The 55,250-nt window shown below is 73.8% G+C and carries 60 protein-coding genes (2 of these 60 cut by a window edge); 31 read left to right on the top strand and 29 right to left on the bottom strand.

Features of this window, described 5'->3' with window-relative positions; all coding sequences use genetic code 11:
• On the bottom strand, positions 1-32 hold the 5' end (the start) of the coding sequence (locus tag ACZ6Q9_RS18470; RefSeq protein WP_393457364.1) for a proline dehydrogenase family protein. 889 nt of this gene lie to the left of the window's left edge; 32 of the gene's 921 nt are visible here — the first part of the coding sequence; it begins with the start codon at positions 30-32; its stop codon lies off the left edge, out of view.
• 130 nt (positions 33-162) lie between these two features.
• On the opposite strand from ACZ6Q9_RS18470, the gene ACZ6Q9_RS18475 reads away from it, so the two are divergent.
• The 3 genes from ACZ6Q9_RS18475 to ACZ6Q9_RS18485 are packed head-to-tail and all read left to right on the top strand — an operon-like array spanning position 163 to position 2,195.
• Positions 163-435: a hypothetical protein gene (locus ACZ6Q9_RS18475; RefSeq protein WP_393264787.1), complete on the top strand. Its 273-nt coding sequence runs from the start codon at positions 163-165 to the stop codon at positions 433-435.
• A 1-nt stretch (position 436) separates the two neighbouring features.
• Positions 437-1,603 carry a glutathionylspermidine synthase family protein gene (locus ACZ6Q9_RS18480; RefSeq protein ID WP_396829089.1) on the top strand — a complete coding sequence of 389 codons (1,167 nt, stop codon included), beginning with the start codon at positions 437-439 and terminating at the stop codon, positions 1,601-1,603.
• Positions 1,604-1,622: 19 nt separating this feature from the next.
• Positions 1,623-2,195, top strand: coding sequence for a CGNR zinc finger domain-containing protein (locus tag ACZ6Q9_RS18485; RefSeq protein ID WP_393264782.1), 573 nt, complete (start codon positions 1,623-1,625; stop codon positions 2,193-2,195).
• 145 nt (positions 2,196-2,340) lie between these two features.
• Here ACZ6Q9_RS18485 and ACZ6Q9_RS18490 read toward each other — a convergent pair whose 3' ends face one another.
• Entirely contained in the window at positions 2,341-3,147 is an 807-nt protein-coding gene (locus tag ACZ6Q9_RS18490) for a sugar phosphate isomerase/epimerase family protein (RefSeq protein WP_393457358.1), read from the bottom strand.
• 61 nt (positions 3,148-3,208) lie between these two features.
• A complete protein-coding gene (locus ACZ6Q9_RS18495) occupies positions 3,209-4,153 on the bottom strand; it encodes a Ppx/GppA phosphatase family protein (protein WP_393264779.1) in 945 nt (314 codons plus the stop codon).
• 74 nt (positions 4,154-4,227) lie between these two features.
• On the opposite strand from ACZ6Q9_RS18495, the gene ACZ6Q9_RS18500 reads away from it, so the two are divergent.
• Positions 4,228-5,037, top strand: a complete 810-nt coding sequence (locus ACZ6Q9_RS18500; protein WP_393264776.1) for a DUF3109 family protein — start codon at positions 4,228-4,230, stop codon at positions 5,035-5,037.
• A gap of 64 nt (positions 5,038-5,101) precedes the next feature.
• On the opposite strand, the gene ACZ6Q9_RS18505 is transcribed toward ACZ6Q9_RS18500, so the two are convergent.
• On the bottom strand, positions 5,102-5,785 hold the full coding sequence (locus ACZ6Q9_RS18505; RefSeq protein ID WP_350707007.1) for a response regulator transcription factor: 684 nt from the start codon (positions 5,783-5,785) through the stop codon (positions 5,102-5,104).
• Positions 5,786-5,808: 23 nt separating this feature from the next.
• Complete coding sequence (locus ACZ6Q9_RS18510; RefSeq protein WP_393457352.1) at positions 5,809-7,095, bottom strand: sensor histidine kinase; 1,287 nt, start codon at positions 7,093-7,095, stop codon at positions 5,809-5,811.
• Between the two features lie 198 nt (positions 7,096-7,293).
• Here ACZ6Q9_RS18510 and phoU point away from each other — a divergent pair, with 198 nt between their 5' ends.
• A complete protein-coding gene (phoU, locus tag ACZ6Q9_RS18515; protein ID WP_393457349.1) occupies positions 7,294-7,947 on the top strand; it encodes a phosphate signaling complex protein PhoU in 654 nt (217 codons plus the stop codon).
• 68 nt (positions 7,948-8,015) lie between these two features.
• Here the strand turns inward: phoU and ACZ6Q9_RS18520 are convergent, their stop codons facing one another.
• Positions 8,016-8,783, bottom strand: a complete 768-nt coding sequence (locus tag ACZ6Q9_RS18520; RefSeq protein ID WP_393264769.1) for a phosphoglyceromutase — start codon at positions 8,781-8,783, stop codon at positions 8,016-8,018.
• A gap of 151 nt (positions 8,784-8,934) precedes the next feature.
• Between ACZ6Q9_RS18520 and ACZ6Q9_RS18525 the strand changes: the two genes are divergently transcribed.
• Both ACZ6Q9_RS18525 and ACZ6Q9_RS18530 read left to right on the top strand, forming a co-directional pair.
• Complete coding sequence (locus tag ACZ6Q9_RS18525) at positions 8,935-10,317, top strand: MDR family MFS transporter (RefSeq protein ID WP_396829090.1); 1,383 nt, start codon at positions 8,935-8,937, stop codon at positions 10,315-10,317.
• Positions 10,318-10,442: 125 nt separating this feature from the next.
• Positions 10,443-11,750: an MFS transporter gene (locus ACZ6Q9_RS18530; protein WP_396829091.1), complete on the top strand. Its 1,308-nt coding sequence runs from the start codon at positions 10,443-10,445 to the stop codon at positions 11,748-11,750.
• 450 nt (positions 11,751-12,200) lie between these two features.
• Here ACZ6Q9_RS18530 and ACZ6Q9_RS18535 read toward each other — a convergent pair whose 3' ends face one another.
• The 3 genes from ACZ6Q9_RS18535 to mshA all read right to left on the bottom strand — a co-directional run bounded on the left by ACZ6Q9_RS18535 (position 12,201) and on the right by mshA (position 15,296).
• On the bottom strand, positions 12,201-13,073 hold the full coding sequence (locus ACZ6Q9_RS18535) for a hypothetical protein (RefSeq protein WP_396829181.1): 873 nt from the start codon (positions 13,071-13,073) through the stop codon (positions 12,201-12,203).
• Between the two features lie 190 nt (positions 13,074-13,263).
• Positions 13,264-13,863, bottom strand: a complete 600-nt coding sequence (locus ACZ6Q9_RS18540; protein ID WP_396829092.1) for a YbjN domain-containing protein — start codon at positions 13,861-13,863, stop codon at positions 13,264-13,266.
• A 77-nt stretch (positions 13,864-13,940) separates the two neighbouring features.
• Positions 13,941-15,296, bottom strand: a complete 1,356-nt coding sequence (mshA, locus tag ACZ6Q9_RS18545) for a D-inositol-3-phosphate glycosyltransferase (RefSeq protein WP_396829093.1) — start codon at positions 15,294-15,296, stop codon at positions 13,941-13,943.
• 182 nt (positions 15,297-15,478) lie between these two features.
• Here mshA and ACZ6Q9_RS18550 point away from each other — a divergent pair, with 182 nt between their 5' ends.
• Positions 15,479-16,243 carry an SDR family NAD(P)-dependent oxidoreductase gene (locus ACZ6Q9_RS18550; RefSeq protein WP_396829094.1) on the top strand — a complete coding sequence of 255 codons (765 nt, stop codon included), beginning with the start codon at positions 15,479-15,481 and terminating at the stop codon, positions 16,241-16,243.
• Positions 16,244-16,262: 19 nt separating this feature from the next.
• On the top strand, positions 16,263-17,060 hold the full coding sequence (locus tag ACZ6Q9_RS18555) for a class I SAM-dependent methyltransferase (protein ID WP_396829095.1): 798 nt from the start codon (positions 16,263-16,265) through the stop codon (positions 17,058-17,060).
• Between the two features lie 21 nt (positions 17,061-17,081).
• Here ACZ6Q9_RS18555 and ACZ6Q9_RS18560 read toward each other — a convergent pair whose 3' ends face one another.
• Positions 17,082-18,173 carry a UDP-N-acetylmuramate dehydrogenase gene (locus ACZ6Q9_RS18560; RefSeq protein WP_396829096.1) on the bottom strand — a complete coding sequence of 364 codons (1,092 nt, stop codon included), beginning with the start codon at positions 18,171-18,173 and terminating at the stop codon, positions 17,082-17,084.
• A gap of 70 nt (positions 18,174-18,243) precedes the next feature.
• Between ACZ6Q9_RS18560 and ACZ6Q9_RS18565 the strand changes: the two genes are divergently transcribed.
• From ACZ6Q9_RS18565 to ACZ6Q9_RS18600, 8 genes are all read left to right on the top strand, one after another.
• On the top strand, positions 18,244-19,005 hold the full coding sequence (locus ACZ6Q9_RS18565; protein ID WP_396829097.1) for a maleylpyruvate isomerase family mycothiol-dependent enzyme: 762 nt from the start codon (positions 18,244-18,246) through the stop codon (positions 19,003-19,005).
• A 300-nt stretch (positions 19,006-19,305) separates the two neighbouring features.
• Positions 19,306-20,610, top strand: coding sequence for an ABC transporter substrate-binding protein (locus tag ACZ6Q9_RS18570; RefSeq protein WP_396829098.1), 1,305 nt, complete (start codon positions 19,306-19,308; stop codon positions 20,608-20,610).
• Positions 20,611-20,687: 77 nt separating this feature from the next.
• The gene (locus tag ACZ6Q9_RS18575; protein WP_396829099.1) at positions 20,688-21,698 is read left to right on the top strand and encodes a carbohydrate ABC transporter permease; all 1,011 of its coding nucleotides are present in this window, start codon (positions 20,688-20,690) and stop codon (positions 21,696-21,698) included.
• Positions 21,695-22,528, top strand: a complete 834-nt coding sequence (locus ACZ6Q9_RS18580) for a carbohydrate ABC transporter permease (protein ID WP_396829100.1) — start codon at positions 21,695-21,697, stop codon at positions 22,526-22,528. Before ACZ6Q9_RS18575 ends, ACZ6Q9_RS18580 begins: the two co-directional genes overlap by 4 nt.
• A complete protein-coding gene (locus ACZ6Q9_RS18585; protein WP_393264743.1) occupies positions 22,525-23,904 on the top strand; it encodes a GH1 family beta-glucosidase in 1,380 nt (459 codons plus the stop codon). The genes ACZ6Q9_RS18580 and ACZ6Q9_RS18585 overlap by 4 nt, the downstream gene beginning before the upstream one ends.
• Positions 23,905-23,923: 19 nt before the next feature.
• Positions 23,924-24,931, top strand: coding sequence for a LacI family DNA-binding transcriptional regulator (locus tag ACZ6Q9_RS18590; RefSeq protein ID WP_396829101.1), 1,008 nt, complete (start codon positions 23,924-23,926; stop codon positions 24,929-24,931).
• A 123-nt stretch (positions 24,932-25,054) separates the two neighbouring features.
• Positions 25,055-25,462, top strand: coding sequence for a RidA family protein (locus ACZ6Q9_RS18595; protein WP_396829102.1), 408 nt, complete (start codon positions 25,055-25,057; stop codon positions 25,460-25,462).
• Position 25,463: 1 nt separating this feature from the next.
• On the top strand, positions 25,464-26,360 hold the full coding sequence (locus tag ACZ6Q9_RS18600) for a GNAT family N-acetyltransferase (RefSeq protein ID WP_396829103.1): 897 nt from the start codon (positions 25,464-25,466) through the stop codon (positions 26,358-26,360).
• Positions 26,361-26,374: 14 nt separating this feature from the next.
• On the opposite strand, the gene ACZ6Q9_RS18605 is transcribed toward ACZ6Q9_RS18600, so the two are convergent.
• Complete coding sequence (locus tag ACZ6Q9_RS18605; protein ID WP_393457306.1) at positions 26,375-27,166, bottom strand: EI24 domain-containing protein; 792 nt, start codon at positions 27,164-27,166, stop codon at positions 26,375-26,377.
• A gap of 74 nt (positions 27,167-27,240) precedes the next feature.
• Between ACZ6Q9_RS18605 and ACZ6Q9_RS18610 the strand changes: the two genes are divergently transcribed.
• The gene (locus tag ACZ6Q9_RS18610; protein WP_396829104.1) at positions 27,241-28,257 is read left to right on the top strand and encodes a helix-turn-helix transcriptional regulator; all 1,017 of its coding nucleotides are present in this window, start codon (positions 27,241-27,243) and stop codon (positions 28,255-28,257) included.
• Here the strand turns inward: ACZ6Q9_RS18610 and ACZ6Q9_RS18615 are convergent.
• Positions 28,248-29,162 (bottom strand): SDR family oxidoreductase, encoded by a 915-nt coding sequence (locus ACZ6Q9_RS18615; RefSeq protein WP_393457300.1) that lies wholly within the window; start codon positions 29,160-29,162, stop codon positions 28,248-28,250. The two genes, ACZ6Q9_RS18610 and ACZ6Q9_RS18615, sit on opposite strands and share 10 nt — an antisense overlap.
• Before the next feature lie 78 nt (positions 29,163-29,240).
• On the opposite strand from ACZ6Q9_RS18615, the gene ACZ6Q9_RS18620 reads away from it, so the two are divergent.
• Positions 29,241-29,936, top strand: coding sequence for a nucleotidyltransferase domain-containing protein (locus ACZ6Q9_RS18620; RefSeq protein WP_393457297.1), 696 nt, complete (start codon positions 29,241-29,243; stop codon positions 29,934-29,936).
• A gap of 532 nt (positions 29,937-30,468) precedes the next feature.
• Positions 30,469-31,371: a GNAT family N-acetyltransferase gene (locus ACZ6Q9_RS18625; RefSeq protein ID WP_396829105.1), complete on the top strand. Its 903-nt coding sequence runs from the start codon at positions 30,469-30,471 to the stop codon at positions 31,369-31,371.
• A gap of 45 nt (positions 31,372-31,416) precedes the next feature.
• Here the strand turns inward: ACZ6Q9_RS18625 and ACZ6Q9_RS18630 are convergent, their stop codons facing one another.
• From ACZ6Q9_RS18630 to ACZ6Q9_RS18650, 5 genes are all read right to left on the bottom strand, one after another.
• On the bottom strand, positions 31,417-32,154 hold the full coding sequence (locus ACZ6Q9_RS18630; RefSeq protein ID WP_396829106.1) for an alanyl-tRNA editing protein: 738 nt from the start codon (positions 32,152-32,154) through the stop codon (positions 31,417-31,419).
• A gap of 11 nt (positions 32,155-32,165) precedes the next feature.
• Positions 32,166-33,053, bottom strand: coding sequence for an alpha/beta fold hydrolase (locus ACZ6Q9_RS18635; protein WP_393457288.1), 888 nt, complete (start codon positions 33,051-33,053; stop codon positions 32,166-32,168).
• On the bottom strand, positions 33,050-33,364 hold the full coding sequence (locus tag ACZ6Q9_RS18640) for a DUF2516 family protein (protein ID WP_357696340.1): 315 nt from the start codon (positions 33,362-33,364) through the stop codon (positions 33,050-33,052). Before ACZ6Q9_RS18640 ends, ACZ6Q9_RS18635 begins: the two co-directional genes overlap by 4 nt.
• Positions 33,365-33,435: 71 nt before the next feature.
• Complete coding sequence (locus ACZ6Q9_RS18645) at positions 33,436-34,212, bottom strand: hypothetical protein (RefSeq protein WP_396829107.1); 777 nt, start codon at positions 34,210-34,212, stop codon at positions 33,436-33,438.
• Positions 34,212-34,817 (bottom strand): helix-turn-helix domain-containing protein, encoded by a 606-nt coding sequence (locus ACZ6Q9_RS18650; protein WP_396829108.1) that lies wholly within the window; start codon positions 34,815-34,817, stop codon positions 34,212-34,214. The genes ACZ6Q9_RS18645 and ACZ6Q9_RS18650 overlap by 1 nt, the downstream gene beginning before the upstream one ends.
• Before the next feature lie 113 nt (positions 34,818-34,930).
• Here ACZ6Q9_RS18650 and ACZ6Q9_RS18655 point away from each other — a divergent pair, with 113 nt between their 5' ends.
• Complete coding sequence (locus ACZ6Q9_RS18655) at positions 34,931-35,728, top strand: alpha/beta fold hydrolase (protein ID WP_393264716.1); 798 nt, start codon at positions 34,931-34,933, stop codon at positions 35,726-35,728.
• Between the two features lie 209 nt (positions 35,729-35,937).
• Here ACZ6Q9_RS18655 and ACZ6Q9_RS18660 read toward each other — a convergent pair whose 3' ends face one another.
• The 4 genes from ACZ6Q9_RS18660 to ACZ6Q9_RS18675 all read right to left on the bottom strand — a co-directional run bounded on the left by ACZ6Q9_RS18660 (position 35,938) and on the right by ACZ6Q9_RS18675 (position 39,464).
• Complete coding sequence (locus ACZ6Q9_RS18660) at positions 35,938-36,897, bottom strand: asparaginase (RefSeq protein WP_393457282.1); 960 nt, start codon at positions 36,895-36,897, stop codon at positions 35,938-35,940.
• Between the two features lie 94 nt (positions 36,898-36,991).
• Positions 36,992-37,834, bottom strand: a complete 843-nt coding sequence (locus ACZ6Q9_RS18665) for a beta-keto acid cleavage family enzyme (RefSeq protein ID WP_393457279.1) — start codon at positions 37,832-37,834, stop codon at positions 36,992-36,994.
• A 92-nt stretch (positions 37,835-37,926) separates the two neighbouring features.
• Entirely contained in the window at positions 37,927-39,039 is a 1,113-nt protein-coding gene (gene ygfZ / locus ACZ6Q9_RS18670) for a CAF17-like 4Fe-4S cluster assembly/insertion protein YgfZ (RefSeq protein ID WP_396829109.1), read from the bottom strand.
• Positions 39,036-39,464, bottom strand: coding sequence for a Fur family transcriptional regulator (locus ACZ6Q9_RS18675; protein WP_350706946.1), 429 nt, complete (start codon positions 39,462-39,464; stop codon positions 39,036-39,038). The genes ygfZ and ACZ6Q9_RS18675 overlap by 4 nt, the downstream gene beginning before the upstream one ends.
• 146 nt (positions 39,465-39,610) lie before the next feature.
• Between ACZ6Q9_RS18675 and ACZ6Q9_RS18680 the strand changes: the two genes are divergently transcribed.
• The gene (locus ACZ6Q9_RS18680) at positions 39,611-40,459 is read left to right on the top strand and encodes an aminotransferase class IV (RefSeq protein WP_396829110.1); all 849 of its coding nucleotides are present in this window, start codon (positions 39,611-39,613) and stop codon (positions 40,457-40,459) included.
• 27 nt (positions 40,460-40,486) lie between these two features.
• On the opposite strand, the gene ACZ6Q9_RS18685 is transcribed toward ACZ6Q9_RS18680, so the two are convergent.
• Positions 40,487-41,080 (bottom strand): heme-binding beta-barrel domain-containing protein, encoded by a 594-nt coding sequence (locus tag ACZ6Q9_RS18685; protein ID WP_350706942.1) that lies wholly within the window; start codon positions 41,078-41,080, stop codon positions 40,487-40,489.
• A 64-nt stretch (positions 41,081-41,144) separates the two neighbouring features.
• Positions 41,145-41,249 carry a small membrane protein MtfM gene (gene mtfM / locus ACZ6Q9_RS18690; RefSeq protein ID WP_267897534.1) on the bottom strand — a complete coding sequence of 35 codons (105 nt, stop codon included), beginning with the start codon at positions 41,247-41,249 and terminating at the stop codon, positions 41,145-41,147.
• Between the two features lie 12 nt (positions 41,250-41,261).
• Between mtfM and ACZ6Q9_RS18695 the strand changes: the two genes are divergently transcribed.
• The 3 genes from ACZ6Q9_RS18695 to ACZ6Q9_RS18705 are packed head-to-tail and all read left to right on the top strand — an operon-like array spanning position 41,262 to position 44,125.
• Positions 41,262-41,636 carry a DsrE family protein gene (locus ACZ6Q9_RS18695; RefSeq protein WP_396829111.1) on the top strand — a complete coding sequence of 125 codons (375 nt, stop codon included), beginning with the start codon at positions 41,262-41,264 and terminating at the stop codon, positions 41,634-41,636.
• Between the two features lie 54 nt (positions 41,637-41,690).
• Positions 41,691-42,071 carry an SCP2 sterol-binding domain-containing protein gene (locus ACZ6Q9_RS18700; protein ID WP_396829112.1) on the top strand — a complete coding sequence of 127 codons (381 nt, stop codon included), beginning with the start codon at positions 41,691-41,693 and terminating at the stop codon, positions 42,069-42,071.
• Positions 42,068-44,125, top strand: a complete 2,058-nt coding sequence (locus tag ACZ6Q9_RS18705; RefSeq protein WP_396829113.1) for an amylo-alpha-1,6-glucosidase — start codon at positions 42,068-42,070, stop codon at positions 44,123-44,125. Before ACZ6Q9_RS18700 ends, ACZ6Q9_RS18705 begins: the two co-directional genes overlap by 4 nt.
• A gap of 9 nt (positions 44,126-44,134) precedes the next feature.
• Here ACZ6Q9_RS18705 and ACZ6Q9_RS18710 read toward each other — a convergent pair whose 3' ends face one another.
• The 6 genes from ACZ6Q9_RS18710 to ACZ6Q9_RS18735 all read right to left on the bottom strand — a co-directional run bounded on the left by ACZ6Q9_RS18710 (position 44,135) and on the right by ACZ6Q9_RS18735 (position 48,613).
• Positions 44,135-44,989 (bottom strand): hypothetical protein, encoded by an 855-nt coding sequence (locus tag ACZ6Q9_RS18710; RefSeq protein WP_396829114.1) that lies wholly within the window; start codon positions 44,987-44,989, stop codon positions 44,135-44,137.
• 96 nt (positions 44,990-45,085) lie between these two features.
• Entirely contained in the window at positions 45,086-45,409 is a 324-nt protein-coding gene (locus tag ACZ6Q9_RS18715; protein WP_357696313.1) for a DUF1416 domain-containing protein, read from the bottom strand.
• 3 nt (positions 45,410-45,412) lie between these two features.
• Positions 45,413-46,261, bottom strand: a complete 849-nt coding sequence (locus ACZ6Q9_RS18720; protein ID WP_357696311.1) for a sulfurtransferase — start codon at positions 46,259-46,261, stop codon at positions 45,413-45,415.
• Positions 46,262-46,469: 208 nt separating this feature from the next.
• Entirely contained in the window at positions 46,470-46,547 is a 78-nt protein-coding gene (locus ACZ6Q9_RS18725; RefSeq protein ID WP_311202345.1) for an Ms5788A family Cys-rich leader peptide, read from the bottom strand.
• Between the two features lie 134 nt (positions 46,548-46,681).
• Positions 46,682-47,470 (bottom strand): LmeA family phospholipid-binding protein, encoded by a 789-nt coding sequence (locus tag ACZ6Q9_RS18730; protein WP_393264693.1) that lies wholly within the window; start codon positions 47,468-47,470, stop codon positions 46,682-46,684.
• Between the two features lie 81 nt (positions 47,471-47,551).
• Complete coding sequence (locus ACZ6Q9_RS18735) at positions 47,552-48,613, bottom strand: hypothetical protein (RefSeq protein ID WP_393264691.1); 1,062 nt, start codon at positions 48,611-48,613, stop codon at positions 47,552-47,554.
• Positions 48,614-48,858: 245 nt separating this feature from the next.
• Between ACZ6Q9_RS18735 and ACZ6Q9_RS18740 the strand changes: the two genes are divergently transcribed.
• The 6 genes from ACZ6Q9_RS18740 to pstA all read left to right on the top strand — a co-directional run.
• A complete protein-coding gene (locus ACZ6Q9_RS18740) occupies positions 48,859-49,578 on the top strand; it encodes a winged helix-turn-helix transcriptional regulator (RefSeq protein ID WP_393264688.1) in 720 nt (239 codons plus the stop codon).
• A 169-nt stretch (positions 49,579-49,747) separates the two neighbouring features.
• Positions 49,748-50,608 (top strand): polysaccharide deacetylase family protein, encoded by an 861-nt coding sequence (locus ACZ6Q9_RS18745; protein WP_393457264.1) that lies wholly within the window; start codon positions 49,748-49,750, stop codon positions 50,606-50,608.
• A gap of 121 nt (positions 50,609-50,729) precedes the next feature.
• On the top strand, positions 50,730-51,656 hold the full coding sequence (mshD, locus tag ACZ6Q9_RS18750; RefSeq protein ID WP_393457261.1) for a mycothiol synthase: 927 nt from the start codon (positions 50,730-50,732) through the stop codon (positions 51,654-51,656).
• Positions 51,657-52,273: 617 nt separating this feature from the next.
• Positions 52,274-53,380 carry a phosphate ABC transporter substrate-binding protein PstS gene (gene pstS, locus ACZ6Q9_RS18755; RefSeq protein ID WP_393264680.1) on the top strand — a complete coding sequence of 369 codons (1,107 nt, stop codon included), beginning with the start codon at positions 52,274-52,276 and terminating at the stop codon, positions 53,378-53,380.
• 51 nt (positions 53,381-53,431) lie between these two features.
• Positions 53,432-54,523, top strand: coding sequence for a phosphate ABC transporter permease subunit PstC (pstC, locus tag ACZ6Q9_RS18760; RefSeq protein ID WP_393457255.1), 1,092 nt, complete (start codon positions 53,432-53,434; stop codon positions 54,521-54,523).
• Positions 54,520-55,250: the 5' portion of a phosphate ABC transporter permease PstA gene (gene pstA / locus ACZ6Q9_RS18765; RefSeq protein ID WP_393457252.1), read on the top strand. 355 nt of this gene lie beyond the right edge of the window; the window shows 731 of its 1,086 coding nt (coding positions 1-731); the start codon lies at positions 54,520-54,522; its stop codon lies beyond the right edge, outside the window. The genes pstC and pstA overlap by 4 nt, the downstream gene beginning before the upstream one ends.

The raw sequence follows: 55,250 nt of genomic DNA on the forward strand, positions 1-55,250 counted from the left end.
CGGGAGGCGGCGAGGATGACGGAACGGAGCATGGACCGAGCGTAACGCCCGGCGACGCCTGCGCGCCGGGCGGCGGCGACAGTGCCCCCGCCCAGGTCCCAACCGCATCACAGGCGCCGCCCGGGGCGGACGGCGCTGGTGTCCATCGGTTACAACCATGACGTGGAACATCGCCCCCGCCGCCGGCTCCGGTCGGCCTCCGTGCAGCTCGGCGCGCTCACCGCCCTGGCGCTCGCCCTCTCCGCCTGCAACACGACCTCCGACGACGACGATGACGACGACTGCGCCCTCGGGCCTGTCGGCGGCGGCGGCACCGTGGCCGTCGCGCTGCGGGTGCCCGAGGTCGCCGCCGGCGGCACCGCGCCGGAACCGGTCACCGCGGCCGTCCCCGACCGGGGCGGCTTCGGCACCCACCTCGCCGCCTGCGGCGGCTGACGTGCGCCGGGAGTCCGCCACCCCCCGCCCCGGCTGGGACGCGACCATCCGCGCACAGGGCCTGGTGTACGTCGACACGGAGCTGCCCGACGGCGGGATCATGTCGTACTGGGACGAGACCGCCGCGTACGCCTTCGAGCTGGACGAGGTGCTGCGGCTGGAGGAGGCGACGGAGGAGCTGCACCGGATGTCGGTGGCCGCCGCCGAACACGTCGTCGCGCGCCGCCGCCACGCCGAGTTCGGCATCCCGGACTGGGCGGCCGAGGCCGTGGCCCGGTCGCTGCGCGAGTCGCCGCCGACCCTCTACGGGCGCTTCGACCTCTGGTACGACGGCAGCTGGCCCCCCAAGCTGCTGGAGTACAACGCCGACACCCCCACCGCCCTGGTCGAGGCGAGCATCGTCCAGTGGTACTGGCTGGAACACACCCGGCCGGAGCTGGACCAGTGGAACAGCCTGCACGAGCGCCTCGTCGGCGCCTGGGCGAAGATCGGCGCCGGCCTGCACGACCGGCGGGTGCACGTGGTCTGGTCGAACGAGGAGGAGTCCGGCGAGGACCAGATGACCGCCGGCTACCTCGCCGAGACCGCCCGGCAGGCCGGGCTGGACGTCGTGTTCCAGCCCGTCCAGGAGATCGGCTGGGACGGGCGGCGCTTCGTCGACGCGGCGGACCAGCCGGTCACCACCTGCTTCAAGCTCTATCCCTGGGAGTGGATGCTCGCCGAGCCGTACGGGTCGCTGGCGCTGCGGCCGGGCACCCCGACCACCTGGATCGAGCCGGCGTGGAAGCTGCTGCTGTCGAACAAGGCGCTGCTCGCCGTGCTCTGGGAGCTGTACCCCGGCCACGAGCTGCTGCTGCCGGCGTACCTCGACTCGCCGCGCGGCATGTCCGAGTACGTCGCCAAGCCGCTGCTCGGCCGGGAGGGCGGCTCGGTGCGGATCGTCACCGACGCCGGGGAGATCACCAATCCGGGGATCTACGGCGACGAGGGCTTCTGCTACCAGGAGTTCCGCGCGCTGCCGGAGTTCGAGGGCAACCGGATGGTGCTGGGCAGCTGGGTGGTCGACGGCGAGTCGGCCGGTGCGGGGGTGCGGGAGAGCGCGAGCCTCATCACCGACGGCTACGCGCGGTTCCTGCCGCACTACATCGACGCACCACGCGGCTCCTGAGTCGTCTACCGTTGTGGGCGTGAACTTCGACGCGTACGCCCGGACCGGCGTTGACCTCGTCAACGCCCGCCTGGACGACCTCGACGACCTGCGGGCCCTCTTCCCCGACGACAACGCGTGGATGCGTGACGAGGTGGCGGAGCGGGACCTCGCGACCTTCCGTCGGGCGCAGAAGCGCCTGCGCGACGTCTTCGAGTACGGCACCTCCGGGCGGGACGCCCACGCGGTGGCCGAGCTCAACGCCCTGCTGGAGGCGTTCCCGGTGCAGCCCCGCATCTCCGGGCACGACTCCAGCGACTGGCACATGCACGTGACCAGCCGGGGCGCCTCGGTGAGCGCCGAATACCTGGCCGGCGCGGTCTGGGGCCTCTCGGTCTGGCTCTGCGAGTACGGCAGCGCCCGGTTCGGGGTCTGCGCCGACGAACGCTGCGGCAACGTCTACCTGGACACCTCGTCCAACTGCTGCCGGCGGTTCTGCTCGGAGCGCTGCGCCACCCGCTCGCACGTGGCCGCGCACCGGGCCCGCAAGCGCGCCGCGGTGGGCGAGCAGGCCGGCGCCGCCAGCAAGGAATCCCTCACCACGGTCGCCTGACGCCCGGCCCGGGTCGGCCACCGGCCCGGGCCGGAGCTGTCGACCGGCACCCTGGACCGGCTCGCGGCGCGGCCCGCCGCGCCCGGTCTCCCGCCGCGGCCCCGCCCGACCCGCGTGGTGCGGTGCCGCGTCGAGGGTAGGCGCGTCAGGCGTCGACGGGGGACGGGGTGCCGAGGTGCTGGCGGGCGAACTCCAGCGCCTCGCGCAGGTCGGCCTCCCGCACCGCGCGGCTCTTCGCGCCCCGGGTGGTGACCTCCACGGCGACCGAGCCGGTGAACCCTCGCCCGGCGAGCGAGGAGAGCAGCTCGGCGCAGGGCTGGGTGCCGCGCCCGGGCACGAGGTGCTCGTCGCGCCCCTCGCCGGTGCCGTCGCCGAGGTGGACGTGCGCCAGGCCGGCGCCCATCCGGTCGGCCATCGCCATCGAGTCGGTGTGCGAGGCGGCGCAGTGCGACAGGTCGAGCGTGTAGGAGGGGTAGCCGGTCTCGGTCGGGTCCCAGCCCGGGACGTACGGGACGAACTGCCGGCCGGCCATCCGGACCGGGTACATGTTCTCCACCGGGAAGTGCAGGCCTGGGAACTCGCCGGCGATCCTGGCCAGCCCGTCGGCGAAGTTGCGCGCGTAGTCGCGCTGCCAGGTGAACGGCGGGTGGACCACCACGGTGGGCGCGCCGAGCGTCGCCGCCATCTCCGCGGACCGGCGCAGCCGCTCCCACGGGTCCGGGCTCCACACCCGCTGGGTGACCAGCAGGCAGGGCGCGTGGACGGAGAGCACCGGGACGCCGTAGTGCTCGGCGAGCCCGCGCAGCGCGCCGACGTCCTGACTGACGGCGTCCGTCCAGACCATCACCTCGACGCCGTCGTAGCCGAGCGCCGCGGCCAGCTGGAACGCCGCCGCGGTCCGCTCAGGGAAGACCGAGGAACTGGACAGGAGCACGGGGACGCGGGAAGTCACACCATCGAGGGTAGCGGGGGTCGATTGACACCTCATGACGAGAACCCGCAAAGCGCCCGTATCACCCGGAACCGAGCTGGTCGAGCCGGCGCAGGATCACCCCCTCGCGCAGCGCCCACGGGCAGATGTCCAGCGCCTCCACGTCCAGCCGGCGCATCGCCGCCTCGGCGACCACCGCCCCGGCGAGCAACTGGTGGGCCCGGCCCGCGCTGACCCCCTCCAGCTCGACGAGCTGGGCCGGCGGGATGTGCCGGATGAACCCGAGCACCTGCCGCAGCCCGCGGCGGGTGAGCCGGCGGGGGGCCCACAGGCCCGCGCCGGAGGGGGCCGCACCGGCCAGCCGGGCCAGGGTCCGGAACGTCTTCGAGGTGGCCACCGGCCGCTCCCAGCCCACCGCGGTCATCCGCGCGACGACGGGCTCCAGCAGGCCGTCGGCGTACGCCCGCAGCTCGTCGACCGCCTCGGCCGGCGGCGGCGCCGCGCTGTCCGGTTCCACCCGGAGCCGGTCCCGGGTCAGCCGGCCGGCGCCGAGCGGCAGCGACACCGCCTCGTCCGGGTCCTCGTCGATGCCGGCCGCGATCTCCAGTGAGCCGCCGCCGATGTCCAGCACCAGCAGCCGCCCCGCCGACCAGCCGAACCAGCGCCGCACCGCGAGGAAGGTCAGCCGCGCCTCGTCCGCGCCCGGGAGCACCTCCAGGCGTACGCCGGCCTCCTCGCGGACCCGGGCGAGCACCTCGGGGGCGTTGGTGGCGTCCCGCACGGCGGAGGTGGCGAACGCGATCAGGTCGTCGGCGTCCAGCCCGTCGGCGGCCGCCCTGGCCATGCTGACCGCCTTGACCAGGCCGTCCGCGCCCGCCTCGGTGAGCGCGCCGTCCGGGCCGATCTGCTCGGCGAGCCGCAGCACCACCTTCTCCGAGTGCGCCGGCCACGGGTGCGCGCCGTGGTGGGCGTCGACCACCAGCAGGTGCACCGTGTTGGAACCGACGTCGAGGACACCCAGTCGCATGTCCAAGACACTAGGGGCAACGCGATCGCGCGGCTCGGCGGACCGGGCCGGGCTCCGGGCGTACGCTGGGCCGGGTGACAGGGCAGATCGAACTCCGAGTGCTGGTGGACGACCCGGACGACCCGCGCAGCCGCGAGGTCCCGCTGGACTTCCCGCGGGAGTGGATCGAGTTCGCCGACCCGGCGGACGAGAACCATCTGGTCCGGGCCGACCTGACCTGGCTGCTCTCCCGCTGGACGTGCGTCTTCGGCCGGGGCTGCCACGGCATCGTCGCCGGCCGGGCCGCCGACGGCTGCTGCTCGCACGGCGCGTTCTTCACCGACTCGGACGACGAGCAGCGGGTCCGGGCCGCGGTGAAGCGGCTGAGCCCGGCGACGTGGCAGCACCACCGTCGCGGGTTCAAGAACTGGACCGAGAACGACACCATCGACGGCAAGAACCCGGCCCGCCGCACCGCCACCCAGGCGGAGGACGGCCCGTGCGTCTTCCTCAACGACGCCGGTTTCCCGGGCGGCGCCGGCTGCGCGCTGCACGCCCAGGCGCTGCGCGACGGGGTGCACCCGCTGGAATACAAGCCGGACGTCTGCTGGCAGTTGCCGATCCGCCGCGACCAGGAGTGGGTCAAGCGGCCGGACAACACCAAGGTGCTGGTCTCCACGCTGGCCGAGTTCGACCGGCGGGGGTGGGGCGCCGGCGGGCACGACCTGGACTGGTGGTGCACCTCCTCCACCGACGCGCACGTCGGCGCCGAGCCGATGTACGTCTCCTACGGCCCGGAGCTGACCGCGCTCATCGGCGCGCCCGCGTACGCGAAGCTGGCCGAGCTGTGCGGCGCGCGCAGCCGGCAGGGCATGGTCGCCCCGCACCCGGCCGACGGCGCCTGACCGACGCCGCACCACGTACGAAAGGGGCCCGCGCCGGCGCGGGCCCCTTTCGCGCGTACGCCGATCAGGGCTCGAACTTGTAGCCCAGGCCCCGCACGGTGACGATGAAGCGCGGCGCGGACGGCTCCGGCTCGATCTTGGAGCGCAGCCGCTTGACGTGCACGTCGAGGGTCTTGGTGTCACCGACGTAGTCGGCACCCCAGACCCGGTCGATGAGCTGCCCCCGGGTCAGCACCCGGCCGGCGTTGCGCAGCAGCAGCTCCAGCAGCTCGAACTCCTTGAGCGGAAGCTGCACCGGGGCGCCGTCGACGGTCACCACGTGCCGCTCGATGTCCATCCGGACGGGGCCGGCGGCCAGCGTCGGCGCGCCCGACTCGGCGACCTCGGAGCTCTGCCGGCGCAGCACCGCCCGGATCCGGGCGACCAGCTCCCGCGGCGAGTACGGCTTCGTCACGTAGTCGTCGGCGCCGATCTCCAGGCCGACCACCTTGTCGATCTCGCTGTCCCGCGCGGTGACCATGATGATCGGCACGTGCGAGCGCTGTCGGAGCTGCCGGCACACCTCGGTGCCGGACATCTCGGGCAGCATCAGGTCGAGCAGCACGATGTCGGCGCCGGTCCGGTCGAACTCGGTGAGGGCGGAGGGGCCCGTCGCGGCGACGGACACCTCGAAGCCCTCCTTGCGGAGCATGTACGACAGGGCGTCGGAGAACGACTCCTCGTCCTCGACCACCAGAACGCGGCTCAACGGGGATTTCCTTTCCATTGCTGTCAGACCTGCCGGAGCTCGGCCGGGCCGGCCTCGATCCCAGCAGACGGCAGTGTCGCCAGGATCTCGTCGGGGGGACGGGCGGGCAGCCGCAGGGTGAACGTCGACCCACCACCAAGAGTGCTCGACACCTCGACCCGCCCGCCATGGTTGCCGGCGATGTGTTTGACGATGGCGAGCCCCAGCCCGGTGCCGCCGGTCGACCGGGACCGCGCCTGGTCGGCCCGGTAGAAGCGCTCGAAGATGCGGTCGACGTCGGTCGGGCCGATACCGATGCCCTGGTCGGCGACGGCGATCTCCACGTGTTCGTCGTCGGCGCGGGCGGTGATCCGGACGGTCGTGTCCTCGCCCGAGTAGTTGATGGCGTTCTCGACCAGGTTCGACACCGCCGTGGCGAGCTGGGTGTCGCTGCCGTGGACCGTGAGCCCCCGTTCCCCCTCGACGACCACGTCGATGCGGCGGGCGGCGGCGGAGGTGCGGGTCCGGTCGATCACCTCGGCGACCACCCAGTCGACGGCGACCGGCTCCGGGGGCGGCTGCGCCTCGGCGCCCTGGAGCCGGGTCAGCTCCAGCAACTCCTGCACCAGGCGCCCCAGCCGGGTCGACTCGTGCTGGATCCGCTCGGCGAAGCGTCGGGCGGCGACCAGGTCCTCGGAGAGGTCGGGCGCGCCCGCGCCGGCCGGCTCGGTGGCGTCGAGCAGCGCCTCGGCGAGGAGTTGCAGGGCGCCGATGGGGGTCTTCAGCTCGTGGCTGACGTTGGCCACGAAGTCCCGGCGCACCCGGGCCAGCCGGTGCGACTCGGTGACGTCCGCCGCCTCCACCGCGATGTAGCCCGCGCCGAGTCCCATCGCCCGCAGGTGCACCCCGAGCGGGTTCACCCCGGTGTTGTCGCGGCCCCGCGGCAGGTCCAGCTCGATCTCGCGCCGCACGCCGGTGCGCCGGACCTGCCCGGCGAGCGTACGGATCAGGGGGTGGGCGGCGATCGAGCCGGGGGTCGGGCCGGTGCGGAGCAGCCCCATCGCGCGGGCGGCGGGGTTGACCAGGACGGGCAGGTCGTCGGGGTCGAGCACCACCACGCCGGCGCGGAGCGAGTCGATGGTCCGGCGGCCGAGCCCGGACTGCGGATCCTCGGCTATCGGGAGCCTCCCACGCGTGAGGGGGAAGCCCGGCCGGCTCCCCGTCGAGGTGGAGCGCCCGCCCAGCCCGGGTACGAACCGGGGCAGCAGCACCCCGGCGACCAGTCCGGCCACCAGCCCCACGGCCAACGCGACCGTCACCGCCCACTCCACCCGGCGATCGTAGGGCGATTGTTAACCTGGCAACCACTACAAATAGGGCAAATCACGCTCGCTTCCGGGAAAGTTCACTCCCGCGTCCGGCGTCGTTCACCGTGGTTCATCTGTGGTCCGTCCGTCCGACCTACCGTGGGCGGCGCACCTGCTCCCTCGCCGCCCTCCGGCGGCGACCACCGACCACAGGACGTGACAATGCGCGACGAGTTCCGGGCTGACCTGCAGATCGTCAGCCAACTGCTGGTGGACATGGCGGAGGGGGTCCGGGCCGCGATGCGGCAGGCCACCCGCGCCCTGCTCACCGCGGACCGCCGGGCGGCCGAGACGGTGATCGAGCGGGACGCCGAGATCGACGACCTCTACCGGCACGTCGAGGAGCGGGTCTGCGACCTGCTCGCCCGGCAGGCGCCGGTCGCCTCCGACCTGCGCGCGATGATCACCGCGCTGCACGTCGCGGCCGACCTGGAGCGGATGGGCGACCTGGCCGACCACGTCGCCAAGACGGCCCTGCGCCGGCACCCGTCGCCGGCCGTGCCGGCCGAGCTGCGGCCGATCTTCACCGACATGGCCGCCACCGCCGACCGGATGGCCGTCAAGATCGGCTCGGTGCTCGCCAAGCCCGACGCCGACCTCGCCGCCGAACTGGACCGCGACGACGACACCATGGACGACCTGCACCGGAGCCTGTTCGGGGTGCTGCTCGGCGACGACTGGCCGTACGGCGTGGAAACCGCCATCGACGCCACCCTGCTCGGCCGCTTCTACGAGCGCTTCGCCGACCACGCCGTCAACGCCGGCGAGCAGGTGGTCTACCTGATCACCGGCCAGACCCCGCCCACCGCGAGCTGAGTTGTAAGGAAGGGCCCCTTGTTAACGCTATGCGTTAACAAGGGGCCCTTCCTTGCACGGCACGTGGGTCAGCGGCCCTGGTTGGCTACAGCGGCGGCGGCCGCCTTGGCGGCGGTCGGGTCGAGGTAGGTGCCGCCCAGCGTCAGGGGGCGCAGGTGCGGGTCGAGGTCGTAGCGCAGCGGGATCCCGGTCGGGATGTTGAGCTTGGCGATCGCCTCGTCGGAGATCTGGTCCAGGTGCTTGACCAGGGCACGCAGCGAGTTGCCGTGCGCGGCCACCAGCACCGTCCGGCCGGCCAGGATGTCCGGCACGATCGAGTCGTACCAGTAGGGCAGCATCCGCTCGACGACGTCCTTGAGGCACTCGGTGCGCGGCATCAGCTCGCTGGGCAGCAGCGCGTAGCGCGGGTCGCCCACCTGCGAGAACTCGTCGTCGTCCGCGATCGGCGGCGGCGGCGTGTCGTACGAGCGGCGCCAGAGCATGAACTGCTCCTCGCCGTACTCCTCCAGGGTCTGCTTCTTGTTCTTGCCCTGCAACGCGCCGTAGTGCCGCTCGTTGAGCCGCCACGACCGCCGCACGGCGATCCAGTGCCGGTCGGCCGCGTTGAGCGCCAGCTCGGCGGTGCGGATCGCGCGGCGCATGACGCTGGTGTGCACCACGTCAGGCAGCAGGCTGTGCTCGCGCAGCAGCTCGCCGCCGCGGCGCGCCTCGTTCTCGCCCTTCTCGGTCAGGTCGACGTCGACCCAGCCGGTGAAGAGGTTCTTGGCGTTCCAGTCGCTCTCGCCGTGCCGCAGCAGGACCAGCGTCCCGACGGTGGGCCCCTCGCTCGCAGTCATGCCGATCATCCTGCCGCACCCGGCGCGGGGACACGCGGGCGGTGGTCGTGACGACCACCACGTGGAAAAGGCGGTGACCGGAAAACTGGCCCCACACTAGGTTGTAAGGCGCAACAATCAGGACGGTCATTACGCGAGCGGGGGCGCCGACGTGCGGACGATGCGGGGTTGGTTCCGGGACACGACAGGTGGCCTGCCGGTCACCTTCTGGTACCTCTGGGCCGGCACGCTGATCAACCGGCTCGGCTCGTTCGTCCTGGTCTTCCTCGCCATCTACCTGACCCAGGAGCGCGACTTCTCCGCGTCGCAGGCGGGCCTCGTGATCGGCCTGTGGGGTGTCGGCGGCGCGGTCGGCACCACCGTCGGCGGCACCCTGACCGACCGCTGGGGCCGCCGGCCGACCCTGCTCACCGCGCACCTCGGCGCGGCCACCATGATGCTCGCCCTCGGCTTCGCCCGGGAACTCTGGGCGGTGGCGCTCGGCGCGCTGCTGCTCGGCATGTTCGCCGAGGCCGCCCGCCCGGCGTTCGGGGCGATGATGATCGACGTGGTGCCGGAGAAGGACCGGCTGCGCGCCTTCTCGCTGAACTACTGGGCGATCAACCTCGGCTTCGCCTGCGCCGCCGTCCTCGCCGGCCTCGCCGCCGAGGCCGGCTACCTGCTGCTCTTCGTGGTCGACGCGACCACCACCGTGATCACCGCGCTGATCATCTTCGCCAAGGTCGGCGAGACCCGGCGGGCCCCCGCCGTCGGCGCCCGCCACAAGGGCCCCGGGGCGCCGGCCGGGGCGCTGCGCACCATCCTGGCCGACCGCGTCTACCTGGGCTTCGTGGCGCTCAACCTGTTCGGCGCGCTGGTCTTCCTCCAGCACATCTCGATGCTGCCGATCGCGATGGGCGACTCCGGCCTGAGCCCCGCCACGTACGGCTCGGTGATCGCGCTCAACGGGGTGCTGATCGTGGTCGGCCAGCTCTTCGTACCCCGGCTGATCAAGGGCCGGAGCCGGTCGCACGTGCTCGCCCTCGCCTCCGTGGTGATGGGCGTCGGGTTCGGTCTCACCGCGTTCGCGGACGCGGCCTGGTTCTATGGCCTGACCGTGCTGATCTGGACCGTCGGCGAGATGCTCAACTCGCCGTCCAACGCCACCCTGATCGCCGAGCTCTCCCCCGCCGAGCTGCGCGGCCGCTACCAGGGCGTGTTCTCGCTCTCCTGGCAGGTCGCCGGCGCCGTCGCGCCGGTCCTCGGCGGCCTGGTCCGCGAGCAGGCCGGCAACGGCGAGCTCTGGCTCGGCTGCGCGTTGATCGGCGGGCTGATGGCGATCGCCCACCTGGTCTCCGGCCCGGCCCGGGAACGGCGGGCCGTCGCCCTGCGCGGGGCCACCGGGACCGTCGTGCCGGTGGTGGCGGTCCGACCGCCCGCGCCGGAGGCGGCCGAGGCGGCGGCCACCGCGCCCGCCGAGCCGCTGGTGCCCGGCGCGGACGCCGGCCCGCCTGCCGACCCGCGACGGACGGCCGAGTCGAGCGGCGTGCGGTGAGTTGGGCGCGCACTCCGGGCCGGCCCGACCGGCGTGCGGTGATCAGCGACACGCTGGCGCGCCGGACCCGGGCTTCCTACGGTCGAGCCTGAACCGTTAACAAACACAACTGTCTGGAGGGACGGGTGCGGGCCCTGCGTCGTTGGCTGGACGACACCGCGGGCGGCCTCCCCGCCACCTTCTGGTACCTCTGGGCCGGCCTGCTGATCAACCGGGCCGGCGCCTTCGCGATGCTCTTCCTGTCGCTCTACCTGACCGATGCGCGCGGCGCGAGCGCGGCGCTGGCGGGCACGGTGGTCGGGGCGTACGGGCTGGGCGGGGCGGGCGGCGTGCTGCTCGGCGGGGTGCTGGCCGACCGGTGGGGACGCCGGGCCACCCTGCTCGCCGCCCACCTGGTCACCGCCGGGCTCATGGTCGCCCTGGCCTTCAGCCGGCACCTGGTGGTGATCGCCGTGCTCGCCGCCCTGGTCGGGTTGGCGCACTCGATGCCCAGCCCCGCCTTCGTCGCGGCGATCGTCGACGTGGTGCCCGAGCGGCGCCGCGCCCGCGCGTTCAACCTCCAGTTCTGGGCGTTCAACCTCGGCATGGCGGTGGCCTCACTGCTGGCCGGCCTGCTCGCCGAGGCCAGCTTCCTCGCGCTCTTCCTGGTCGACGCCGCCGCCACCCTGGTCGCGGCCCTGGTGATCGCCTGGAAGGTCCCGGAGACGCTGGCGCGGGTGCGGGTCGGCCGGGCGGCGGGACACCGGGAGCGGGCGGCGCGGCGGCGGGGGCGTCCGCGCCCGCCCGGGCTGCACACGGCCCTGATGGACCGCACCTTCCTCACCTTCGTGGGCCTGACCTTCGTGCTGGCCGTGCTGACCATGCAGACCTCGACGATCATGCCGCTGGCGATGCGGACGGACGGGCTGCGCCCGTCGGCGTACGGCGCGGTGGTCGCGCTCGGCGGGGTGCTGATCGTGGTGGGGCAGCTCTTCGTGCCGAGGCTGATCGAGCGGCACCGCAAGCACCACGTCCTGGCCGTGTCGACCGTGCTGCTGGCGGCCGGCTTCGCCGTCCTCGCCGTCGCCGACGACCTGGCGGTGTACCTGGCCGCGGCGCTGGTCTGGACGGTCGGCCAGATGCTCGCCGCCCCGCCGAACGCCCAGATCAACGCCGACCTCGCCCCGCCCGAGCTGCGCGCCCGCTACCAGTCGGTGTTCTACCTGGCATTCCCGGCGGCGTCGTTCGTGGCGCCCACGCTCGGCGGGGTGAGCCTGCAGTACCTCGGGGACGGGCACTGGCTCGTCGTCGGCGGGTTGGGGCTGCTGGCGGCCGGCTGCCACCTGCTGACGGGCCCGTCCCGCGACCGCCGGGTGGCCGCCCTCCGCGCCGCCCACACCCAGGCCCGCCCCCGGCCCGCGGCCCCGGCCCGGACGCCCGCACCGGCGCGCTGACCCGTACGGCCGGGGGCGGTCAGGAAGGGCCGGCATCGCCGCGCACCCGGCGAGAGACGGGCGCGTCCCCCGAGGAAAGCAGAGCGCCCATCACGGCCTGTGGTCGTGATGGGCGCTCGCACGGTATGACCGGCGGCGGCGGGCGATACCCACCCCCGTAGGCGTCGCCCGCTCGCGCCGCCGGTCCAAACAGGTGGCCACCGTCCCCCAACGGTGTTGTTCCACCCGTCCCCTGCGCCTCGCTCGGTGCACGGATCTGATCGATCCGCCGCTCCCCCGAACGTTTCCGAGCGTGGCGCGGTGCAATAAAGTTAGTTCGCCCGGATTCCCGATTCAAGCTGGATCGGCTGTCTCGCCGGTCACAGCACCCGGTGTCCCACCCGGATGTCGCTGCCTCGGTCCTCCGTCGTGGCAAACAGCGGATACCCGTCGGCCATTCCCCCAAACACGTCAGGCGTCCTCACGATCTGGGGATTCCGTACGGAAGAAGTTGCTGGGCCGGCCGTCGCGGAGCTGCTCCTGGTAGATCAGGTTCAGCTTGCGATCGTCGAAGGTGCGGAACCACTCGTCCCAGGTGATCTCGCGTATCCGGCTGCTCTCCCGGTAACCGGGGATGTTGAACGTGAGCACGCCGGCCCGGCCCTCCCGCTCGGTACCCGCGATCGTCGCCGGCTTCGCGCCGCGCTCCTGCGCCCAGCGCCGGATCACGTCGTGGTTCGCGGTGACCAGACTGCGGCCGGGGCGCTCGGGCCGGTCGGCGGTCGAGGTGATCACCTGCGAGGAACGCACCGACCGCGAGGAGGCTCGGCCGGTCCGGACCGGGGTCGCCTTCGTCGCCGTACCGCCGCGCGCCACGCCGGCCCGCGACGACGCCGGCGCGGACGTCCTCGCTGCCGTGGTCTTCCGGGCCGCCGCCGTGGTGGTCTTCCGGGCCGGCGCGATCTTCTTCGCGGGCGCGGTCTTCTTCGCCGCCGCCTTCTTGGCGGGGGCCGTCTTCTTGGCGGGGGCCGCCTTCGCGGCGGCCTTCCGGGCCGGGGCCTTCTTCGCCGGGGCGGTCTTGTTCGCGGCCTTCGCCCGGCTCGGGGCGGCCTTGCCCGCGGCACGTCCGGCAGCCGCCTTCTTCGTGGCGGCGGCCCGGCCGGCCGATGCCTTCGTCCCCGTCGCGCGGCCGGCGGGGCCGGTGCTGCGGCGGGCGGCGCCGCCCGCCGGGCGCTCCGCACGCAGGGTCCGCGCCAGCGTCTTCACCAGTTCCGGCTTGCGCAGCGCGGAGATCCCGGAGACCCCGCGCCGGCGCAACTGCCCCCGGATCTCGTCCACCTTCATCCGCGAGATGTCGGACTCGGAGATCCCCGGCGTGTTCGGGGTCTGGTTGCCCGCCTGCCGTTTCGTCCTGGTCGCAGTCCCGCCGCGACCTGAGCTGTTCCGCTGAGCCATGGGATGCTCACGCTCCTCGACAGTTGGTCCTCGGCGCGCGGCGGGTCCCAGTGCCGCACCGCGCGGTGCGGCATACCCGTCAGGACCGGTCCGAACCTCCCGCCGGGACACCCGCACCGGGAGCGCCGCCCCCGGTGCCGGCGGCCCCCGCGGAGCCCGCGTCGCCAGCGGGGCCGGCGGCGGCCGGGGACGGCTCGAAGAGGTGCGCGAACGCCGCGAGGTTCGCGGTGGATTCGCCCCGCTTGACCCGCCACTCCCACTCCCGGCGGATCGAGCTGCCGAAGCCGATCTCCAGCATCGTGTCGAAGGACTCGTCGGCGTACGTCAGCACCGCGCCGAGCAGCCGGTCCAGCTCGTCGGCGTCGATCCCCGCCGGGTTGACCCGGCCGGTCAGGTAGACGTCGCCGACCGCGTCGACGGAGAAGGACACCGCGTACATCCGGGCGTTGCGCTGCAACAGCCAGGCCCACAGCTCCTCGCGGCGCTCGTCCGGTTGGCGCATCACGAACGCCTCGACCCGCAGCGCGTGCTCACCGACGATCAGGTTGCAGACCGTCTTCAGCTTGTGGGTGCCCGGCAGCGTGACCGCGTACGAGCCCGGGCCGGTCGACTCCCAGGCCAGCTCCCGCTCGTCGCAGACCGCCTCGATCAGGGCCGCCAGATCGTCCTTCGCGCTCATCGGCCCACTCTACGGCCGCCCACGCCCCGGCACGGGGGTGGCGGCGGACGGCCCGCCGCCACCGGCGACCGGGCCCGTCACCAGGAGCAGGACATCGCCGCGTCACCGGCCAGTTCGGAGGCGAGCCGGGCCCGGTGGTCGGCGATCGCCTCGCCGTAGACGGCGAGCAGCCCCGAGGCCGTCCGCTGCCAGGAGAACGCGCGGGCGTGCCGGGCCGCGCCCCGGGACAGCTCGGCCCGGCGCCGCCGGTCGGGCAGCAGGCGGCCGAGCGTACGGGCCCAGTCGACCGGGTCGTGGCCGTCGACGAGCAGGCCGCTGACCTGGTCCCGGACCGCGGTCACCAGCCCGCCGACGGCGGCGGCCACCACCGGCGTGCCACAGGCCTGGGCCTCCAGCGCCACCAGCCCGAAGGACTCGTTGTGCGACGGCACCGCCACCAGGTCGGCCGCCCGGTACAGGGCGGGCAGGTCGTCGCCCGTCTGCGGCGGCAGGAACCGCACCCGGTCGGCGACGCCGAGCGAGGCGGCCAGCTCCATCAGGGCGGTCGGGCGGTCCAGGCCGCTGCCGCTGGGGCCGCCGCAGATCACCACGGTCACCTCGTCGGCGAGCGCCGGGTCGCGCTCGCGCAGCGCGGCCACCGCGCGGACGAGCACGTCCGGGGCCTTCAGCGGCTGGATGCGGCCGACGAAGGCCACCACGTACCCGGTGGCGGGCAGCCCGAGTCGGCGGCGGGCGGCGCGCTGGCGCCCCTCGGGGGCGGGGCGGAACCGGTCCAGGTCCACGCCGGGCTCGACGATCGCCACCTGGGTCGGGTCCGCGTCGTACCGGTCGATCAGGTCCCGGGCCTCGACCGCGGTGTTCGCGACGAGCCGGTCGGCCTCGGCGACCACCTGCTCCTCGCCGATGACGCGGGCCTTGGGTTCCGGCCGGTCCCCGGCGGCGAGCTGGGCGTTCTTGACCTTCGCCAGGGTGTGCGCGGTGTGCACCAGCGGCACGCCCCAGCGCTCCTTGGCCAGCCAGCCGACCTGGCCCGAGAGCCAGTAGTGGGAGTGGATCAGGTCGTAGTGGCCCGGTGGGCGGGACGCCTCGGCGCGCAGCACGCCGGCGGTGAAGGCGCAGAGCTGACCCGGCAGCTCCTCCTTCGTGAGCCCTTCGAGCGGGCCGGCGGTGACGTGCCGGACGTGCACGCCGGGGGCCGTCTCGACGACCGGGGGCAGGTCGCCGGAGGTCGCCCGGGTGAAGATCTCCACCTCGACGTCCGCCTCGGCGAGCCGCCGCGCGACCTCCAGGATGTAGACGTTCATGCCGCCCGCGTCGCCGGTGCCCGGCTGGTGCAGGGGCGAGGTGTGCACCGAGACGGTGGCGATCCGCCGGGGGCGGGGCCACGGACGCGCACCGCGCTGACGACCCACACCGGTGTGCACTTCCGCCACGTCCGCTCCCTCTGTCACGGTTTATGCCGTCCCGCACGCCCGGCGCTTTTCGGACAACGTCCTCGCCGGATGTCATCTTCCCGATCCCGCCCCGCTGATGCGCGGGGGCGACCCCCGGGCGTGACGGACCTCATCACCGCGCCGAGGGCGCCCGGCGCGGCCGGCCGGGTGAGAATGGCCGGATGACCTCTGTCGCCGTCGTCACCGGAGCGTCCAGCGGGATCGGCGCGGCCACCGCCCGCCGGCTCGCCGCCGAGGGCTTCCACGTGCTCGCCGCCGCGCGGCGTACCGACCGGTTGGCCACCCTGATCGCGGAGATCGAGGCGGCGGGGGGCGCGGCCACCGCCGTGCCCTGCGACGTCACCTCCGACGAGTCGGTGGCCGGGCTCGCCGAGGTCGCGGCCGCTGCGCCGGGGCCGGTCACCCTGCTGGTCAACAACGCCGGCGGCGCGCGCGGCCTGGACCCGGTCGAGTCCGGGTCGGTCGGCGACTGGCAGTGGATGTACGACGTCAACGTGCTCGGCACGCTGCGCGTCACCCAGGCGTTGCTGCCCGCGCTGGAGGCGTCCGGGGCCGGCACCATCGTGATCGTCTCCTCGACCGCCGGCCTCACCGTCTACGAGGGCGGTGGCGGCTACACCGCCGCCAAGCACGCGCAGACGGCCGTCGCCGGCACCCTGCGCCTGGAGTTGTGCGGCCGTCCGGTCCGGGTGGTGGAGATCGACCCCGGCATGGTGAAGACCGACGAGTTCGGGCTGGTGCGCTTCGGCGGGGACGCCGAGAAGGCGGCGGCGGTCTACGCCGGGGTCGCCGAGCCGCTGGTCGCCGAGGACGTCGCCGACTGCGTCGCCTGGTGCGCGACCCGCCCGCAGCACGTCAACGTCGACCGCCTCGTGGTGCGCCCGCTGGCGCAGGCCGCCCAGCACAAGGTGCACCGGGTCGGCTGAGCCGGACCGGCAGCCGACGATGGCGGGCACGGCGTGGCACCGGCCGCTCGGCGTGGTGACCCGGGGGACGACCAACCCCAACCGGCTCCGCCGGGTGGACAACTGGATCGTCGAGACCTGCGGGAAGGCGCTGCGCGACGCCGCCGACCCGCTGGTGGTGGACCTCGGCTACGGCGCCACCCCGGTCACCGCCGTCGAGCTGCGCGCCCGGCTCGCCGCCGGGGTCCGCGCCGACGTGCGGGTGGTCGGGCTGGAGATCGATCCCGTACGCGTGGCCGCCGCCCAGCCCGCCGCCGACCCGCCCCGGCTGACGTTCGCCCGGGGCGGGTTCGAGCTGGCCGGGCTGCGTCCCGCCCTGGTTCGCGCGTTCAACGTCCTGCGCCAGTACGACGAGCACGAGGTGGCCGACGCCTGGCGGACGATGACCGCCGCGCTGGCCCCGGGCGGGCTGCTGGTGGAGGGCACCTGCGACGAGCTGGGCCGGCTCGGCGGCTGGGTGCTGCTCGACTCCGACGGCCCCCGGACGCTCACCCTGGCCGCGAAGCTCACCACCCTGGGCACCCCGGCGGAACTGGCCGAACGGCTGCCCAAGGCGCTCATCCACCGCAACGTCCCCGGCGAGCGGATCCACGACCTGATCGGGGCGCTCGACGACGCCTGGCACGCCGCCGCCGGCTACGCCCCGTTCGGCCCCCGCCAGCGCTGGCTCCACGCGGTGTCCGCCGTACGCGCGTCGGGCTGGCCGATCCTCGACGGCCCCCGCCGCTGGCGCCACGGTGAGCTCACCCTCCCCTGGCCCGCCGTCGCCCCCACCTGACCGCGCCAGCCGCCGAGGGCATCAGATGGCGCAGTTGACGAGGACGGGTTCGGGGTGGAGGGTGACGCCGAAGCGGCGGTGGACGCCGTCGCGGATCTCCCGGGCCAGCTCGACCAGGGCGGCGGTGCTGGCGGTGCCGCCGCGGTTGGTCAGGGCGAGGGTGTGCTTGCCGGAGATGGCGGTGCCCTCCGGGCCCGGGTGGCCCTTGCCGAAGCCGGCCTTGTCGATCAGCCAGGCGGCGCTGATCTTCACCATGTCCCCGGGGCAGGGCCACGACGGCGGCTCGCCCAGGTCGGCGGCGCGCTCGCACAGCAGCTCGTACGCCGCGCGGTCCAGCACCGGGTTGGTGAAGAACGAGCCGACCGACCGGGTGTCCGGGTCGGTCGCGTCGAGCACCATGCCCTTGCCGGCGCGCAGCCGCAGCACCGTGGCCCGGGCGTCGGCCAGCGGCACCCGGTCCCCCACCTCCACGCCGAGCGCCCGGGCCAGCTCGGCGTAGCGCACCGGGCCGGACAGCGGCGAGCGGGCCAGCCGGAAGTCGACCGACAGCACCACCCAGCGGTCGCTGTACTTGAAGACGCTGGAGCGGTAGGCGAAGCCGCAGTCGGCGGCGGCGATCCGCCCGACCGTCCCGTCGACCCGGTCGTGGACCCGCACGCCGGTGATGGTCTCGGCGACCTCCTGCCCGTACGCGCCGACGTTCTGGATCGGGGTGGCGCCGGTCGAGCCGGGGATGCCGGAGAGGCACTCCAGACCGGACCAGCCGTTGGCCACGGTGGCGGCGACCAGGTCGTCCCAGGGCTCGCCGGCCTCGACGCGTACGGTGACGGTCGCGGCGTCCTCGTCGACCACCCGGAGGCCCCGGGAGCGGACCAGGACCACGGTGCCGGGGAAGCCGGCGTCACCGATCACCACGTTGCTGCCGCCGGCGAGGACCAGGACCGGCTCGTCCCGTTCGCCCGCCTCCCGCACCGCCCGGACGATCTCGTCCGCGTCGGTGCCGGCCACGACGCGTCCGGCCGGTCCACCCAGGCGCAATGTGGTGTATCGCGCCAGTTCGCACGTAGCGGCGGGTTCGGTGCCGGTTGTCGGCTGGGCGTAGACGTCAGACACGCCTTTCACCCTAGGCTGAGGGGTAGCCGCGGCGCCCACTGGTGGCCCGGTCACCCCCGGGAGGATGGCGATGAGCAGACTGCACGGCACGAAGGACTTCTGGATCGGTGCGCTCCGGGCGGAGGGCCCGGCGTTCGCCGCGGCCGTGGCGGAGGCGCCACCGGAGACCCCGGTGCTGTCCTGTCCCGGCTGGACCGTCGCCGACCTGACCCTGCACCTCGCCGCCATCTACCGCTGGGTGCGCTCGTTCGCGGGCGCCGGCGCGGCCAGCCGGCCGCCGGGCCGGCCCGAGCGGATCGAGCCGGAGGCCGGCGTCGCCCCGCTCCGGCTCTGGCAGCAGGAGTACGACCAGCTGATGACCCTCTTCGACGCCCTCGACCCCGAGGCCCCGGCCTGGAACTGGGCCCCCCAGCCGAAGAAGGCGGGCTTCTGGCCGCGCCGGATGGCGCACGAGACCGCGGTGCACCGCTGGGACGCCCAGCTGGCGATCGCCGCCGGTGAGCCGGTCGAGGCCAAGCTCGCCGCCGACGGGGTGAGCGAGGTGCTGGACACCTGGCTGCCCGCCGGCCGGCGCCGCACCGCCGGCCAGTGGCACGGGGTGGTGCAGCTCTCCGCGGTCGACGCCGCCCAGCAGTGGTTCCTCCGGCTGCGCGGCGAGGGGGTGGCCCTGCTGGACACCGCCACCATCTTCGACCACGACGACCGCCACGCCCGGGCGCAGGTCAGCGGCACGGCGAGCGACCTGCTGCTCGCGCTCTGGGGCCGGGTCAGCTTCGACACGCTCGACGTGGCCGGCGATCCCACCCTGCTCGAGGGTCTGCGCGTCGGCTGACCTCCGCGCGGAGCCGGGACCCGAGGGCTCCGCGCGGTTACGCCGCACGTCCGCCAGTGGCCGCCCCCGTCCCGGGGGCGGCCACTGGCGTCGCAGCCCTCGCCGGCTCCGGTCGGCGGCCAGCTCCGCCTCGGCCGTGCGGTCCGTGGCCGGCCCGGCTGCGGCGGTCTCCGTACGGCATTGAGAGCGCTCTCTTGACACCGCCCCCACCAGGCACCACCCTGTCGTGAGAGCGCTCTCTCAGCTCTGTTCCACCACCTGCCTCGCCACCTCAGACGACCTGAGAGGGGTCCGACAGAAATGGGTGTCTTTCCGCGCCGCCGCCTGGCGGCGGTGGCTCTCGTCGCCGCCACCGCACTGTTCGCCACCGCCGGCTGCGCCGGCGGCGACGAACCCGCCGACAACGGCCAGATCACGCTGACGGTCGACGTGTTCAGCCAGTTCGGCTACGAGGAGCTCTACAAGGAGTACATGGCCAGCCACCCCGGCGTGAAGATCGTCGAGCGGGGCACCGGCACCAACCTCGACGACTACTCGCCGAAGCTGACCCAGTGGCTCGCCGCCGGCAAGGGCGCGGGCGACGTCGTCGCCATCGAAGAGGGGTTGATGGTCGAGTACAAGGCCAACCCCGACAACTTCGTCAACCTGCTCGACCACGGCGGGGCCGAACTCCAGGGCAACTTCCTGGAGTGGAAGTGGAAGGGCGGGATGACCCAGGACGGCAAGCTGATCGGCCTGGGCACCGACGTCGGCGGCATGGCGATGTGCTACCGCAAGGACCTGTTCGCCAAGGCCGGCCTGCCCACCGAGCGCGACGAGGTGTCGAAGCTCTGGCCGACCTGGCAGGACTACATCAAGGTCGGCGAGCAGTTCAAGGCGAAGAACACCGGCGCCTCGTTCCTGGACGCCGCGACCAACATCTTCAACACCATCGTGCTCCAGACAGCGGGCAACGCGCAGGGCTACCACTACTACGACACCGCCGACAACCTGGTGGTGGACAGCAACCCGGCCGTCCGGCAGGCCTGGGACACCACGATGGACATCGTCGACTCCGGGCTGTCCGGCAAGTACGGCTCCTGGTCCGAGGAGTGGGTCTCGGCCTTCAAACAGGCCAAGTTCGCCACCATCGCCTGCCCGGCCTGGATGACCGGCGTCATCGAGGGCAACGCGGGCGCCGAGGCCAAGGGCAGGTGGGACATCGCCCGGGTGCCCGGCAACGGCGGCAACTGGGGCGGGTCCTGGCTCGCCGTGCCCGCGCAGAGCAAGCACCGCGCCGAGGCGATCGAGCTGGCGAAGTTCCTGACCAGCGCCAAGGGCCAGATCGGGGCGTTCAAGGCCAAGGGCCCGCTGCCCTCCTCGCCGCAGGCACTCGCCGACCCGGCGATCGTCGACGCCAAGAACGCGTACTTCTCGGACGCCCCGGTGGGGCAGATCTTCGGTGAGGGCGCCAAGACCCTCAAGCCGGTCTACATGGGGCCGAAGAACCAGGCCGTCCGCACCGAGGTCGAGAACGCCGTCCGCACGGTCGAACTCGGTCAGCGCAGCCCCGAACAGGGCTGGACGGACGCGGTGAACAACGCGAAGAAGGCCGCCGCCAAGTAGCCCGAACCGGAAGTGCGGGCGGGTGGGCGCCGGGGGCGCCGATCCCGCCCGCACCGGAAAAGGAGTGTGGTTCGGGCATGACCGCCCAGCTCGACGCGCGCCCACCGGTCGCACCGGCGCCCCGCACCGGCCGGCGTACGCCGGGGATGCGGCTCAGCCGCCTCGACACGAAGTTCTCGCCCTACCTCTTCGTCGCCCCGTTCTTCGTGATCTTCGCGGTGTTCGGGGTCTACCCGCTGGCCTACACGTTCTGGGTCTCGCTGCACGACTGGGACCTGCTCGGCAGCGACCACCCGTTCGTCGGCCTCGACAACTACAGCCGCCTGCTGGCGGACACCGACTTCTGGCACGCGGTCGTCAACACCCTCGGCATCTTCGTCATCTCCACCATCCCGCAGCTACTGGCCGCGCTCTGGCTGGCCAACCTGCTCAACCGGCGGCTGCGGGCCCGGACGACGTTCCGGATGGCGGTGCTGATCCCCAACATCACCTCGACCGCCGCCGTCGCGATCGTCTTCGGGGTGCTCTTCGGCCGCGAGTTCGGCATGGTCAACTGGCTGCTCGACCTGGTCGGAATCGACGCGGTCGAGTGGAAGTCCAACCGCTTCGCGTCCTGGGTGGCCATCTCGGCGATGGTCGACTGGCGGTGGACCGGCTACAACGCGCTGATCTTCCTGGCCGCGATGCAGGCCGTCCCGCGCGACCTGTACGAGTCGGCCGCCATCGACGGCGCCGGCCGGGCCCGGCAGTTCTGGTCGATCACCGTGCCGCTGCTCAAGCCGACGATCATCTTCACCGTCATCATCTCCACCATCGGCGGGCTCCAGCTCTTCACCGAGCCCCGGCTCTTCCACTCCGGGACCAACCCGATCCGCGGCGGACCGCTGCGGGAGTCGCAGACCGTGACCATGTACATGTTCGAGAACGCCTTCGCGCCCCACTACAACTTCGGGTACGGCTCGGCGGTGGCGTGGCTGCTCTTCGCGCTGATCGCGGTCGTCGCGGCGGTCAACGTGCTGCTCCTGCGCCGGCTCGGCGCCTCGCGGCCCCCGAAGGTGGACGCGAGGCCGAAGGAAGGACCCCGATGACCCGCCTCTGGGCCGCCAGCCGGCTCACCTACGCCGCGCTGATCGCCGCCGGGGTCCTGTCGATCTTCCCGATCTACTGGATGTTCGTGGTGGCGAGCCGCTCCAACGACGCGATGGGCCAGCTCCCGCCCCCGGTCACCCCCGGCGGCAACCTCGGCGCGAACATCTCCCGCCTGCTCGGCAACACCGACGCGTACTTCGTCACCGGTTTGGTCAACTCGGCGATCGTGGCGTCCACGGTCACCGTCTCGGTGGTCTTCTTCTCCACCCTGGCCGGGTTCGCCTTCGCCAAGCTGCGGTTCCGGGGACGCAACGCACTGCTCATGGTCATCATCGCGACGATGATGGTGCCCACCCAGCTCGGCGTCATCCCGCTCTACCTGCTGATGACCAGGCTGAACTGGAACGACCGGCTGCCGGCGGTGATCGTGCCGGCCCTGGTCACCGGCTTCGGGGTGTTCATGATGCGGCAGTACGCCGGCCAGGCCGTCAGCGACGAGCTGATCGAGGCGGCCCGGATCGACGGCTGCGGCACCGCGCGGATCTACTGGAACGTGGTGCTGCCGGCGCTGCGCCCGGCCGCCGCCGTGCTCGGGCTGCTCACCTTCATGACGACCTGGAACGACTTCCTCTGGCCGTACGCCGTCCTCAACGATCCGGAGAACCCGACCGTGCAGCTGGCGTTGCGCACCCTCTCCGACGGGTACTACACCGACATGTCCCAGGTGTTCACGGGGACGGCCATCGCCACCCTTCCGCTGCTCCTGGTCTTCGTCCTGTTCGGCCGCCAGATCATCGGCGGCATCATGGAAGGTGCGATCAAGTCGTGAGCACTCTGCGATTCCCCGAGAACTTCGTCTGGGGCGCGGCGACCGCCGCGTACCAGATCGAGGGCGCGGCCACCGCCGACGGTCGCGGCCCGTCGATCTGGGACACCTTCAGCCGTACGCCGGGCAAGGTCCACCACGGGCACACCGGCGACGTCGCCTGCGACCACTATCACCGGTACGCCGACGACGTGGCGCTGATGGCGGAGCTGGGGCTGAAGGCGTACCGCTTCTCGGTGGCCTGGCCACGGATCCAGCCCGACGGCAGCGGCCCGGTCAACCCGCGCGGCCTGGACTTCTACGACCGGCTCACCGACGCGCTGCTAGACCGGGGCATCGACCCGATCATCACGCTCTACCACTGGGACCTGCCGCAGAACCTCCAGGACCGGGGCGGCTGGACCAACCGGGAGACCGCCGAGCACCTCGCCACGTACGCCACGGCGGTGCACGCCCGGCTCGGCGACCGGGTGCGCACCTGGACCACGCTCAACGAGCCGTGGTGCTCGGCGTACCTGGGCTACGGCAACGGGGTGCACGCCCCCGGGGAACGGGACCCGGGCGCGGCCTTCGCCGCCGTACACCACCTGTTGCTCGGGCACGGCCTGGCGGCCCGCGCGCTGCGCGCGGCCGGCGCGGAGACCGTCGGGATCACCGTCAACCCGGCCGACGTGCGCCCCGCCGACGCCGACAGCGCCGCGGACGCGGCGGCGGTCCGCCTGGTGGACGGCCTGCACAACCGGATCTTCCTCGACCCGCTGCTGCGGGCGGCCTACCCGGAGGACGTGCTGGAGCACGTGGCCCGGATCGTCGAGCCGACGTTCGTCCGGGACGGCGACGAGAAGCTGATCGCCGCCCCGATCGACCTGCTCGGGGTCAACTACTACGCGCCCACCTACGTCGCCGGCCGGCCGGACGGCGCGGGCGGCAGCGCGTATCCGGGCACCGACGGCGCGGTCGAGTTCCTGCCGCCGGTCGGGCCGCTGACCGACATGGGCTGGATGATCGAGCCGGCCGGGCTGACCCGGCTGCTGGAGCGGCTCGCCACCGACTACCCCGGCGTGCCGCTGCTGATCACCGAGAACGGCGCCGCGTTTCCCGACAAGGCCGGCACCGACGCCCCCGACGGCGCCGGGCAGGTGCTCGACGCCGACCGGATCGCCTACCTCGACGGGCACCTGCGCGCCGCGCACGAGGCGATCTCCCGAGGGGTGGACCTGCGGGGCTATCTCGTATGGTCGTTGTTGGACAACTTCGAGTGGGCCGAGGGGTACCGCCGACGGTTCGGGATCATCCACGTCGACTACCTGACCCAGCGCCGCACACCGAAGTCCAGCGCCCGGTGGTACCAGGAGGTGATCTCCCGGAACGGGCTGTGACGAGGCGGTGGTAACGGGGATGACGACGGCGCAGCGGCCGACACTGGAGGCGGTGGCCCGGCGGGCGGGGGTCTCGCGGGCGACCGTCTCCCGGGTGGTGAACGGCTCCACGACCGTCGCCGAGCCGATCCGGGAGGCGGTCCGCCGGGCGGTGGCCGAGCTGGGATACGTGCCGAACCTGGCCGCCCGCAGCCTGGTCACCCAGCGGACCGACTCGGTCGCCCTGGTGCTGCCGGAGGCCGCCACCCGGGTCTTCTCCGACGACCAGGTGTTCCCGGGCATCATCCGGGGTGCCGCCCAGGAGCTGGAGGCCGCCGACAAGCAGCTCGTGCTCATGCTCGCCGGCTCGCCGGCCGGGCACGACCGGGTGGAGCGCTACACCACCGGGCGGCACGTGGACGGGGTGCTCTTCGCCTCGCTGCACGGCGAGGACCCGCTGCCCGGCCGGCTCGCCCGGCTGGGCATCCCGGTGGTGTGCAGCGGTCGCCCGCTCGACGGCGCCGACGTGCCGTACGTCGACGTCGACCACGTCGGCGGGGTGACCACGGCGGTCCGGCACCTGATCTCGGGCGGTCGCCGGCGCATCGCCACCATCGCCGGCCCGCAGGACATGGTGGCCGGTATCGAACGGCTCACCGGCTACCGGAACACGGTCGCCGAGGCCGGCCTGCCGGAGCTGGTGGCGACCGGCGACTTCACCCGCGAGTCCGGGACGACGGCGATGCGGCAGCTCCTCGCCGAGCACCCCGACCTGGACGCGGTCTTCGCCGCCTCCGACCTGATGGCGCACGCTGCCCTGCGGGCGCTGCGCGAGGCGAGGCGGCGGGTGCCGGACGACGTGGCGGTGATCGGCTTCGACGACATTGAGACGGCCGCGTACACCGAGCCCCCGCTGACCACCGTCCGCCAGCCGATCGTGGAGCTCGGCCGGCGGATGACCCGGCTGCTGCTGCGGCTGGCCGCCGGGGAGGCGATCGAGCGGGCCGTGGTGCTCCCCACCGAGCTGGTGGTCCGCCGGTCGGCCTGATGTGTAAGGAAGGGCACCTTGTTAACGCCTTCTGTATAGGAAGGGCCCCTTCCTAACGCCGCACCCGTCCGGTGCCGGATTAATCCGTAGAGCCGCAATACGGGCGCCGGTAGCGTCGCGCGCGTGACCGCGAACCTGATCCGCGTACCTGCCCTCTCCGACGTCGCCGAGTACGCGTACGCGGCCACGGTCGAGCCGCCGGCCCGGCTAGTCTTCACCGCCGGCGCCTGCCCGCTCGACGCCGAGGGGCGGACCGTCGCGCCCGGCGACCCCGTCGGCCAGGCCCGGCAGGTGATGGCCAACCTGGAGACCGCCCTCGCGGCGGCCGGCGCCCGGCTCACCGACGTCGTCAAGACCACCGTCTACGTGGCGTCGTCCCGCCAGGCCGACCTGGTGGCCGTGTGGGAGGTGGTCCGGGACGTGTTCGGCGACCACGAGCCGCCCAGCACTCTGCTCGGGGTGGCCGTGCTCGGCTACACCGACCAGCTCGTCGAGGTCGAGGCCGTCGCCGCCGTCCGCGAGGAGAACTGACGTGCGCATCCGGACCGCCCGCCCCGACGACGCGCCCGCCGTGGTGGCCATGCGCGCGCTCGTGCACCCCTACCTGGTGCGCGGCGTCGAGTCGACCCGGCGGATGATCGCCCAGCCCCCGCCCGGCGAGGACTGGACCGCGTACGTCGTCGAGGTGGACGACGCGGTGGTCGGCTGGGCGTCGGCGTACCGCAACGACCGGACCTCGGAGCCCGACGTCGGCGAGATCTCCACGCTGCACGTCCACCCGGAGCACCGGGGCCGGGGCGCCGGCACCGCGCTGCTGGCCGCCGCGCTGGGGCACCTGCGGGACATCGGGGCGCGCCGGGTACGTACCTGGGCGCTGCCGGAGTCGCTGCCGTTCGCCGGCCGGCACGGGTTCACGCCGAGCCGGGAGCTGCGTTACTCCGCGCTGGACCTGCGGCCGGCCCCGCCGATGCCGGAGCCGCCGCCGGGCGTACGGCTGCTCCCGCTGACCGACGTGGACCCGCGTCGGGTCTACCTGGCCGAGACGGCGGCGGCGGCCGACGAGCCGGGGGACGTGCCGGCCGACTCGATCAGCTACGAGAGCTGGCGCTCCGAGGTCTGGGACAACCTGGGCCTGGACCGCGCGGCCAGCACGGCGGCCGAGGTCGGCGGCGAGGTGGTGGCGTTCAGCCTCGTCAAGCGGGACGGCGACCGGATGTGGTCGGACTACACCGCCACGGTGCCGGAGCACCGGGGGCGCGGGCTCGCCCGCCTGGCCAAGACGGCGGCGCTGCACCGCGCCGCCGCCACCGGGGTACGCGTCGCCTACACCTCGAACGACGAGGCGAACGCGCCGATGCTGGCGGTCAACGTCCGGCTCGGCTACCGCCCGGTCGGATCGAGCTGGTCCTGCCTGCGCGAGCTGTCCTGACGGCCCCGCACGCGTCAGCCCGCCGTGATGGGCTGGCCTAGCGAGCGGCGGGCCAACAGGGTCGCCCCGGCGACGGCGGCCGGCATGACCAGCACCGCGCCGAGCGGGATCAGGAAGCAGACGAAGACCGCCACCCCGAAGCCGAGCGTGGTCGGCCGGTCCGCCTTGAGGATCGACCGGCGCTCCGGCAGCCGCATCCCGCGCCGGTAGAAGGGGGCGCCGACCAGTTCCACGGCGAGCAGCCAGCCGCCGACCGCCGCGCCGATCACCGGCACCACGGTCTGGCCGACCACCGGGACGAACCCGGCGGCGAAGAGCGGGATGCCGAACAGCACCGACAGGCCCACCAGCCGTACCGAGTCGGCGAGGCTGCGCCGCAGCGACGGCCAGAACGCCACGTCGACCGCACCGGGCGTGCCGCCGAGGCGCTCCTCGACCCGTTCGGAGATCTTCTCGTAGAACGGGTCGCCGATGACCAGGGTGACCGCGGTGAAGCTGACCACCGCGAGCAGGCCGCCGATGCCGAGGAAGGCCAGCCCGGCGACCACCCGGACCAGGTTGCGCCAGGTGGCCGACCAGTCGTCGGCGAACGGCGTGACCAGCGCGGCCAGGTCGTCGACGAAGTACGCCAGGGTGGCGAACGCGGCCACGAAGAGCACACCGGAGATCAGCGCCGGCACGATACCGAGCAGCATCAGCCCGGGGCTGCGGACGTAGAGGCCGAGGCCGCGCAGGAGCAGGCCCACGCCGGTGAAGAACCGGCCGACGGCGCCGGTCACGGGCGCGGCGATACGGGGTGCGTTCACGACCGCAGAGCCTAGTGGCCGCCGCCGGGCGACGCCCCGACAGCGGCCGTACGGCATCGGGGCAGGATGGACGGGTGCGGGCGGCCCGGTTGATCTCGTTGGTGTTGCTGCTCCAGGCGCGGGAGACGATGACCGCGGCCGAGCTGGCGCGGGAGTTGGAGGTGTCCGAGCGGACCGTCTACCGGGACGTGCTGGCGCTCTCCGCCGCCGGGGTGCCGGTCTACTCCGACCGGGGGCGGACCGGCGGCTACCGGCTGCTCGGCGGCTACCGGACCCGGTTGACCGGGCTGACCCGGGACGAGGCGGAGGCGCTCTTCCTGGCCGGGCTGCGCGGGCCGGCCGGCGACATGGGGCTCGCCGACGCGGTGGCCTCGGCCGAGTTGAAGGTGCTGGCCGCGCTGCCGCCCGCGCTGCGCGACGCGCCGGCCCGCACCGGGCAGCGGTTCCACCTGGACGTGCCGGGCTGGTTCCGGGAGGTGGGGCCGCCGCCGTGGCTGACCGAGCTGGCCGGGGCGGTCTGGCGGGACCGGGTGGTCGAGCTGCGCTACCGGCGCGGGGACCGCGAGGTCACCCGGGAGCTGTCCCCGTACGGCCTGGTGCTCAAGAGCGGCGTCTGGTACCTGGTCGGCCGGGTCGGCGACGACGTGCGCACGTACCGGGTGGACCGGGTGACCGAGGTCGCGGTGCGCGGGGAGACGTTCGACCGGGACGAGGGCTTCGACCTGGCCCGGTACTGGCGGGAGCATGCCGAGGCGTTCCTCCGGGGCATGCTGCGGGACCGGGTCACCGTCCGGCTGAGCCCCGCCGGCCTGCGCCAGCTCCGGCACCTGGCCGACGCTCCCTTCGCGTACGACGAGGCGGTCGCCGCCGCCGACGGGCCCGACGGGCAGGGCCGGGTGGTGACCCGGCTGCCCGTCGAGTCCGTCGACGTGGCGTACAGCCAGTTGCTGGCGTTGGGGCCGGAGGTCGAGGTGCTCGACCCGCCGGAGCTGCGGGCGCGACTGGCCGAGGCCACGTCCCGCGCCGCCGCGCTCTACGCGACGCGGCCTCGGCCCGGGACCGCGCGGACGGACGCCGACGGTCAGCGGTAGCCGGTGACGTCGGCCGGCTTGCCCGGGTCCTGCACCTCGACCAGGTACCGCCAGGCGTCCGGCCGGCTGCCGTCGAGGTCGGTGAAGCCGTACACCTTGGCCAGCTCGCCGCTGGACACGGACCGTCCGTTCCAGCGGCCCCGGTCCTCGTCGGCCGCCAGGGCGGCCACCGCGCGCCCGACGAACGCCGGCGACTCCGAGATGGCGAAGTGCGGCTGCTTGTCCAGGGCGTCCCGCCAGTTCTCCTCGGTGACGCCGAAGAGCTCCAGCATCGACTCCGACCGGAGCCAGCCCGGGGTCAGCGCGACGGCGGTGCACCCGTGCGGCGCCACCTCGTGCGCCCAACTCGCCGCGAGCCGGTTCACCGAGACCTTCGCGAGGTCGTAGAAGACCGAGAGCCGGTAGTTGGCGTCGTTGTACTCCCTGGTGCCGTCGCCGACCTCCACCACCAGGCCGCCGGGGCGGCGGATCAGCAGCGGCAAGGCGAAGTGGCTGGTGATGATGTGCGTGTCGATCGCCAGCCGCAGGGTGCGGAAGCCGGCGTCCAGCGGCTGCTCCCACACCGGTTTCTCCCAGGTGATCAGCGGGTCGCCGCCCCAGATGTCGTTCACCAGCACGTCGAGCCGGCCCTGCTCGGCGTCGATCCGCGCGACCAGGTCGCGGACCTGCTCGGGCACGAGGTGGTCGACCCGGACGGCGATGCCGGTGCCGCCGGCCGCCGTGACCAGCTCGGCGGTCTCCTCGATGGTCTCCGGCCGGTCCATCTCGGAGCGGCCGGCCCGGGTGCTGCGGCCGGTGGCGTAGACGGTGGCGCCGGCCGCGCCCAACTGGACGGCGATCTGCCGGCCGGCGCCCCGTGTCGCCCCGGCGACGAGCGCGATCTTCCCTGTCAGCGGTGTCGTCATGCCCGCCAGCCTGTCAGCGATACCTGACAGCGGAAGTCCGGTTTTCCGCACCCGGGGCCGTGCGTCATGCTCGGCGGCATGCACCTGCTGCTCTCCGGCATCGTCGGCTCGGTCGCGTACGGGCTGGCCGGGCCGGGCTCCGACGTCGACCGGATCGGCGTCTTCGCCGCGCCCACCGTCGCGTTCCACGGCCTGCGCCCGCCCCGCGAGTCGGTGGTGACCACCGCCCCCGACACGACCCTGCACGAGGCCGCGAAGTGGTGCCGGCTCGCGTTGAGCGGCAACCCGACCGCCACCGAGCTGGCCTGGCTGCCGGACGACTGCTACGAGACCCGGACGGAGTTCGGCGATCGGCTGATCGCCATCCGGTCGGCGTTCCTCAGCGCGCCCCGCGTCCGCGACGCCTACCTCGGCTACGCCGGCCAGCAGTTCCGCAAGCTGGAGTCCCGGGGCGACGGCACGTTCTCGGCCGACACGCGGCGGCGGACCGCCAAGCACGCCCGGCACCTGGCCCGGCTGGTGCACCAGGGCCGGCTGCTCTACAGGACCGGCGTGCTGGAGATCCGGCTCGCCGACCCCGGGTGGTTCCGGGCATTCGGCGATCGGGTGGCCGACGGCGAACTGGAGGAGGCGCGCACGCTGCTCGCCGAGGCGGAACGCGACTTCGACCGCGCCCGCTCCCCGCTGCCGGACCGCCCCGACGAGGCCACCGTGGAGCGCTGGCTGCTCGACGTCCGCGCCGCCCACCTGCCGCCCGAGCTGACCGCGCCCTGACCCGCGCCCGCACTCCCCCCGGTTCCGGGGGATCCGGCAGGAGCCGGGCGGCGAGCGGCGAGCGGCGAGCGGCGAGCGGCGAGCGGCGAGCGGCGAGGCATTGTCCACGCCGCGCTGTCGAGCTGCCCCGTCCATGAGACCGTTTCGACGCGGCGGACCGACGGGCCGGACGGGCCACCGGGCCTGCCCCTGTCCGTGGGGCAGCTCGACAGGCGCGGCAGGACGGGTCTGCGCAGCTGGCCGACCACCGTCGTCCCGCGCTGAGCCCGCCGGCGAACGCCGCCGCACCGAAGCCCGTCGGCAGTCCCGCCGCGCCGGGGACTGAGTCCGCCGCGCCGAGGCTCTGGCCGTCCGCCGGGACCGGGGCCGCGATGCGGTTGGGCCGGCCGGAGCGCCTGCTAGTCTGCTCAGGCGTCCTCGATCTTGGAAGGGAGGTGGGCACCGTGTCCATCACGACATCGCTGTGCTCCCACCCGGCCGCGAGGACGCCACGGTCCTGACCCGGGAGCACGTCACACCCGGAAGGATCCCCATGACCGACCTGGTCATCCGCCCACTCACCGTGGGCGAGGAAAAACTGTTCGACTCGCTGCCCGACCCCGGGCTGGTGGGCCGCGCCGCGTTCGGCCAGAACTACTCCGACATGGCCGCTGACAGCCAGTACCGTCCCGAGTGGAGTTGGGTGGCCCTGCGCGGCGACCTGGTGGTGGCCCGCGCCGCCTGGTGGGGCGGGCCGGACGACGCCGCGCCGCTGGCCCTCGACTGGTTCGACTTCACCGACCGGGAGGCGGCGGTCCGGCTGCTCCGGACCGCGCCGCTGCGGGCCGAGTACTCGCTCTCGGTGCCGCCCGGCTGGCGGGACGACCCGGCGGTCCGTGCCCAGGCCGAGGCCCGGATCGACGCCGCGACGGCAGCCGGCATGTCGGTGCTCGTCGAGCGGTACCGCTACCGCTGGAAGCCGGAGTGCGGGCTGCCCGCCCGTCCCGGCCGGCTGGAGTTCCGACCGGAGCCGGACGACGCCGTGATCCTCGACGTGCTGCGCCGGGTCGGCGAGGAGAGCCTCGACGCGCACACCCGGCACACCGCCGCCGAGCACGGGCCGGACGCGGCGGCGCAGGAGGAACTCGACCTGTTGCGCTGGCTGCCGAGCCCGCGCGACTGGTGGCGGCTGGCCTGGACGCCCGACGGCGAGCTGGTCGGCGTCACCGTGCCGGCCCGCAACCACAGCGACCCGATCGTCGGCTTCGTCGGCGTGGTGCCCGAGCAGCGCGGGCACGGGTACGCGTACGACCTGCTGGTCGAGGCCACCAACCTGCTGGTCGAGGCGGGGATGAAGGAGATCGTGGCGGCCACCGACCAGACGAACCACCCGATGGCCGCCACCTTCGCCAGGGCGGGCTACCCGATCGAGCGGGAGCGGATCGACCTGGTGTGACGGCTCGGCTCCCGGCGTCGGTGTCCGACGCCGGGAGCCACCGGATCAGTCGGTCAGCCGTACGCGGACGCGACGGTTGGCGCGGCCCTTGCTCTCCACCTTGACCACCTGCACCTTGCCGATCTGCGCGGTGGACGCGACATGCGTGCCGCCGTCGGCCTGGACGTCCAGCCCGACGATGTCGACGATCCGGACCTCCTGCTCGCTCGGCGGGATCAGGTTGGACTGGGTCCGGATGATGTCCGGCAGGGCGAGCGCCTCGGCCCGGGGCAGCACCCGCACGGCGACCGCCCGGTCGGCGGCCACCTCGGCGTTGACCAGCTCCTCGATGCGGCTCTTGAAGTCGGGCGGCACCTCGGGCAGGTTGAAGTCCATCCGGGCCTCGCCCGGCTCCATGTTGCCGCCGGTGACGAGCGCGCCGAAGTCGCGGAACACCACTCCGCAGAGCACGTGCAGCCCGGAGTGGGTCCGCATCAGCCGGGTGCGCCGCTCGTCCTCGACGGCACCGGTCACCGGGGTGCCGGCCGGCGGCAGCGGGTCGCCCTCGGCCGGGATCAGCCAGAGGTCGTCGCCCTTGCGGGTGCCGACGATCCGGGTCTGCACCCCCTGCCAGAGCAGTACGCCGTGGTCCGGCGGCTGCCCGCCACCGCCCGGGTAGAACGCCGACCGGTCCAGCACGATCCCCTGCTCCGGGTCGGCGTGCAGCACGGTGCACTCCCACTCCCGCAGCGTCGGGTCGGCGAGGTCCAGCCGGTGCGTACGACCGTGGTGTGTGACGCCCATGTCAGGGCACGTTACTCGTTGAGGAAGGCGGATATCCGGCTGCGCAGGTCGGCGCGTTCCGTCCAGAGGACGCCGGGCCGGTCGTACACGTGCAGGGTGGCCCGGGGCAGCGCGGCCGCGAGCTGCTCGGCGACCTCGACCGGGTGCAGGTCGTCGCCGGCGCAGCCGATCACCAGGGCGGGCGCGGTGACCGCGGCCAGCGACCCGGCGTCGCGCAGCGGCGCCTGCTCGGGCAGGCTGGCGAGCCCGGGGGCGAGCCCGTCGCGGAGGAGCTGGTCGAGCCGCTGGCGCAGGTAGGCCCAGCCGGCCGGGGTGTTGCGTACCGCCGGCGGCAGCTCCGCCTGGACCACGTCGGCGACGGCGGAGGCGTCCCCGCTATCGACGGCGTCGAACAACGCGGTCAGCCGGGCCCGGGCGACCTCGCCGCGCGGCCGGTCCAGCACCGCCGGCAGGAAGAAGACCAGCCGCTCGAAGCGTTCGGGGCTCTCGGCGAGCAGCCGGCAGAGCGCACCCGCGCCGAGGCTGGCGCCGAAGGCCCGGGTGGCGCCGCCCAGGTCGGCGACCGCGCGCAGGTCGCGGGCGAGGTCCAGGTAGCTCCACGGGCCGGGTGGCGCGTCGGAGCGGCCGTGCCCGCGGAACTGGAAGAAGAGCTTGCGGCCGGTCACCCCGCTGCCGAACGGCCGGGTGGTGGCGATGCCGTTGCCCAGGCCGTGGGCGAACACGGTGGTCGGGTCACCCGCGCCGGTGACGAGCTGCTCCAGCCGTACGCCGTGCGGTGTGGCGACCAGCTCGGTCTCCGGCTCGGGCAGGGCCGGCCTGCCGGTGCGTGGGGCACCGGGGCCGGGCCCCCAGGTGCGGGGCCCGCCGTCCGGCGGGGGCGGCCAGCGGAAACCTCTCACCAGAACCCTCTGCCGTCGCTCAGGTCGCGCAGGCCGACCCGGACGTCGAGCAGGTAGATGAGACCCGCCGCGATGCCGATCAGGCCGAAGAGGCTGATCGGGCCGAAGCCGAGCAGGGTCAGCACCAGGCAGACGGCGAGGATGGCGACCCAGCCACCCTTGGGCAGGGTGCCGATGGCGGCGAAGGCGTCGGAGCGCTGGGTGATGGCGTGCACCAGGGCGACGCCCTGCACGATCAACGCGAACACGAGCAGGATCAGCTCGATCACGTAGCGGACTTCGAAGGCGAAGAGCGGCGCGGCGTGGGCCATGACGGCAAGCTTATGCCGGCGACCCCGGAAACGTCCGACAGGACGCCTCCGGGGTCGCCGGCGCAGCGGGACTACTCGGCGGCCGGGCGGGTCCGCTTGGTGGCCCGGGGCAGCTTCGCCGACGGCGTGGCGGCCGGCTTGGCGGCGGCCTTGGTGGCCCGGGGCGCCCGGGTCGCCTTCTTGGCGGCGGCCGGCTTGGCCTCCACAACCTCGGCCACGTCGGCCGGCGTCGGCACCTCGGCGGTGGTCGGGGTGGTCGGCGTCGTCGCGGCCGGCTTCGCGGCGGTCCCGGCCGGCTCGACCTCGGCCTCGGTGGCCTCGATGTCGGCGTTCACGGTCTCGGCGGCCTCCAGCACGCCGGCGCCGACGACCCGCTCACCCCGGGCGACCAGCGCGACGTACGCGGCCTGCGCCCGCTCCTGCGCGGCCTGGGCGCCGGCGACCACCACGGCGGCGTTGCGGGTCGCCACCTCGCGCAGCTTGTCCAGGTCCGCGACCTCGCGGAGCTTGTTCAGGTCGGCGACCTCGCGGAGCTTGTTCAGGTCCGCGACCTCGCGGAGCTTGTCGAGGTCGGCCGCCTCGCGGAGGCGCTTCAGGTCGAGGTCGGACGAGGCGGCCTTCTCCCGCAGGCCGCTGGCGGTCAGGTTCGCCGTGCGGAGCGTGTCGTTGGCCTTCTGCCGCAGCTCGAAGCCGGTGACGACGGCCTTGCCGCCCAGGTCGGCGACGACCCTGGTGCCGAGGTCGGTCACCACGGCGGGAAGCTTGCGGAGCTGCTGGAGGGCCAGTTCGCCCGCGCCGGCGGCGGCGTAGATCGGGGCCGGGATGCGGTGGGTCTTCGGCTGGGTCATCACTTCTCCTCTTCGGCCGCGTCGGCGGCCTTCCGGACCGCCCTGCGGGCGGCCTTCTTCTCGGGCGTGTCGGTCGGAGCGGGGGCGGGGCCGGCCTCGGTGACGGCGACCGACTCGAGGACGGCCTCGGTCGGGGTGCCCTCCGGCGTGGTGGGCCCGGTGGCGGCGAGGTTGGCCAGGTCCGGCGCCTCGGCGGCCTCGGGCGCGCCCGGGGTGGCGCCCTCCGGCGTGGCGCCGGCGGCCGCCGCGGTCGCCTCGGCGAGCCGCGCGTTCTCCCGCCGGAACGTCTCGTAGATCTGGGTGAGGGACTGCTTCTGCGCCATCGTCAGGTCGGGGTCGACCGCGATGGCCGCGAGCACGCCCTGGCCCTCCTTGTCGTCGAGCAGCCCGGCGCGCAGGTACATCGCCGGGGTGGAGACCCGCAGCGCGCTGGCGAGCTGCTGGAGCACCTCCGCGCTCGGCTTGCGCAGGCCGCGCTCGATCTGGCTGAGGTACGGGTTGCTGACCCCCGCCTGCTCGGCGAGCTGTCGGAGCGAGATCTTCGCGTTGCGGCGCAGATCGCGAATGAACCCGCCGACGTCGGGAAGGTCTTTACCAGTGGCCATACCCCGACGGTAGCCCGCCCCGCTAGCTCTTGCAAGCAAAGTGCTAACCAGAGTTAGCGAGGTCTCACGTGTGCAAGTTGCGTGCCCGATCGCCACCTGCGTACCTTCCTGCGATGACCAAGATCGAAGTGAACGGCGCGCTGCTCGCGTACGACGACACCGGCAGCGGCACCCCCGTCGTCCTGCTGCACGCCGGGATCGCGGACCGCCGGATGTGGCGGGGACAGATCGGCCCGCTGGCCGAGCGGCACCGGGTGATCGCCCTGGACCTGCGCGGCTACGGCGACTCGGAGCTGCCACCCGCCCCGTTCGCCCACCACGACGACGTGGCGGGGCTGCTCGACGCGCTCGACCTCCCCCGGGCCGCCCTGGTCGGCTGCTCGTTCGGCGGCGCGGTCGCCATCGACACCGCACTGGCCCACCCCGACCGGGTGACCGCGCTCGCCCTGCTCGGCACCGCCGTCTCCGGGCACGAGTGGTCCGAGGAGGCGAACGGCCTCTGGGACACCCTGGTGGGCGAGGTCGACCCGGAGGACTTCGCCGCCAGCGCCGCCGGTGAGGTGCGGTTCTGGGTGGTCGGCCCCGGACGCCGCCCGGAGGACGTCGACCCGGAGCTGGTCGCGTTCGCCGTCGAGATGGACCGGCGGGCGCTCGCCGCCGAGCAGGCCCTCAGCGCGGTGGACGTCGCCGAACTCGACCCGCCCGCGATCGGGCGCCTCGGTGAGCTACGGGTGCCGGTCCTGGTCACCGCCGGCGCCGCGGACGTGCCCGACATCAACCGGCTCGCGGACCGGATCGCAGCCGAGGCACCGGGCGCGACCCGCCTGCCCGACGTGCCGGACGCGGCCCACCTGCTGCCGCTGGAGCGTCCCGCCCCGGTCAACGCCGCCCTGCTCGATTTCCTGCCCTGACGCCCGACCCGGCCCGGTGCTCGGCGGTCGGTGCGCTGACCGTCGCGGCGCCGGCCGGGCGTCCGGCGTCGGCGGGCTGGGCGTCGCGGCATCGCCGGGCTGACCGTCGCAGCGTCGCCGGTTGACCGTCGCGGCATCGCCGGGCTGGCGTCCGGCGTCGGCGGGTGACCGTCGGTCGCGGCGTCGCCGGGCAGGGCGCGCGGCGGCGGCTACCAGACGGGGCGTACGGCGCCGACCGGGAGGCCGCCGCCGAAGAGCGGCACCTCGGCGTACTCCGCCAGCACCGGGGCGTCCAGGCCGAGGCGGCGCAGGGCAGAGACCAGCACCGGCATCCGCGCCCGGCCCGCACCGTCGTCGATCTTGAGGGCGACAGCGCCGGTCCCGGGCACCGCGACGGCGATGACGCCCTCGGCGCCCACCTTGGCGAGCAGCCCGGGGACGCCGCGCATCAGCCGGGTGTCGTCGGCCTGGGTGCCGCCGACGATCTCCGGATGGGCGCGCATCGCGTCGGCCACCGTCCGGGGCAGGGCGCCGGGCTCCGCGGAGACCAGTCGGAGGTACGCCCCGGCCAGGCCGGTCAGGGACACCGCCAGCACCGGAGCGCCGCAGCCGTCCACCCCGACCGCCGCCGCCCGCTCACCGGTGAACTCCTCGACCGCGTCGCGGAGCCGCTGCTGCAACGGGTGCTCCGGGCGCCAGTACCCGTCGAGCGGCCAGCCGGCCGCCAGGCAGGTCAGCAGCATCCCGCTGTGCTTGCCGGAGCAGTTCATCTGCGTACGGGTGGGACCCCCGCCGGCGCGCAGCACGGCGGCCCGCGCGTCCTCGCCCACCGGCAGGTCCGGCGGGCAGTGCAGGGCCGACTCGTCCAGCCCCGCGCCGGCCAGCAGCGCGCCGACCCGGGCCAGGTGGAAGTCCTCCCCGGCGTGGCTGGCCGCGACCAGCGCCACGTCCGCCGGGTCGGTCAGCGCCAGCCCGGCGCGGAGCATCCCGACCGCCTGCATCGGCTTGTTGGACGAGCGCGGGAAGACCGGGGAGGTCACGTCCCCGGCACCGGCCACCGACGCGCCGTCGGCGTCGAGCACCACCACCGAGCCCCGGTGCACGCCCTCGACGAACCCGGACCGGACCACCTCGGCGAGCGGCACGCCGCCCTCGTACGTCTTTCCCACGGTGTGGACGGTACCGACCGCCCGGCCGCCCCCGGCGGGCGGGTGACCAGGCAGTCGACACCCGGGCGTACAGGAGCGTCGGCGGGGCCGCCGCTTACCGACCGGCGGCCGGCACGCCGAGCAGCCCACGCGCCTCGGCGGTGGTCAGCGGCGGCCGCTGGGCGAGCTGGGCGAAGCCGACAGCCCGGGCGACGAGCTGCATGTTGGACTCCACCGGGCGGCCCTTGGCGTAGGTCACCGTGTCCTCCATGCCGACGCGCAGATGCCCGCCGGCCGAGAGCGACGCCAGCATGACCGGGATGGTGCTGCGGCCGATGCCGGTGGCCGAGAAGGTCGTGCCCTCGGGCAGGTCGCGCAGCGCCTGGTGGGCGGCGACCAGCGCCGAGGTGGTGCCCGGCATGCCGCCCGGCACGCCCATCACGAAGTCGACGTGCACGTGCCCGCCGGCCGGCAGGCCGTACTTGCCGAGCAGGCGCTGCAACGCGGTCAGGTGGCCGAGGTCGAAGATCTCGTACTCCGGCACGATGCCGCGCTCCTGCATCCGGGTGTGCAGGTCGACGATGAACTCCCACCGGTTGAGGAAGACGTCGTCGCCGAAGTTGAGCGTGCCCATCGTGCAGGAGGCCATGTCGGGCCCCGCGTCGAGCACGGCGAGCCGGTCGGCCTCCGGGTCGGTCACCGCGCCGCCGGAGGAGAGTTGCACGATCAGGTCGGTGCTCTCCCGCAGCGCCGCCACGGTCTCCCGCAGCCGCCCCTGGTCCAGGGTCGGCTTCGCCTCGTCGTCGCGGATGTGGACGTGGATCACGGCGGCGCCGAGCGCCTCGCACTCCTTGGCGGTGAGCAGCAGCTCGTCGAGCGTCACCGGCAGCGCCGGCACCTCCGCCTTGGCCGACTCCGCGCCGGTGGGGGCAACCGTGATCAACGTCCCTGTCGTCATGCCCGGATCCTAGACCGAGGTCAGGGAGCCAGTCGACCGGAACTTTTCCGGCCTCGGCGCCGCGAAGGAGAGATTCTTTCGCCGCCGGAGTGTTAGGCCGGATCGATCGCGGCGGCGGTCTCGCCGACGAGCAGGCGGGCGTCGTCGGCGACGTTGCGCTTGACCACGGCCAGGGCGACCTGGCCCAGCTCGTGGTGGTGCACGGCGGTGCCGACGAAGCCGACCGCCCGGCCGTCGAGGGTCACCGGCGTCCCGGCGACCGGCGGCTGGTCGGTGGTGACCCCGTCCAGGTGCAGCAGGACGAGCCGACGCGGCGGCCGGCCCATGTTGTGCACCCGGGCCACGGTCTCCTGGCCCCGGTAGCAGCCCTTGTCGAGGTGCACGGCGGGGGCGACCAGGTCCACCTCGGCCGGGATCGTCCGGTGGTCGGTGTCCACCCCGACCCGGGCCCGCCGGGCGGCCACCCGCACCGCCTCGTACGCCCACAGCCCGGCCACCGGCACCCCGTTGCCGCGCAGCTGGGTGACCACCTGTTCCATCGCGGCCCGGGGCACGAGCAGGTCCACGCCCAGCGGGCCGCGTCGCGCCCACCCGCCGACCGGGAGCGGCTTGACGTCGTACAGCGCGGTCGGCCGGGGCGGCACCTCGCCGGAGCGGAACTTCGGGCCGGGCACCGCGACCACGTCGGGGGCGGCCAGCCCGGTCGCGCCGAGCGTCTCCGCCGCGGCGGGGGCCTCCGGCCCGACCAGCGAGAGCAGCGCGTGCTCGCCGGTCGCATCGCGCGGCTCGACCCGGCTGAAGAACCGCATCTTCTCGAGGTAGGACAGCAGGCCGGTGGTGGCGCCCGGCTCGGTGTCGAGCCAGGTGGTGATGCCGTCCTCGGCCACCATGGCGTGCTGCTCGACGTGCCCGTGCGGCGAGAGCACCAGCAGCTCGGTGCCCTGGCCCGCGGCGAGCTGCGCCAGGTGCTGGGTGGTGAGGGTGTGCAGCCAGCCGATCCGCTCCTCGCCCGGCACCGCGACGACGCCCCGGTGCGAGCGGTCGACCAGGCCGACTGCGGTCTCGAGGGTGCGCTGCTCGCGCATCGGGTCGCCGTAGTGCGCGGCCACCCCCCGGACGCCGGCCGCCACGTGCGCCGGTTCGGGCTGGTCCCGGCTGGCCTCGTCGATGCTCTCGACGCTCACCGCGCCCGCGATATCGATCATTTCCGGTCCCCGTTCTCGCAGCGGTCGCAGACACCGAAGAGGGAGACGTGGCCGATGTCCACCCGGAACCCGCGCTGCTGCGCCAACCGGTCGGCCAGCGGGCGCAGCAGCTCCGGATCGATCTCGTCGATCGCGCCGCACTCCCGGCAGACAAGGTGGACGTGCTGGTCCTCGCCGGCCGCGTGGTAGGTCGGCGAGCCGTGCGAGAGGTGGGTGTGGGTGACCAGGCCGAGCCGTTCCAGCAGCTCCAGCGTGCGGTAGATGGTGGTGATGTTGACCCCCGCGGCCACCTCCCGGACGGCCGTGTGCACCTGCTCCGGGGTGGCGTGCCCCAGGTCGAGCACGGCCTGGAGGACCAGTTGCCGCTGCGCCGTCAGCCGCAGCCCACGGGCGCGGAGCATTTCCGCGAGGGAGGATTCGGACACCGTCCGATCATAGTTCGCCCGACCGCCCCGGCCGCCGGGTCGAACGGCCCGTCGAGTTCCCGCGCCACCGGTGACGGCGTCGGGCGGGCGGTGGCCTCCCGCCCGGGCGGCGGCGGTACGCAGGCCCGCCGCTACGCTCGGCGGTCATGGTGGCGTCGAGGATCGCCGTGCCGGGGCGCGGGCTGGTGCCGCCCGGGGAGCCGGTGCTGCGCGGCGACGACCGGGGTGTGCTGCACGGCGACGGGCTCTTCGAGACCATGCACCTGCGGGGCGGGCGGCCGTGGCTGCGCGACGCCCACCTGGCCCGGCTGGTTCAAGCGGCGACGGCCGTCGAGCTCCCCCTGCCCCCCACCGACGTGCTGGTCGGCCTGCTGGAGACCGTGAGCGCCGGCTGGCCGGCCGAGGTCGAGGGCGCGCTGCGGCTGGTCTGCACCCGAGGCCCGGAGGGCGGTGGCCCGCCGAGCGTCCACGCCACGCTGGGCGAGGTGCCGGCGGCGACCCGGGCGGCCCGCCGGGACGGGATCACCGTCGCCACCCTGCCGCTCGGCGTCGCGGCGCGGGCCCGCGCCGCACTCGACTGGCTGCCCGCCGGGGTCAAGTCCACGTCGTACGCGGTGAGCACCGCCGCCCGCCGCTGGGCGGCCCGCAGCGGGGTGGACGACGCGCTCTGGGTCTCCTCCGACGGGTACGCCCTGGAGGGCCCGACCGCCAACCTGGTCTGGCTGGCCGGCGACACCCTCCGCACCGTGCCCGCCGCCGAGACGGGCGTCCTGCCGGGCGTGACCGCCGCCTGGCTCCTCGCCCACGCCCACGAACTGGGCCTGCGCCCCGACGAGCGCCTCGTCACCCCGGCCGAGCTGCACTCCGCCGACGGCGTCTGGCTCACCTCGTCCGTCCGTGGCCTGGCGGAGGTCCGCACCCTGGACGCCGTCCCGCTGCGCCGCTCCCCGCACACGCCCGCCCTCCAAGCCCTGCTGGGCTTCCCCCTCCCCTGACCGGGGAGGGGCGACGGGTCGGGCGGGTCAGCCGGCCACGCGGGTGAGGCGGGCGGAGAGGTGCGGCGAGAGGCCGTGGCCGACGGCGGCCATCTCCTGGGCGTAGAGCAGCGCGCCCTCGACGATGCCGAAGAGGCGGTGACCGGCGGTGACCTCCTTGGCGGTCGCCGTCCGGACCACCGCGTCGGTCACGAACTCGAGCTGGGTGCCCTTGCGCTTGCCGATGTGCAGCTCCATGACCCCGGTCGGCGTGGTCATCAGCGCTTCCAGCTCGTCGGTGACCCGCTCGCCGTCCATCACCGGCCGCCACCAGCCGACCTCACGGCCCGCCGGACGGACCGGCCGGCTCTGCTCGTCCAGGATCCAGGCGCGCGACTCGTAGAACAGGAACGGCCGGCCGTCGTGGCTGATCCGGATCTCCTGGGCGTAGTCGAAGTCCTCGATCGTGGGGAAGCCGCCCCGGCCACGGCCGCGCCACACCCCGACGTACGGCAGCAGGCCGTCCAGCGACGGGTGCAGCTTCGGGCCGACCCGCAGGTCGTGGCTCTCCTCGTAGGGGTACGGGTCGACCGGCGGCGCGTTCAGCCACGGCGGTGGCTGCAGGGGGTTCTCGTCGCTCACCGGTTCACTCCGCCTCTCCTCGTTCGCGACTGCGGGGCTCGCAAGACCGGCTCACTCCTCGCGCTCACCAACGTCCTCTCGATATGCGTACGGCAAGGTAGACCAGGCCACCGGCGAGCGCGCCCAGGCCGGCGACCAGCAGGCTGACGAACCCGATCTCGGTAACCATCGCGACCATCCTATGCTGGGCCCCATGGCCCGCACTCTCGTCGTCAAGGCCACCGCCGGCGGGGACGCCCCCGAGCGGTGCGCCCAGGCATTCACCGTCGCCGCCACCGCGGCCGCCGCCGGGGTGCACGTGTCGCTCTGGCTGACCGGGGAGTCGACGTGGTTCGCGCTGCCGGGCCGGGCGCAGGAGTTCGAGCTGCCGCACTCGGCCCCGCTGGCCGAGCTGCTGCACGTGATCCTCACGACCGGCACGGTGACCGCCTGCACCCAGTGCGCCGCCCGTCGGGACATCGGCCCGGACGACGTGCTGCCGGGCGTCCGCATCGCCGGCGCGGCGGTCTTCGTCGAGGAGGCGATGGCCGAGGGGGCGCAGGCGCTGGTCTACTGACCCTCGCCCCTCGATACCGTCCCGGCACTTCGGGCGAATGCCTACGATTCGGATGTGACCGAGGCGACGGAGCGGTTCTTCGAATCACTGCCGGCGCGCGCCCCGCAGGTGCTGCGCAGTCCGGTCAGCGGGACGATGCAGATCGACCTCGCCCGGGGCAACCAGACGGTGCACTGGCTGGTCCGGCTTCAGCCGGGCGCGATCGACGTCAGCCGCAACCGGGGGCCGGCCGACGCGATCTGGTACACGAGCGAGGAATTGTTCGACCGGCTCGTCACCGGCCGGACCCAGGCGATCTCGAGCGTGCTGCGCAACGAGAGCAGCTTCAGCGGCGAGGTCGTGCTCTTCCTGGCGTTCCGCCGGTTCTTCCCCGACCCACCCGGCACCCGGGATCCCCGCGAGGTCGTCCGCGAGCAGGCCGGACGGCTGCGGTGAGGGAGTCGGTCAGCATCCTGGACGGCAACACCTTCCTGGTCAGCGACCGGCACGGCGACATCGAGCCGTCCCTCGACTTCCCGACGGGGCTCTTCTCCTTCGACACCCGGTTCCTCTCCACCTGGGTGCTGACCCTCGACGGCGAACGGCTGCACGCGCTCAGCGTCGACGACGCGGAGTCCTTCCGCACCCGCTTCTTCCTCGTCCCCGGCGAGCCGACGCACTACCTGGACGCGAAGGTGTCGGTGATCCGGCGCCGCTCCATCGGCGACAGCTTCGAGGAGGAACTGACGCTGCTCAACCACGCCGGGAGGGAGACGGAGTTCACCGTCCGGTTGGACATGGGCGCCGACTTCGCGGACCTGTTCGAGATCAAGCACGTCCGGCAGAAGCACGGCCACAGCACCGCCACCGTCGGCGACGACGAGCTGCGCCTCACCTACCGCCGGGAGAACTTCCACCGCGAGACGGTGATCAGCTCCAGCGCGCCCGCGCACGTCGAGGTGTCCGGCATGACCTTCCGGATCCGCCTCGCCCCGCACGGCGAGTGGCGCACCCGGCTGCGGGTGGCCACCGTCGTCTACGGGGCGCGCGGCGAGGACATCCGGGCCAGCCTGCCGCTCTACGGCGGCAGCCGCACCGCGCCCGCGATCCGGGCCGAGCACGACGAGCTGATCGCCCGGGCGCCGAAGCTCGGCTGCGACTGCCAGCCGCTGGCCGGGGCGTACCGGCAGAGCCTGGCCGACCTGGCGGCGCTGCGCTACGAGTCGATCACCCTCGGCGTGCGGCTGATGGCGGCCGGGCTCCCGTGGTTCATGACCCTGTTCGGTCGGGACAGCATCATCACCTCGCTCCAGGTGGTGCCCTTCCTGCCGGAGCTGATCCCGGCGACCATCCTGATGCTGGCCGGCCTTCAGGGTTGCCGGATCGACGACTTCCGGGACGAGGAGCCGGGCAAGGTCCTGCACGAGCTGCGCTACGGCGAGACGGCGGGCTTCGAGGAGCAGCCCCACTCGCCGTACTACGGGTCGGCGGACTCCACGCCGCTGTTCGTCATCCTGCTCGACGAGTACGAGCGGTGGACCGGCGACGCCGGGCTGGTGCGGCAGTTGGAGGCCCAGACCCGTGCCGCGCTCACCTGGATCGACACGTACGGCGACCTGCTCGGGACCGGATACCTGTGGTACCAGACGCGCAACCCGCAGACGGGGCTGCAGAACCAGTGCTGGAAGGACTCCTGGGACTCGATCTCCTACCACGACGGCCGGCTGCCCGGCTTCCCCCGCGCCACCTGCGAACTCCAGGGGTACGCGTACGACGCGAAGATCCGCGGCGCACGGCTGGCCCGGACGTTCTGGGGCGACCCCGCGTACGCCGACCGGCTGGAGCGGGAGGCGGCCGAGCTGAAGATGCGGTTCAACCGGGACTTCTGGATCCCGGAACGGGAGTTCTACGCGCTCGCCCTCGACGCCGACGGCCGGCACGTGGACGCGCTCAGCTCCAACATGGGGCACCTGCTGTGGAGCGGCATCGTGGACGAGTCGCGGGCCCGCCGGGTCGCCGAGCACCTGCTGGGCCCGCGGCTCTTCTCCGGCTGGGGCGTACGGACCCTCGCCGACGACCAGGGGCGGTACAACCCCGTCGGCTACCACGTGGGGACGGTGTGGCCGTTCGACAACTCGATCATCGCCTGGGGCCTGTGGCGGTACGGGTTCCGCCGGGAGGCCAGCGAGATCTGCGAGGCGATGCTTGCCGCGTCCCGGTTCTTCGGGGGGCGGCTGCCGGAGGCCTTCGCCGGCTACGAGCGGAGCCTCACCGAGTACCCGGTGGAGTACCCGACCGCGTGCAGCCCGCAGGCCTGGTCGGCGGGCACCCCGCTGCTGCTGCTACGGGTGATGCTGGGGCTGGAGCCGCAGGGCGAGCACCTGATCATCGATCCCGCCGTGCCCGAGGGGATGGGGCGGGTCGAGCTGCTCGACATCCCCGGCCGCTGGGGTCACGTCGACGCGCTCGGGCGCAGCCGCAGCCCGCACGACCACGCTCCCGGCCACTGACCGCCGGTCTCAGGCCGGACAGCCGGTGGTGGCGGAGAGGGCGACCCGGTCACCCGAGAGACCGGCGATGACCATGACGCCGCCGCGCCGGTAGGCGTACGCCTCGGGGGTTTGCAGCATCGGGACGCGGGCGACGGGGGCCAGCGCGGCGGCCAGGGACGGCGGGGCCGGGACGGCGGCGGCGCGGGCGGTGCGGGCGGCGCCGCCGGCGGGGCAGGGCGCGACGACCACCTCGGGGGCCGCCCCGGCCGGGCCGCCGAGGGCCCGCAGCGCCACCGCCAGGGCATCGGTCTCCGCGCCCGTGGCGCCGGTCGCCGGCGCGGCGTAGCCGTCGCCGATCGGCCGGCAGCCCGTGTCGGCGGTCAGCCGGACCCGGCCGTCCCCGACGACCGTGCCCTCGACGGTGACGAACTCGCCCGCGTCGGCGCGCAGCCGGGGGCCGTCATCCGAGGTCACCCGGACCCCGGCCCGCCAGTGCCCGGGGAGCCGGTCCGCGACCCGCTCCAGCAGGGCCCGCTCCAGGCCGACGGGGACGAACACGTCCACCCCGCGGGTCAGGATGGCGCCGTCGGCGAACGGCGTGACCCGGCAGCCCCGCTCGATCTCGGGCGGGGTCAGCACGGCGGTGTCGCCGGCCGCCGCGACCAACTCGCCGGCCGCGCGGTCGACGACCGGGCCGGCCTCGGCCAGGCTGCGCTGCTCCCGGACGGTCGGCGGGTCGTCCCGCACCGACGCCCAGGTGAGCACCGTCAGCAGCACCGCCCAGGCCACGGTGGCGGCGAGCAGCCAGGGCAGCCACCGCCGGGACGCCGGCCGGGCGGGACCGGTGGGCGGGGCCTGCCCCGCCGCTACGACACCGTTCACGACGCCATCGTGTCACGCCGGTGGAACGCGCCCGGAGACGGTCGTGGCCCGCCACCCTCGGCGAGGGGACGGGCCACGGGCCGATCGGAGCGTGGGTCAGGAGGCGACGGTGACGGCGACCTCGTTGATGCCCCGGCTGGCGGTCACGGCGGTGTCGCCGTTGCCGTGCCGGGAGAGCGCCCGCAGGGTCCAGGTGCCCGGCGCGGCGAAGAACCGGAACTGGCCGGCCGGCGAGGTCACCACCTCGGCGGTGAACTCACCGGTCGAGTCGAGCAGCCGGACGTACGCGCCCGGCACGGCCTCGCCCGCGTCGGACCGGACGACGCCGGTGATCACGGTCTCCTTCTCCAGGTCGAGGCTCGCGGGCAGCGGGGCGGCCTGGTCGGGAGCGGCGCAGCCGGCAGCGGTGGGTGCGGTCATGGCTCAGGCCTCCCCGGGCTCGTCGCCGAGCGCGACCGGCACGCCGACCAGTGAGCCGTACTCGGTCCAGGATCCGTCATAGTTCTTCACGTTGCGGTGCCCGAGCAGCTCCTGGAGCACGAACCAGCTGTGCGAGGAGCGCTCGCCGATCCGGCAGTACGCGATGGTCTCCCGGCTGTCGTCCAGCCCGGCGTCGGCGTAGATCTTGCGCAGCTCGTCGTCGGACTTGAAGGTGCCGTCCTCGTTGGCCGCCTTCGACCACGGCACGCTGATCGCGGTGGGGATGTGCCCGGCCCGCTGCGCCTGCTCCTGCGGCAGGTGGGCGGGGGCGAGCAGCCGGCCCGCGAACTCGTCGGGGCTGCGCACGTCGACCAGGTTCTTGGTGCCGATCGCGGCCACGACCTCGTCGCGGAAGGCCCGGATGGAGGTGTCCGGCTCCTGCGCCACGTACTGCGTCGCCGGGCGGGTCACCGCGTCGGTCACCAGCGGGCGGGCGTCCAGCTCCCACTTCTTGCGGCCGCCGTCGAGCAGCTTCACGTCGCGGTGGCCGTAGAGCTTGAAGTACCAGTACGCGTACGCGGCGAACCAGTTGTTGTTGCCGCCGTAGAGGATGACGGTGTCGTCGTTGCCGATGCCGCGCTCGGAGAGCAGGGCCTCGAACTGGCTCTTGTTGACGAAGTCCCGGCGCACCTGGTCCTGCAGGTCGGTCTTCCAGTCCAGCTTGATCGCGCCGGCGATGTGGCCGGTGTCGTAGGCCGAGGTGTCCTCGTCGACCTCGACGAAGACGACGCCCGGGGCGTCGATGTTCTTCTCGGCCCACTCGGCCGAGACGAGTGCGGTGTCGCGACTCATCAGATCACTCCCTGGTGAGGATGGATGGTGAGCCAACGCGCGGAGAGCGATGAACATGACTGTCGCACCACGCGCGGGACCCATAGCGAGAAACGGATCACGGGTTCGTGCGACGGCGCCGCTGCCGGGCGTTCGGTGGGAGAGCACCGGGGGTACGCGGACCCTGAGTGCCGCTGGCTGCGCCAGGCAGCCGAGGACAGCCCCGCCGTCAGATGACGGGGCGACACAGGCAGGTGGCCACGCGGCACAGGTCGACCGCGCGCCGTTTGGTGAGGAGCGTCCCCATGGGCAGGGAGCCTATCAGCCACGCCCGATGACGCCACCGGACCGACCAGCATCCGGGACGCCGCCGCGCCACCGGCCCGTCACTCCCGGTCGCGTCGCCCCCGCGCTCGCGCCGGCGGGCGGACCGCCGGCGGCTCAGCCGGCGGCCGAGTTGATCGGAACGTTCTTCGCGTCCGCAGTCACCGCCAGCCCCTCGGGCAGCGGCCGGACCTCCCGGATGGCGAGCTGGAACGGCAGGTCGGGCAGGGGTACGTCGACCGAGATGCTCTTGGCGTAGTTGTTGAGCATCGCCCGGGCCAGCGGCACGTTCGGCAGCCCCTCGGCGTTCAGGTCGTTGAAGCGCAGCGCCACCTGCCCCTCCTTGCCGACGATGATGTCGGCGGTGCCGGTCACGGTGAGCCGCTGGCCGAGGATGTCGACCGGGGCGGTGACGGCGAGCCGGCCGCCCTGCTCGCCGAGGGTCAACCCGGGCCGGTCGAGCAGCTTGGCGAGGCTGTCGTAGCTGATGGTGCCGGTGCCGTCGACCGTCTCGGCGACCACGTCACCCTGCCCCGAGCGGATCGTGTCCAGCGACGCGCGGACGTTGCGGGCGTCCACGTCGAGCTTCGGCAGCGCGACCACGTCGCCCTGCACCGGGCCCTGCACGTCCCGCAGCCCGATGGAGATGCGCTCGTACCGGCCGTCGAGCACCTGGGTGAGGAACGGGAAGCCGCCGACCTCGACCTCCGGCGCCGAGGACTGCGCCCCCTGCTTGGCGACCTCCTGCCGGATCTGGTCGGCGATGGCGCGCTCGGCCACCCCGGCCGCGACCCGGTCGGCCACGACGAGCAGGCCGCCGACGACCAGCAGCAGGACGACGAGGGTGACGAGCACCTTGCGCCCGCGTCGACGGGGCCGCTCCTCGTACGTGTGATCCTGCGCCACGCCGCCTCCTGTCGTGAGTGCCCGGGGTGCCGCGTAGCGGCCTATCGGTGGTACCCGGACGGGGAAATCCTCAACCGCGCGTCAGAGGACCAGCTTGCACATGGCGTACGCGGCCGGCGCGGCGAGGGCGAAGCCGCCGAGTGGCCCCTGCATGTGCCGGGCCACCCACATGGTCGGCGGCTCCCCCGCCATCAGCCGGCCCGCCTCCGCGTACCCCACGGCGAGGTCGGCCAGCACGGCGGCGACCGCCGCGACCAGGCCGATGATCGCGGCCCTGGTGGGGGTGAAGGGCGTCACCAGGTAGCTGCCGAGGACGGCGCTGACCAGCGTGCCGACCATGGCGCCGCCGACCACGCCGGCCGCGCCCCGGGGCACCTGCGGCGCCAGCCGCGGCCAGGGCGCCACCGCGTCGGTGAGCCGGGCGACGGTGAGCGCGACCCCGCTGGCGGTGAGGCAGACGGTGATGGCCTGGGTGCCGGCCGGGATCCGGCTGAGCGTGATCAGGGTGGCGAAGGCGACGACGCCCACCACGATCAGCAGGGTGCCGCCCAGGGAGTCGGTCACCCGCACGCGGTCGACCCGCCGGACGAGTTGGCCGAGCACCCCGAGGAGGAAGGCGCCCGCCGCGACGTAGCCCAGCGGCGCCAGTCCGGCGACGTCCGTCTGCACGGCGGCGGCGTCGGCCGCGACCGCGGCGGCCACGCTGACCAGGGCGACCAGCAGCAGCGCCGGCGGCCGCATGGCCATCGTCCAGGCCAGCACGAAGAGCAGTTGCACGCCGAGGACGATGCCCGCGAACGGCAGCCGGTGGCCCGGGCCGGAGGTCTGCGCCCCGAGCACCAGGCCGATGCCGAGCAGGACCGCGAACCCGGCGACGGCCAGCGCGAGCGGGCGGCGCACCTCGACCGGCTCGACCACCTCCTCGTCCGGCTCGGCGTCCGCCTCGTCGTCGGGCCGGCGCGGCGGCTCGCCACCGCGGCGGGCGCGACGCGGCCCGCCGCGCTCGCGGCGGGCGCCGTCGTCGTCTGGGGCCGGCCCGGTGCGCGGCGCCGGCGGCTGGCCACGGGACGGGCCCGACGGCCCCGGGCGGGGCCCGTCGGACCACGGGTCGCGGCCGGTCTCGGGCGAACTGGAGGGAAACACGCCCCGATCGTGCCAGACCGGCCGGCCGGCGCGGAGGTCACGGTTTCGGCAACGTTAAAACCTGAGGCGCGATCATGGGCAAGCCGGGCAAACGGGAAAGGACGCGGAGGTGACGCTGGGACCATCGGTTACGCTCAAGCCGCTACCCGCCCGTCAGCGACGCCGGGACCCACGCAAGTTCATCAGCGCCACACCCCCCTGCGGAAAGCGCTGGTCGCGCGCGGCCGACGGCCGCCGGGACGGAGGTGATCGTGGAGATCCTGCTGCTGGTGACCGCACGCGCCGGCGAAGCATCCGCTGTGCTGCCGGCACTCGACCTGCTGCCGCACTCGGTCCGCACCGCGCCGCGCGACGTCCGCACCCTGGTGGCCGGCCCCAGCCCGGACGCGGTGCTGGTCGACGCCCGTTCCGAGCTGAGCGAGGCCCGGGCCACCTGCCGGATGCTGCACGCCACCGGGCTCGGCGTGCCGCTGGTCGCGGTGGTCACCGAGGCCGGGCTGATCGCGCTCAACGCGGACTGGGGCGTCGACGACGTCATCCTCGCCTCGGCGGGCCCGGCCGAGGTGGAGGCCCGGCTGCGGCTGGCGGTCGGCCGGCTGAGCAACGCGACGTCCGGCGCCGGCGGCTCGATCCGCGCCGGCGAGCTCACCATCGACCCGGACACGTACGCCGCGAAGCTGAAGGGCCGGCCGCTCGACCTGACCTACAAGGAGTTCGAGCTGCTGAAGTTCCTGGCGCAGCACCCCGGCCGGGTGTTCACCCGGGACCAGCTCCTGCGGGAGGTCTGGGGCTACGACTACTTCGGCGGCACCCGCACGGTCGACGTGCACGTCCGGCGGCTGCGGGCGAAGCTCGGCTCCGAGTACGAGTCGATGATCGGCACGGTGCGGCAGGTGGGCTACAAGTTCGTCGTGCCGCCGCCCCGGTCGCTGCCGGAGTCGGAGCACGCCCCGCTGCCCGTCTGAACCCTCCTCCCCTTCCGGGGAACTATTTCGCGTACGCCCCCTTTGGCATAGCTCGTCGGTTTTAGTCTGACTGCCGGGTTTGCTAGCAAAGGGGGGCGGCGGCGTGCGCATCGACCACGGGGGCAACGGTTCGGCACGGACAGGCACGACTATCCGGGACCCCTCCGCCGTGCGCGCCGTCGGCATCGTCGTGCTGGTCGTGACCGCCCTGCTGGGCACCGCGTACGCGCTCGGCCGCAGCCTGGTCCCCGACCGGCCCGCCTCCGACGTGACGACCAGCACCGGCCAGCACTACGCTGACCAGCCGCCGACGGACGACCCCGACCGGCCCACGCCCGGCGACGACCGGAGCACCGGGCCCGCGGTGGCCGGGCAGGACGGCGCCAGCCCGAGCGGCACCCCGAGCGGCACCCCGACCGGGGCCGACGGGCCGTACGGCACGCAGACCACCAGCGGCACGTCGCAGGTCGCGCTGACCTTCGACGACGGACCGGACCCGCAGTACACCCCGCAGGTGCTCGCCCTGCTCCGCGAGCACCACGTCCGGGCCACCTTCTGCGTGGTGGGCGAGAACGCACAGAGCCACCCCGACCTGATCCGGGCGATAGTGGCCGACGGGCACACCCTGTGCAACCACACCTGGAACCACGACGTCACCCTCGGCCAGCAGTCGCCGAACGCCATCCGGGCGGACCTGCTGCGTACCAGCGAGGCGATCCGGGCGGCCGTGCCGAACGCCCCGATCGCGTACTACCGCCAACCCGGCGGAGCCTGGACCCGCTCGGTGGTGTCCGTGGCCCGGGAACTCGGGATGACCCCGCTGCACTGGACGGTCGACCCGGCGGACTGGGAGACGCCGGGGGCCGACCGGATCGCCGGGATGGTTCTCACCAGCGTCGAACCCGGCTCGGTCGTGCTGCTGCACGACGCCGGCGGCGACCGACAGGGCACAGTGGACGCGCTGCACGAGATCCTGCCGGCCCTGACCAGCCGGTTCAAGGTGGCGGCGCTGCCCAACGGCGCGACGTGAGGCTCGGCGGACCGCCCGGCGTGGTCGCCCGCCCGGCCCGCCGACGTGACCCCCGCTACACCAGCCGGCGGGCCGGTTGAAGGTCGGCGGGACCGGCGGCCGACCGGACTACGGTGACGACATGAGCAGCGCCGCACCGACCAGCCAGCAGGTGACCCGGACCGACCGCCTCAGCCCCGCGCAGATCGCCGACGTACTGGCGCTCGCGGGGGCCGCCGGCGACACCGACGGGGCGGACCCGTTCGACGAGCACGTCCTGCTCCGGCTGCGGGACCCGGACGCGGCCGCGGTGCACCTGACCGCCCGGGCCGCCGACGGGACGCTGACCGGGTACGCCCACCTGGACACCACCGACGGCGAGGCCGGGACGGGCGTGGAGTTGGCGGTGCACCCGGCGCACCGGCGGCGCGGGGCGGGACGGGCGCTGGCCCGGGGCGTGCTGGCGGCGGCCGGCGGCCCGCTGCGGGTCTGGGCGCACGGCGACCACCCATCCGCCGCCGCCCTCGCCGTCGACCTGGGCCTGCGCCGGGCACGGGTGCTCTGGCAACTGCGCCGGCCGCTGACCGCGCCGATCCCCGAGCCCCGGCTGCCGGACGGGGTGACGCTGCGCGCGTTCCGGCCGGGTGACGACGACGCCGCCTGGCTCGCCCTCAACGCGCGGGCCTTCGCCGAGCACCCCGAGCAGGGCCGTTGGTCCCCCGCCGACCTGCGGGTACGCCTCGCCGAGCCGTGGTTCGACCCGGACGGCTTCCTGCTTGCCGTCGAGGCGGCCACCGGCCGGCTGGTCGGCTTCCACTGGACGAAGGTCCACGAGCGCCCCGGCTCGGCCCGGATCGGCGAGGTCTACGTCCTCGGGGTGGACCCGGCGACGCACCGGGGCGGGCTGGGCCGGGCGCTGACGGCGGCCGGCCTGGCGTACCTGCGGGACCGACGGGGCCTGGACCGGGTCATGCTCTACGTCGACGAGTCGAACACCGCCGCGGTGGCCCTCTACGAGCGGCTCGGCTTCGCCCGCTGGTCCGCGCACGTGAACTACCAGTCGGCCTGACGGACACCGGCCGGGCCACACCCCGTCGGTGGTCGCGTGACGTCCGTGCCTGGATGTCGGTTGTGGGGTACGGCTGTGGCGAGGCGTCCGCAAAGCGGCGTTGTGAGGCGTCGGCGTGGCTTTGGTGTGGTGTCGGCTGCGGGGTGGCGACCCGTCGACCCGCTGTCGGCAGATCCAGGTGGGTCGGGTGGCGTGGGCACTGTCGAGCTGCCCCATCTGTGGGACCATCCGTCACGCCAAGCTCGGCCGTCTGCGGCGGCACGTCTGCCCCATCTGTGAGGGCAGCTCGACAGCGGCCGGGCGGCGGCACCCGTGAGGTCCGGTTGTGTCCGACACGCCCGGGCCAGCGGTCACCGGCGGATAACGGCGGCGCGTCGGCGAGATAACGGCCTACCGGAAAAATGCCCATACTTCCGACAGGGGCTTCCGGGTTCACTTAACGGACAACTCACCCTCAGCGAGCGGTCACCTGCACTGCCGCACCTGTTCACCTCGCGTTCACGTGCGACCGGCGAACCGGCTACCTGGCGCTCCTAACTTTTGGACCAGCCGGTCAGCGCCGGCACCCCGGGCCCCCAATCCGGGTGCGAAGTCAGACGTGAAGGGAAACCCCTCAGGTGAAGCTCCAGCGGCACGGCACTCTCGCCTGCCTCGCTCTTACCGCGACGCTCGCTCTCAGCGCATGCGGCTCGGACAACAACGAGCCCGCGAGCAGCGCCTCCGCCTCCGGGTCGGCCGCCGCCGCCGACTGCGCCACCGGCACGCTGAACGCCCAGGGCTCGTCGGCGCAGAAGAACGCCATGGACGAGTGGATCAAGGCGTACCAGCAGAAGTGCTCCGGTGCGAAGATCAACTACGAGCCGTCCGGCTCGGGCGCCGGCATCCAGGCCTTCATCGCCGGCACCGCCGACTTCGCCGGCTCGGACTCCGCCCTCAAGGAGGAGGAGCAGCCGCAGGCCAACGCCAAGTGCGTCGGCGGCGCCGCGATCAACCTGCCGATGGTCATCGGCCCGGTCGCCATCGCCTACAACGTCAACGGCGTGGACAACCTCCAGCTCAAGCCGGCCACCCTGGCGAAGATCTTCGCCGGCAAGGTGACCAAGTGGGACGACCCGGCCATCAAGGCCGACAACCCGGGCGCCACCCTGCCGTCGACCGCCATCAACGCGGTGCACCGCTCGGACTCCTCCGGCACCACCGACAACTTCACCGACTTCCTCGCCAAGACCGCCGCGTCCGACTGGACCTTCGGCAAGGCCAAGGAGTGGAAGGCCCCGGGCGGCACCGGTGCGGCCAAGTCGGACGGCGTGGCCAGCGCCATCAAGGGCCAGGACGGCACCATCGGCTACGTCGAGTGGTCGTACGCCGAGAACGGCGGCCTCAAGACCGCCAAGGTCGGCAACGGTGCGGGTGAGTTCGCCGAGCTGACCGCCGAGTCGGCCGGTAAGACCATCGCCGGCGCCGAGGTGGTCGGCCAGGGCGACGACCTCAAGATGAAGATCGACTACAACACCAAGGAGGCCGGGGCCTACCCGATCGTCCTGGTGACCTACGAGATCGTCTGCACCAAGGGCCTCGCCGCCGACAAGCTGCCGCTGGTCAAGGGCTTCCTCGGCCACGCCGCCAGCACCGCCGGCCAGGCCGACCTCACCGAGCTGGGCTACGCCCCGCTGCCCGAGTCGGTCCGCACCAAGGTCGAGGCCGCGGTCAAGAACCTCGCCTGACCCGCCTCACCGACACCATCACCACCACCTCAACTCGAAGCGAGCGAGCAGATGGGTGAAACCCCTCAGCGCTCGGCCGACGCCGGCACCGGCGGGACCCGCGTGACCGAAGGTCACGAGCGGCCCGCCGGTGCCTCGGCGCGTCTGGCCGAGCCACCAGTCAGCACCCGTACCCCGGACGGAGCCGGGCTGGGCGGCGGTGGCGCGCTGCCCCGGGCCCGGGCGTTCGGCGCAGAGCGGGCCTTCCGGGGCCTCACCCTGGCCGCCGGCGTCGCCGTCCTGGTCATCATCGCCGCGATCGCGGTCTTCCTGATCGCCAAGGCCGTGCCGGCGCTGCGGGCCAACACCGAGGGCTTCTGGACCTTCGAGGGCTGGTTCCCGAACGACGCGGAGCCGAAGTTCGGCATCGGGGCGCTCGCCTTCGGCACCGTGCTCAGCTCCGCCCTGGCCCTGCTGATGGCGGTGCCGGTGGCCCTGGGGATCGCGCTCTACCTGTCCCACTACGCGCCGCGCCGGCTCGGCACCACGCTGGGCTTCCTGATCGACCTGCTGGCCGCGGTGCCGAGCGTGGTCTTCGGCCTCTGGGGCCGGGACGTCTTCATCAGCCCGGTCCGGGACTTCTCCGCCTGGCTGAACACGTACTTCGGGTGGATCCCGATCTTCGGCGGCGACGGCCCGTTCGGGAAGTCCATCATGCTGGGCGCGCTGGTCCTGGCGATCATGGTGCTGCCGATCATCACGTCGCTCTCCCGCGAGGTGTTCCTGCAGACCCCGACCGCCAACGAGGAGGCCGCCCTCGCCCTCGGCGCCACCCGCTGGGAGATGATCCGCACCGCGGTGCTGCCCTACGGCCGCCCCGGCATCGTCGCCGCGGTGATGCTCGGCCTGGGCCGGGCGCTCGGTGAGACCATCGCCCTGGCGATGACCCTCGGCATCACCTTCAACATCTCGTTCAACCTCATCGAGAGCGGCGGCAACACCATCGCCGCCAACATCGCCAACACGTTCGGCGAGGCGAACGACACGGGTCGGGGCGCGCTGATCGCCTCCGGTCTGGTGCTCTTCGCCATCACGCTGATCGTCAACATCACGGCGCGGGCGATCATCCACCGCCGCCGGGAGTTCACGGAGTCGGCCGCATGACCACCGTCGCTTCGCACCGGAACCGTCCGCCCGCGCAGCCGCCCACCCTCAAGGCCCGGCGGCTGCCGAGGTACGCCGCGCCGGCCGTCGCGGCGGCCGCCCTGCTGGTCGCCGCCGCCTTCGTGTACGGCACCGACACCGGCGGCCCCGTGCTGGTCGTGGTGCTCGGCGCGCTGCTCTACCTGGCCGGCCTCTTCGTCGCGGCGAACCGCGTCGAGGGGCGGCGCTCGGCCCGCAACCGCACCTGGAGCGCTCTGATCCACTCCGCGTTCGTGCTGGCCGTCCTGCCGCTGGCCTCGGTGGTCTGGACGCTGGTCAGCAAGGGCGCCGAGCGGCTGGACGGCGACTTCTTCCTCACCTCGATGAACAACATCGGCGCCCGCGACCCGAACGGCGGGGCGTACCACGCGATCGTCGGCACGTTGCAGCAGGTCGGCATCGCCGCCCTGATCACCGTCCCGCTCGGCATCCTCTGCGCGATCTACGTCGTCGAGTACGGCCGGGGCCGGTTCGCCTTCGCGATCCGGTTCTTCGTGGACGTCATGACGGGCATCCCGTCGATCGTCGCCGGCCTGTTCGTGCTGGCGTTCTGGGTGCTGATCGTCTCGCCGTGGTTCAACGACGGCCGGCCGAGCTTCTCCGGCTTCGCCGCCGCGCTCGCGCTGAGCGTGCTGATGCTGCCCACCGTGGTCCGCTCCACCGAGGAGATGCTGCGTCTCGTCCCGGC

Source organism: Micromonospora sp. NPDC049139 (genome assembly GCF_055586845.1).

Coding starts and splice junctions, on each gene's coding strand:
- ACZ6Q9_RS18495 (WP_393264779.1), bottom strand. CDS start 4,153: ATGCGACTGGGTGTCCTCGACGTCGGTTCCAACACGGTGCACCTGCTG.
- phoU (WP_393457349.1), top strand. CDS start 7,294: ATGCGCGACGAGTTCCGGGCTGACCTGCAGATCGTCAGCCAACTGCTG.
- ACZ6Q9_RS18520 (WP_393264769.1), bottom strand. CDS start 8,783: ATGACTGCGAGCGAGGGGCCCACCGTCGGGACGCTGGTCCTGCTGCGG.
- ACZ6Q9_RS18535 (WP_396829181.1), bottom strand. CDS start 13,073: ATGAAGGTGGACGAGATCCGGGGGCAGTTGCGCCGGCGCGGGGTCTCC.
- ACZ6Q9_RS18540 (WP_396829092.1), bottom strand. CDS start 13,863: ATGAGCGCGAAGGACGATCTGGCGGCCCTGATCGAGGCGGTCTGCGAC.
- ACZ6Q9_RS18550 (WP_396829094.1), top strand. CDS start 15,479: ATGACCTCTGTCGCCGTCGTCACCGGAGCGTCCAGCGGGATCGGCGCG.
- ACZ6Q9_RS18555 (WP_396829095.1), top strand. CDS start 16,263: ATGGCGGGCACGGCGTGGCACCGGCCGCTCGGCGTGGTGACCCGGGGG.
- ACZ6Q9_RS18565 (WP_396829097.1), top strand. CDS start 18,244: ATGAGCAGACTGCACGGCACGAAGGACTTCTGGATCGGTGCGCTCCGG.
- ACZ6Q9_RS18570 (WP_396829098.1), top strand. CDS start 19,306: ATGGGTGTCTTTCCGCGCCGCCGCCTGGCGGCGGTGGCTCTCGTCGCC.
- ACZ6Q9_RS18575 (WP_396829099.1), top strand. CDS start 20,688: ATGACCGCCCAGCTCGACGCGCGCCCACCGGTCGCACCGGCGCCCCGC.
- ACZ6Q9_RS18580 (WP_396829100.1), top strand. CDS start 21,695: ATGACCCGCCTCTGGGCCGCCAGCCGGCTCACCTACGCCGCGCTGATC.
- ACZ6Q9_RS18590 (WP_396829101.1), top strand. CDS start 23,924: ATGACGACGGCGCAGCGGCCGACACTGGAGGCGGTGGCCCGGCGGGCG.
- ACZ6Q9_RS18615 (WP_393457300.1), bottom strand. CDS start 29,162: ATGACGACACCGCTGACAGGGAAGATCGCGCTCGTCGCCGGGGCGACA.
- ACZ6Q9_RS18620 (WP_393457297.1), top strand. CDS start 29,241: ATGCACCTGCTGCTCTCCGGCATCGTCGGCTCGGTCGCGTACGGGCTG.
- ACZ6Q9_RS18625 (WP_396829105.1), top strand. CDS start 30,469: ATGACCGACCTGGTCATCCGCCCACTCACCGTGGGCGAGGAAAAACTG.
- ACZ6Q9_RS18630 (WP_396829106.1), bottom strand. CDS start 32,154: ATGGGCGTCACACACCACGGTCGTACGCACCGGCTGGACCTCGCCGAC.
- ACZ6Q9_RS18640 (WP_357696340.1), bottom strand. CDS start 33,364: ATGGCCCACGCCGCGCCGCTCTTCGCCTTCGAAGTCCGCTACGTGATC.
- ACZ6Q9_RS18645 (WP_396829107.1), bottom strand. CDS start 34,212: ATGACCCAGCCGAAGACCCACCGCATCCCGGCCCCGATCTACGCCGCC.
- ACZ6Q9_RS18650 (WP_396829108.1), bottom strand. CDS start 34,817: ATGGCCACTGGTAAAGACCTTCCCGACGTCGGCGGGTTCATTCGCGAT.
- ACZ6Q9_RS18655 (WP_393264716.1), top strand. CDS start 34,931: ATGACCAAGATCGAAGTGAACGGCGCGCTGCTCGCGTACGACGACACC.
- ACZ6Q9_RS18665 (WP_393457279.1), bottom strand. CDS start 37,834: ATGACGACAGGGACGTTGATCACGGTTGCCCCCACCGGCGCGGAGTCG.
- ygfZ (WP_396829109.1), bottom strand. CDS start 39,039: ATGATCGATATCGCGGGCGCGGTGAGCGTCGAGAGCATCGACGAGGCC.
- ACZ6Q9_RS18680 (WP_396829110.1), top strand. CDS start 39,611: ATGGTGGCGTCGAGGATCGCCGTGCCGGGGCGCGGGCTGGTGCCGCCC.
- mtfM (WP_267897534.1), bottom strand. CDS start 41,249: ATGGTTACCGAGATCGGGTTCGTCAGCCTGCTGGTCGCCGGCCTGGGC.
- ACZ6Q9_RS18695 (WP_396829111.1), top strand. CDS start 41,262: ATGCTGGGCCCCATGGCCCGCACTCTCGTCGTCAAGGCCACCGCCGGC.
- ACZ6Q9_RS18715 (WP_357696313.1), bottom strand. CDS start 45,409: ATGACCGCACCCACCGCTGCCGGCTGCGCCGCTCCCGACCAGGCCGCC.
- ACZ6Q9_RS18720 (WP_357696311.1), bottom strand. CDS start 46,261: ATGAGTCGCGACACCGCACTCGTCTCGGCCGAGTGGGCCGAGAAGAAC.
- ACZ6Q9_RS18725 (WP_311202345.1), bottom strand. CDS start 46,547: ATGGGGACGCTCCTCACCAAACGGCGCGCGGTCGACCTGTGCCGCGTG.
- mshD (WP_393457261.1), top strand. CDS start 50,730: ATGAGCAGCGCCGCACCGACCAGCCAGCAGGTGACCCGGACCGACCGC.
- pstC (WP_393457255.1), top strand. CDS start 53,432: ATGGGTGAAACCCCTCAGCGCTCGGCCGACGCCGGCACCGGCGGGACC.